Genomic DNA, 57,671 nt, shown 5'->3' with positions numbered 1-57,671 from the left:
CTGCCAAGGCCCAGTATGCTTGACAAGCATAGCTCAAATAGGGTAGGGCTTTCCCAATAATAGTAGGCTACTGGTAACATGCAACAAGCAGCGATCAAATTGGAAAAGAAAAGCATGGCAAGGATGGGCTCGCGTGTAATATACTTTTTATTGATAATGTCCAATGAGGCAAAAACAATGGTTGCCAATATACAGGATAAGGCTCCGCTATTATACATAGTAGGACGCAATATGAAAGCCATGCCTATACAGGTCAATAAGGTAGCCACCCATATAGGGGGAGCCACTTGCTCTTTAAGAAAGATTCTTGCCAATATCAATACAAAAATAGGATTGGTAAAGCCGATGACCGTTGCGCTGCTCATGGTTATTGCGTTGAGGCTATAGGCATATAAACCCATTGCAATGGATAAAAATAGTCCTCGAAATAGATGTAGCAGTGGCCGTTCTGTTGTAAAAGCATGACTACCTCTGTGGCACATAATAGGCACTAACACCAAACTACCAAAGGAAAAACGAAAAAAACAGATTTGGCAAGCAGTTAGCCCTGTGATTAAGTATTTGGTAACCAAATCATTCAAGCAACTTGAAAGGATGCTGAGTGATAACCAAAATAAGGATTGTAGGTAGCTGTTTTTGGGAAGATACATCTGATGTTTTAAATGACTGCTCTCTTTTTATCAATTTCTAGAGGCTTGCTGTAGAAAACGTTCTGCATCTAGTGCGGCCATGCAGCCTGTTCCAGCAGCTGTTACAGCTTGTCTATAATGGGGATCTTGAATGTCCCCAGCCGCAAAGACGCCAGGAATATTGGTTTGTGTAGTGCCTGGATTTGTTTGAATATAGCCTTGGTGGTCTACTGTTATATAGGGTAGAAAGGGCAAAGTGTTTGGTTGGTGGCCTATGGCTACAAATAAACCAGCCGCTGGTATCCTAGTAGTTGCCTCTGGATTAATGACCTCTATGGCTTCTACAGTTTCTTGGCCTATAATGTCTTTAACCTCTGTTTGAAACCAGACTTGAATCGTTGGGTTTTTCAAAACCCGTTCTTGCATAATCTTGCTGGCACGCATATGGTCTTTACGTACCAGGAGGTGAACCTGCTGGCAAAGGTTGGCTAAATAAAGCGATTCCTCTGCGGCAGTATCGCCTCCCCCCACTACTACAACAGTTTTTCCCTTAAAAAAGAAACCATCGCAAATGGCACAGGCGGAAACTCCCCTTCCATATAACCTTTTTTCTCCAGGTAAACCCAGCCATTTTGCAGAGGCGCCAGCAGCAATGATGACCGCTTTAGCAACTACCTTTTCGCCGCTGTCTAGGATCAATTCCAGCGGATAGGCAGCAAAATCCACTTTGGTAATGGTACCTGCTTTTACAATGGTGCCAAACCGTTCTGCTTGCGCTTGAAAGTCTTCCATCATGGCAGGACCCGTTATGCCATTTCTATAACCGGGGTAATTCTCTACATCTCCTGTAATGGTCAATTGACCACCTGGGTTTGGGCCTTGGTATAAAACGGGATGTAGGCCTGCCCGGGCAGCATAAATAGCAGCCGTATAACCAGCAGGCCCTCCTCCAATGATAACAAGTGGTATAGGAGACATAGGATTTATGAATAATTTTTCTAGCTGTAAGCTGTGCTTTCAGCAACTTTTTGCCGAGGAGCTTGATTTTTTGCTTACGTGCTTATCAAGAAAAACGTAAGATACAAATCACCCTAGGTAGCACTTGAGTGTTTCGCTACTAACAGCTGCTTTTAGCTTTTTAATACCCTTTTCTTTTACTTGACGCACGCGCTCTCGTGTTAACCCAAATCGGGCACCTATCTCTTCTAGGGTCAATATTTCTGTATTGTTCAGCCCAAAATAATAGCAGATCACATCACGTTCCCTAGGCGTAAGCACAGCCAATGCACGTTGGATTTCTTTACACAAGGAATCATTCATCAGCTCACTATCTGGCTTTTTTTCTACGTCGCTTTCCAATACATCTAGGAGACTATTTTCTTCACCTTGTAAAAAGGGAGCATCTACAGAAATATGGCGTCCTGCAACTTTTAACGCACCGCGTACCTCCTCGGGATCAACCTCTAAAAACTCAGCCAGTTCCTCCACAGTGGGCTCTCTTTCATACTTTTGCTCCAAGCGAGAAAAGGTTCTGGAAATTTTACTCAGCGAACTGATGCGGTTCAATGGCAGCCGTACAATTCTGGCTTGCTCAGCTAGGGCTTGCAAGATGGATTGTCTAATCCACCAAACGGCATAAGAGATAAACTTAAACCCTCTTTTTTCGTCGAACCGTTGCGCTGACTTAATCAGACCTAGGTTGCCTTCATTAATCAAATCACTTAAAGATAGCCCTTGGTTTTGATATTGCTTGGCTACAGAAACCACAAACCGAAGATTGGCCTTGGTGAGCCTTTCAAAGGCAGCTCTATCTCCCATTCTAATTTTTTTGGAAAGCTCAACCTCTTCATCTGCACTAAGTAGTGGGACCCTACCAATCTCCTGAAGGTATTTGTCTAAAGACTGACTTTCACGATTGGTGATCTGTTTGCTTATCTTCAGTTGTCTCATGGTTTGTTACGTTTAAAATAAATGTAAAAATAATACCCGGTTCAGCCAATGGCGTCAACTTAAGGAAAATATCCTATTATCCTCCAGCTGCTACCACATCCAGCAATACCTTACGAGATAACCTATATTTACCTGTTTTGGGATCTATGCCAATAAGCTTTACCTGTAACTCTTCTCCAATTTCTAATACGTCTTCTAAATTTTCAATGCGCTCTAAACGGACTTCTGAAACATGTAGAAAGCCATCCTTTCCAGGCATAAACTCTACGAATGCGCCATAGTTAAGTACAGACTTGACCTTCCCTATATATATTTCACCAATGGTTGGCTTGGCGGCAATCGTTTTGATTCTACCAGCAGCTTTTTGCAACATCTCTTGATTGCCCGCAAATATAGTCACAATGCCTTTATGGCCTTGTTCCACAATATCTATATTGGTAGAGGTCTCTTTTTGAATTTCTTGTATCACCTTGCCACCTGGCCCAATAATGGCTCCAATCATCTCTTTTTCCACCTCTATAGTGACAATTTTAGGGGCATGTGGTTTGCTATCTGGACGTGGAACAGCTATGGTTGCTTCCATTTTTTCAAGGATATGGAGCCTGCCTGCTTTGGCTTGGTGGAGCGCTTGTTCCAGCATTGCATAGGAAATACCAGCTACTTTCATATCCATTTGGCATGCTGTAATCCCCTGATGGGTGCCTGTTACCTTAAAATCCATATCGCCGATCTGATCTTCATCTCCGAGTATATCAGACAAAACGGCAAAGCGGCCTGTAGTAGGGTCTGTAATCATGCCCATAGCAATGCCTGCAACAGCTGCTTTGATGGGAATACCTGCATCCATTAGCGCTAAGGAACCAGCACAAACGGTAGCCATAGAAGAAGAGCCATTTGATTCAAGGATATCAGATACAACGCGTATGGTGTATAGATTTTCTTTATCAGGTGGTAGTACAGCTTTTAATGCCCGCATGGCTAAGTTGCCATGGCCTATTTCCCGACGAGAAGGCCCTCTGTTGGGTTTGACTTCTCCAGTAGAAAAGCCAGGAAAGTTGTAATGGAGCATAAAACGGTTGTAGCCATCTTCCATAGCTCTGTCAATGATTTGTTCATCAAACTTGCTGCCAAGGGTAACCGTGGTAAGGGATTGTGTTTCACCCCTTGTAAAGAGGGCAGAGCCATGTGCAGCGGGTAGGTAATCTATTTCAGATTCAATGGGTCTAATCTGGTCTAATAGTCTACCGTCTAAACGAACCTGCTCATTTAATACCAATGCTCGAGTGGCTTGATGTTGGAGTTCAGCTAAAAATTCCTTCTGCTGCGCAGGAACTACTTCATTGCCATTTTGATCTTTGGCAAGCTGCTCGTTGTAACGATGGGCTACCGCCATAAATGCTTCTTTTCGCAAAGCTTTTATGGGTATGTGTTGCTTGGCAACCGCATATAGATCGGCATAAATGGCCTCACGTAAGGTGGTTGAATAGGGAGATGCCGTAGCTGGATCATCAGCGGTATCTATTGTTTTACCAACTGCGTGCATAAGTTCCCGTTGCGCTTGACAGTGTACTTTAATCGCATCATGGGCATAGCGAATCGCTGCTAGCATATCTGCTTCTTGCGCTTCTTGCATCTCTCCCTCGACCATTAATATATGATCATCGCTGGCTGCTACCATCAGATTCATATCGGCTGTTTCAAGTAGATGAGCAGGGGGATTGATGACAAATAAGCCACCTACACGTGCCACACGTACTTCAGAAATAGGTCCGTGAAATGGAATAGAAGAAATAGATAGGGCAGAAGAGGCTGCTAATGCAGCAAGGGCATCTGGCAAAATGGTCTCATCAGCAGATATTAGTGATATATTTACCTGAATTTCACTATTAAACCCTTTTGGAAAAAGGGGGCGAATGGCACGATCGACCAATCTGGCGATTAAAATTTCATGGTCCCCTAGTCTGCCTTCCCGTTTTAGAAAGCCTCCCGGTATTTTACCAGAGGCAGCAAATTTTTCTTGATAGTCTACAGAAAGGGGTAAAAAAGTGGTCTCTTCTGCAGTTGCTTTGGCTACTACGGCGGCTAAAAGCATGGTATTACCCATTCGGACCAAAACAGAGCCATCAGCTTGAGTGGCTAACTTGCCCGTTTCTATAGTAATGACCCGGTTATCTGGTAACTGTATTGTTTTTGAAATGAGTTTTCTGAGCATATGGGTACAATGGAATGATGGTATACAATGGCATCAAAAGAAAGAAGGCTCATAAAACTTTTCCTATAACATCTTGATCTTTGTGTATACAACTAGATATAGGAAAAGTTTTGAAAATAACCAAATGGCACGCAATGGCAATAAGGATGCGCTACTTTCTTAAACCAAGGTTGGTAATGATATCTCTATAGCGATTCAGGTCCACTTTTTTAAGATAGGCTAATAACCTTTTGCGCTTACCGACTAACTTCAAAAGACCTAATTTTGCAGCATGATCTTTCTTTTTAACACTTAGATGTTCCGTTAAATGTTTAATCCTGTATGTAAATAATGCAATTTGTGACTCTGAAGAACCACTGTCTTGTTCAGATTTTTGAAATCCAAAGGTTTTAAAAAGATCACTTTTGTTGGAGCTATTGAATGCAAAAGCTTGTTCTTCTTGATTTTCTTTATTTTGATTGATTGGCTTCATAGTGTTTGTTACAGTAAATTTAAACTTGGCCTAGGCAAATTTAAATATAAAATCATCTATTGCCAAATTTAAATTTGGATTATATCGTTATCTTCCTTTTTTTAGAAATCCTGGTAAGCGAGCAAATAGATTGGGCCCTTGCTTATGTACTTTTTTCATCATCTTATAGATCATATCAAACTGTTTGAGCAACTGGTTAATCTCTTGGACTGTTTTCCCGCTGCCACGTGCAATGCGTTCACGCCGACTTCGATCAATAATAGGGGGATTTTGCCTTTCTCCGGGGGTCATAGAGTCTATGATTACCTCACAGCTTTTAAATAGATCATCTTCTAGAGGTAGATCTGGCATGGCATTTCCTAGACCGGGCAGCATGCTAATGATGTCTTTTAGATTGCCCATTTTTTTAATTTGTCTGATTTGCTTGGCCAAATCTTCCAAATTAAATTGATTGGTTTTAATTTTTTGCTGTAAGCTGCGTTGTTGTTCTTCATTATATATTTCTTCTGCGCGTTCTACAAAGGAGATTACATCTCCCATGCCCAGAATACGACTTGCCATACGGTCTGGGTGAAAAAGATCTAAATCTTGCATCTTTTCACCTGTACTAATAAACTTAATGGGTTTATGGACCATACTGCGAATGGAAAGCGCTGCGCCTCCACGGGCATCACCATCTAGTTTGGTTAGTACGACTCCATCAAAGTTTAGCTGTTCATTAAAAGCTTGTGCTGTGGAAACTGCTTCTTGACCAGCCATGGCATCGACTACAAAAAGGGTTTCAGAGGGCTTTAAGGCTTCTTTTAGCATACGAATCTCTTGCATCATCGTCTCGTCAATGGCCAAACGGCCTGCCGTATCTACAATGATCAAATCCATTGCTTTATGTTTGGCCTCTTGTATGGCATTTTGTGCAATGGTATAGGGGTTTTTTGTTTCGGGCTCTGTATAAACACTTACATTGAGCTGTTCGCCTAGTGTTTTGAGTTGGTCAGCTGCAGCGGGTCTATAGACGTCACAAGCTACTAAGAGCGGTGATTTATTTTTCTTTTGGTAATAATGTGCCAACTTGCCTGCTAAGGTGGTTTTTCCTGCCCCTTGTAGTCCAGCTAGTAGTATAATGGCTGGATTACCCGCTAGGCGCACTTCGGTATGCATGCCACCCATTAAATCTGTTAAGGCATCTTGGACCAATTTTGTAAAGAGCTGACCGGGCGAAATAGAGGCAATCACGTTGGCGCCAATGGCTTTTTGTTTGATCGCATCGGTTACTTGTTTGGCTACTTTGTAGTGGACATCGGCTTGTACCAAGCTTCTGCGAATTTCTTTTATAGTAGCAGCAATGTTTATCTCTGTAATACGACCTTGTCCTTTTAAGGATTTTATCGCTTTTTCTAGATTTTTACTAAGACTCTCAAACATGGTTTATGCAATTTTTGTGTCCGTTGGCTTATGACATGGTTTGATAGTAGAGCGTGTTACAATTGTGCGGTTGTAAAATCATTTCGGCAATGGTTTGCACCGCTTCTAAGTCAACTTGCCTAATATACTCAATTTTATGGTTTACCAAGTTGGTATCTCCTTGTAAAGTAGCTGTTGCCAACTCTTGTGCGCGATGTATAAGGCTTATTCGGCTAAAGGTGAGTTGTGCTTCCATTTGGTTTTTTACCTTTTCTAATGCAGTAGGGGGTGTCTCTTTGATTTGCTGCAACAGGGCTACTAAAGCGTTTTCGGCTGTTTCGAATGAAATGTTTGGGGATAGACTGCCACTAATCACCAATAGGCCTGGATCGAGTGATTCTGTAGTATAGGCCTCTATTCTGGTAAAGAGGGCTTGTTTTTCTACAAGGTTGGCATGTAGCAAGGCAGATTTACCTTCGCTTAGTAGGTGGCATAATATTTCGGCTTCCTGGTAGCCTGGCATGCCTTTTCCCGGCATATGATAGGCTTTATATAGTATGGGAAAGGGTACATCTCCTTGCACTACTTTGTGCCTAGGGCCTGTTTGTGCTGGTTCTTGCGGTAGGGATCTATGGTAAGGAGGGCCAGCTGGAATGGGTGCAAACCATTTGGTACATAATTCGGCTACTTGGGACTTGGTGACGCGTCCTGCGACTACTAAAATCGCATGGTTGGGTCTATAGAATTTGTAAAAAAAGGCTTTTACATCATCCATAGTGGCGTTTTCTATGTGGCTTAATGATTGGCCAATGGTGGGCCATCTGTAGGGATGGGTGGTATAGGCCATGTCGGTTAAGTGGTGCCATGCATCACCATAGGGTTGGTTTAGATAGTGTTCTTTGAACTCTTCTATGACTACTTTTCTTTGTACTTCGAGTGATTTTTCGTTAAAGGCGAGTCCAAGCATGCGGTCAGATTCAAGCCAAAAAGCTGTTTCTATATTTGCAGCAGGTAGGGAACAATAATAATTGGTTAGGTCTGTAGTGGTATAGGCGTTGTTTTCACCGCCTACTTGTTGCAAAGGGGTATCGTAAGTGGGAATGTTGCAGGAGCCACCAAACATTAAGTGTTCAAATAAATGGGCAAAACCTGTTTTTAGGGGGTGCTCATCGCGTGCGCCTACATCATACAGTAGGTTCATAACGGCAATATGGCTGGTTGGATCTTCATGTACAATAACTTGTAAACCATTGGACAAAGTAAATTTTTCGAAATGAATCATTGTATATTATTATAATAGCGTCAAATAAAAACAAGTCGTTATAGTCTATTCCATTCGGCAATAGGAGGCAAAGTGGTTGGATCTACTATGCCATGAAAAGATGGATAGACCTGACCACTCAGCTGAATATCAGTAAAGCGACCATCAGGCAGCTTCGTAAAGGTTACTTGTAGTGTGCCGCCTTGAGTGATGGCGGTTATAGGGCTATTTAAGCCATAATAACTACTGGAAACCAGGGCGCTGGCGGCAACGCCTGTGCCACACGACAAGGGTTCTGCTGCCAATCCGCATTCACAGGTGCGGACAAATATGGTGTCTGCTTCAGCTAATTGAAAAAAGTTCAGGTTCACGCCCTCTTTTTCAAAAGGGTGCATGTTTCTTCTTGGAAAGCCAACTATTTCCATAGGAACGGCTTGAATGGCATCTACTTGTTCTACATAGTGGCGTGTGCCATTGTTTAGGAAATAGCCTTTATCTAGAGGCTGAATTACATTTATATCCTGTAGGGTTAAGTAGACCCTGTCATTTGCTATATACCCTATGTGTGGGCCGTCTATAGCCATAAAATTGGCTTTTTTATCGACGATGCCTAGCTGGTATGCGTAGTGAAGCGCGGATCGGCTTCCATTGCCACACATCCCACCACCTTGGCTGCCATCTGCATTATAGTGCAATAGAGCAAAGTCACAACCTGCCTGTTTTTCAATGGTAATGACCCCATCTGCACCAATACCAAATTGTCGATGACAGAGTTGTTTGGTCACAACAGGGTCATATGTATAATGTTGATCTTGGAAATTATTAAGGATGATGAAATCGTTTCCGGCAGCTTGGTACTTGGCAAATGTAAGTTGCATGGAATGGCCGTTAAAGGAGACAAAACAAACGTGATAAAAAACTTTACAATATATAGATAATTTTTTGAAACTATATGGTAAAGGCGTCTGAAACGCTAGTGTATAGATGATCATGCAATGGCGTTAATTTAAGGAATTTGTCTTATTTTTTTACTCAGCACTGTGGTTGAAAACGCATTTTTTCTAGTTTTTTAAGGAACTTCATTACACGCTTGTAGTTGTGCCCCTTATCTCCTTCGATAAAAAGTCTGGCCCGATAGTAAATAGCTGAATCGATCTCTTTTTCAGCGGGAAAACCGTGAACTCAGCCCGCAAGCGGGCTTCAAACAGACGATTTTCTAATCCGCTGAAAAAGAGATCGATCAGGTGTTCGTATTTTACTAGAGCGCCATTTTTTTTATCGAAGGAGACGCGGGGCTGGTAATGCTGTTCTATTTAATAGTCATTAATATGTGTGTCTTAAGCCCGCGCCATTGGATGATCACTTACCATCACAAATAGGTTTTTTAAGAGGTCTATGTTTATGGATGAATGGATACAAATAAACTATAGTCTTTGACGGAATAACAAAAAATGCTTATCATGGTCTCCATTTTCATTTTTATGTTATAGGTTTTTATTGCATGGTGTATGTTGTCATTCCAAGCTTTGTTTCTTACCCTTATAGTAGTCTCCTTTTTTTTACTGAGATCTTCTTACGCAAGAGCGCAGCTAACCAAAATTCAGCCCAGTAATGGTGTAGTGGGATATACTGGTTTTTATGTGATTGTCACTACTGCTATATTAAGTTATATAGGTAAAGGACTTATCTACTGGTATACACTTCAATTTGCTGCGGGTATTTGGCTAATAGGTTATGCGATTGTTTCCAAAAAAGAGGTTCCCTCTTGGGAAATTACTCGATTTTGGCTTATTGGTGCGCTATTTTGTCTTCCGATAAATTTGCTTTGGCATTGGTGGCGCGTGACCGATTATTCATTTTTATTAAAGTTATCTCTGGCCCATTTGTCTGTCATCTTGGCTGTATTTCCCTTGTCTTTGGGCATCGCGATACTAGCAGTTATGGTAGGGGCGATTGCTTATGTCTTTTGTTCTTTGGATCATTTAATAGCATTAACGGATGAGGTGATATCGTTATTTGGATTTAGCATATTGATTTTTACGATGATTATTTACATTAAAATCCAAGTAACTGATTATAGGGCGCATAACCGTTATTTAAAAAATAGGGCAAAGGTAAGGCATGCGCAAAACTATCAATTAAAACTTAAACAAACGATCCAAAATTTGCACCTTCATGCGGTGGAGGCTTATTCAGAAAGGGAGACAGCTTTTGTCCAAAAGGTGGTGGAAGGGGTGTTGGAGTCTTCTTTATTTTTAAGGGATGATGTGCTATATAAGGAAGATTTTGGCGTTATTGTGCAAAACTTTGCTACGTGGTCTACTTTTTTAAAAGCGCACACGCAATCTAAATGGCATTTGCCATTGTTGCCAACTGAAATTACACTAAGGGAAGTGATGCAGCAATTGGAAATTGCTTTAAATGGTTCGATGGAGACTGCGCCAAAGCTGATCATGGCGCAGAAAAATGTTGATTTGAATGGAAAGATTGTATGTGATGTGCGCCAGGTTGTGGATTTATTAGTGGCTGTTATTGTACGGGTTATGCATGTAGACCAGGGGGAGTCTATACGCATTCAACTACATGCCACTGAGCTAAAATATTATAAATATGTTCCTGTTAAAAAGCAGCGTCCTCCGGAAATGGTTTTTCCAGCTATAGCTTTAATGGTGAGTGATGAAGCTACGCCTTTATCAGCATTGCCTGCAATGCATTCGCATTATGAAGATGTTACAGAGGGAATAGAGGTTATAGGGGTGCTTGACCAGGCGGCTCCGGAACGCATCAATGTGGAGAAGCAGCCTATAGAAAGGATGGTTCGTGCCCATTATGGTTATCTGCAATTCCCTTCTTCCAAACAAAAAGCGACGCTTCTGGTATTTCCTTGTAGTGTAACGGCGGTTCGTGATGAAATGCTTTCTGGTCTTATTGCTTCAAATAGTTTTATAACGAAAAGCGAGGTGGATGCTTCGATGGCAGTGTTAAGCAAGTTTAATGACTATGTGTGCAAAATGTGCGATATCCGTCTGGGTGTGATAGATGAAATCTTGTTATTGCTCAGGCGTTGTTATGCTTTTAGGCGGCATGCATCTGGGGAGTTGTTTTATGTGCGTGCGGTGGGCATTGCGCGATTGGTAACAGATTGGGTGGCTTATGTGCCGGAGCCGATTTATGCTGCTTTGCTCTATGATTTAATGGTCTATACGGATTTACCGCTTTCGTATATTAAGGCGAATTATAGTTTGGATATTTTTTGTTTTGTACAGTCGGTTTTGGCGATAGATGATCGTCAGGAGATGGAGCCATCCGGGCTTTATGTGGATGATCAGCGCAATAAGGTGGTGAACCGGGATCAGCTTTTTGTGTTGTGTATTAAATTGGCTGAACGGTTGTATGATTTGCGCCATGCGTATGGTTATGCACATAAGGTGCAGGTATCAGATATGGCTAAGGAGACGCTTACGGTGGATGTTTTTTTGGCAAAGCGGTATTTGGATGGTGACATAGTAAGGGCGTTGGAAATGGCTGCTCAGGAGGCGTTGCGGTTGTGCCTTGAGAGGAGGTAAGGTGGGGTTGTTGGTGGTTGGCTGCTTCTAGATACCTTCTGCAAAAGCTATTTGTGATCAGCAATTTTTAGGAGAAGCGCAGTCGAGCACTGCAACATACTGGATCTATTTGAGGAGCATAGACAAGCTTCGACACCAAAATTGCCATTAGAAATAGGTTTTGCAGAAAGTCTTAGTAAAGGGGGCGTAATAAGTTTTTTTTAAAATTCATTAACAAAATCATATAATTTTACTAGATTTGCTAAATCTATAGCAGTATTTAAAGAGCCTACACAAGCTTCGATACTAAAATTTTTATTAGCCTTTTTTCGAAACCTATTTGTGGTGCGCAATTTTTAGGAGAAGTGCAGTCGAGCATCGGTAACATACTAGATGTATTTGAGAAGCAGAGGAAAACCCCAAAATTGCCATTAGAAATAGGTTGTGAACGAGGTCTATTAGAAATCGAGTTTTGAAAGTGTATGCGTTCAACGCTATGGCCATAGTAGAAAAATGCCCCTGTAAAAAGTGGGAAAATAAAGGGTGAGGTCCCCAACTTTTTACCGAGGGCTTGATTTTTTGTCCACTTTTTTATCAAGAAAAAAGTGGAACACAATTCATTATTAACCAGTGACGTGAATAGATACTTGAAAGTAGCCCATTCAATAACCCCAAACCATATGCAATATATTTTTAAAAAGATTTTATTTGCTGCTCTATTTTTAACTGTCCAACTTGGATGTCCTGGTTCCGAGCAATCCAAGAAACAACGCTCATTAAAACTTAATGTGTCAGCACCATCCCTAGTCTCATCAGGTGGCAATCCCAGAACGCCATTAAGTCAAGCAACAGAAGAAATCCCAGAAGGAATAAAAGATAAAGAGTCAGAAAAGCCAGAGGAACTAAAAGAAGAAAAACCGGAATCTGACGAAAAACCGAGCGATCAAGATCTACCAGAAGAAAGTGAAAAAATAGCAGTAAATGAAGAAGAAATAGAGGGCAAAGAAGGGCTAAACACTCAACAAACAGAAGGCAATGTACAAAAGAAGGAAATATTACAACAATATGGACAATTGTTGACAGAAGACGAAAAAAAAGAAGTGGAATCTAAGTTCGGTACCCTGTTGGAAAAGTGGGAGGAGTGCGTAAAGTACTACAAAAATCTAGAAACAACTATGAGTCAATACAAAGAAGATGTAAAAAAATTCGTCTTATCTTATAACCTAGAGCAATGTACAGGTAAATTAAAGAATTTACCAAAAGAAAAACAGGACCTTGTCCGATTGATGTGTAGAGCAAATGATTTAATCGATAGGATCGAATATGCGAAAGTAAGAACATTCTTCGATCAAAAAGTAAAATGCTATGCCAATCAGATTGATACATTAAAGCAAAGGAAAAATAACCTAAAAACAGAAGCAGATTTTCGCTATTTTAGGGCTCAAACAAATTCCTTAGAACAAAACATAAGAACGTTGAAATTCGATCTGCAGAGAAACGAAAGTCTAGACCATCTAGTAGATGACTTGGCCGCATGTATCAAAGATATAAACAACAAAATAAACAACAAAAACAAAAAAAATGGATGCGGTTTTTTTAAAAAATCCAGGTAAGGGAAAATGTATGTTAGCGTAGTTAACCCAAAAGTCGCTTATGGGTGGTTCGTATGCCCTCCCGCTAATAGCTTAGCTTTGTACTATTGAATCTTACCAAACTTGTTAAATCTGTAGTAGTAGTTGAGGAGCATAGACAAGCTTCGATGCTAAAATTTTTATTAGCCTTTTTTCGAAACCTATTTGTGGTGCGCAATTTTTAGGAGAAGTGCAGTCGAGCATCGCAGCATACTAGATTTATTTGAGGAGCAGAGGCAAACTCCAAAATTGCCACTAGAAATAGGTTTCTTAAGGGGGCTACGAGAAATCGAGTTTTGAAAGCACCCCATTCAATAACCCCAAACCATATGCAATATATTTTTAAAAGGATTTTATTTTCTACTCTATTTTTAACTGTCCAACTTGGATGTCCTGGTTCCGAGCAATCCAAGAAACAACGCTCATTAAAACTTAATGTGTCAGCACCATCCCTAGTCCCATCAGGTGGCAATCCCACAACGCCATCAAGTCAAGAAACAGAAGAAATCCCAGAAGAAATAAAAGATAAAGATTCAGAAAAACCAGAGGAGCCAAAAGAAGAAAAACCGGAATCTGACGAAAACCCGAGCGATAAAGATCTACCAGAAGAAAGTGCAGAGGCAACAGTAAATGAAGAAGAAGAGGGTAAAGAAGGGTTAGATAAGGAAAAAGCAGAGGCAGAAAAATTAGAAAGTGTACCGATACCATCGGCAAAAGAAGTTAAAATAGATCTGAAAGTATCAAAACAAGATGACTCAGAAAATGTATCTGAATCATCAGTAGCAGACCGCATAACAAATCAGGAAATATCACAAAAAGATAAAACAGCGCTAACACTATGCCAACAAGCAGCAATAGAGAAGTTTGATACCATGGTCCATGGGCCAGGGTACACCACTATAAAGGCGTGGTTGAAACGCCAAGAAAAAACAATACATGGTTACGAATGTAAACTAAATGGTTTTCTTAAAAATGATAGTGTTAAAAAGTTGCATAAACAAGCAATGAACGAAATACAAGCGATAAAATTAAAGTGGTACGAACCTATACTTGCAATCCAGCATATGGAACAACTCAAAGAAAAAATAGACAATATAGAAGGGTTAGTAGGTATTGCCGAATCCGAATTTAATTCTCTGGCAGATGCTACAGGAAATATAATAGAGACCTTTTGTCGAGATGGTAGTCTCGAGAAGCTAAATAAGGGACTAAAGCAAAAAGAACAAAAAATCGAACAATATCTACAACAGATAGAGCAAGCAATTACAAATCCCCCAAAATCTTTTTTTCCTCATTTCAAAAAATCTTCCAAATAGGAAATGTTCACTAAACTGTTTCAGATCACTCCTTTATCTCCACACCTGTTTTAATCTAGCGGGGAAAAAGATGTCTATTTGCGATATGGTCAGCACCCAGTTCCTCTATCAATAAGCTATACCGCCCTAAAAATTCATACATCTAAATTTTACCCTATATTTGTCTTGGTATAGTTTGGTTTATAACAAATCATCAATATAAGGAGATAAAATTATGCGTAAGATAGATGCCCTTCCGATTGGCTACTCAGATGTTAAATCAGTGATTGAAACAGGTTATTATGTAGATAAGACCAGGTATGCACAAAATTTAATAGAAAAAAGAAATCCTATCTTCATAGCTCGTCCTCGTAGATTTGGCAAGTCTTTATTTATCAATACACTAGCTACCATATGCAACGGAGAGGAAGCAATATTTAAAGGTTACCATATAGGTAGGCCAGAAAATGGGTATGCGTGGAAGAAATATCCAGTGCTTAGGTTAGATCTTTCTAGATTAAGCAACGACACATCAGAGTTATTACAATTGTCTTTGGAAGATATACTTACAGAGGTGGCTTCAGGATATAGGTTAATCCTTAGAGGGCATTCGCTTAAAACGAAGCTTTCTAACTTAGTGGCAGATATGACTAAACTAGGCAATGATTATGAATCTAAAATAGTAGTATTGATAGACGAATATGATGCCCCTATTGTTCACCTAACCAAAGGATCCGACCTAGAGAAAGCCAATATCAAAGTCATGAAAGATTTCTTTATGACTTTAAAATCACTAAACGACTACTTTCAACTCACTTTTATCACTGGTGTAAGTAAATTTAGCTTATCTGATGTTTTTTCAGGAGCCAATCATTTAAAAGACATTACCATTGATGCATCTGCGGATGCGATGTTTGGCTATACACAAGAAGAAATGCTAACCATATTCTCAAACAATTTGAAAGATATTGCTGGGCAATGGAGCAAAAAAGAAAATAAAAAAGTCACTGAAGCAGAAGTTATGAGTCGTATTGCGACTTATTACAATGGGTATAGATTTTATGAAGATGGGGCAAGTGTATATAACCCGTGGTCCACTCTGAGATTCTTAGACTCTGGCAAACTAGCCAACTACTGGTACGAATCAGGCAGCCCAAGCTTACTTATTAATCAGATGCTAGCAGATCCTGATAGGTTTGATATGAATATGGAAAACCTTCAAATAGAGTCCGTTAGAGAAGAGTTAATGTATACAGAAAGCAGAAATGAGATTAGCTTAAAGTCTCTGATGTTTCAAACAGGCTATCTGACCATTGACCATTATGATGAGTCTACTGGTCTATATACATTAAAGTTCCCTAATAGAGAAATAGAAGCATCTTTCCAGAAAAGTATACAATCTAGTCTGGAAAAAAGCGTAAAGGATTATTTTATACACGAGCGCGATACCATCAGAAATGCCTTATCTGCTAAAAAAATTGAAACTTTTATAGATCACATCAATACGGTATTTTCAACCCTTCCTTATTACTTAGATACGAAACAAGAAAAACAATACCACAGCAATTTACATATGCTGCTACAAGGCTTGGGCTTTCTAGGTGGTAGAAGAATGCAGCTGCATAGTGAATCTGCTTCCAGCCAAGGCAGGTCAGATATTGTTTTAGAATTAGGAACAGTTATCTATATTATAGAGCTTAAGTATAAATCGACTGGTCAAATGGCCTTAGACCAGATCAAAGCAAACGGGTATTATAAACCTTACTTACTCAGACAAAAAGCCCTTATACTTTTAGGTCTTAACTTTAATGAGGAAACCAGAATGATAGATAGTTGGGCATATGAAACCGTAAACAATGGATACAACTGGTAACAAAGAGCCCTTTTGGGTGCACATACCACTGGATCAAATGACCTCATCTCAATGGGAGTCTTTATGTGATGGCTGTGGTAAATGTTGTCTGCTTAAAATACAAGAAGCAGCAACCCAGCAGGTGCAAGCCACCAAGATTTGTTGTCGGTTGCTCAATACAAAAACTTGTCAATGCTCCAACTATAAAGAGCGATTTCGCTATGTAGATGATTGCATCAAATTAAACCCCACAAATGTACAGACCATTACTTGGTTGCCCAAAAGTTGTGCATATCGCCTTGTAAAAGAAAAAAAAGCACTACCTGACTGGCATCCATTGATTACAAAAGACCCCCAATCTACGGTTAAAAGTGGCAACTCTGTGAAAGGCTTTGTCGTCCATCCAGCATTGGTGAATAAACCGATTATACACTATTTGCTAGAAGAAGAGCAAGGGTCATATTAACGCTGTTTTTTGACCAAGCAGTAACAGTGAGGCTATCGATAAAGGAAATTTGGTATCTATGCACGTCACTGGTTAATAATGAATTTTTGTCCACTTTTTTCGTATCTATTCACGCCTCTGGTTGACCCCTTGTCTCCTTCGATAAAAAGTCTGGCCCGATAGTAAATAGCTGAATCGATAGGTTTTTTAGCGGGAAAATCGTGAACTCAGCCCGCTACGCGTGCTTCACACAGACGATTTTCTAGTCCGCTAAAAAACCTATCGCTCAGGTGTTAGTGTTTTACTAGAGCGCCATTTTTTTATCGAAGGAGACAAGGGGCTGATAATGATAAGAAAAGCTATTATGGCGCCAAATCTTTTATCGGTGGCCATAAGTGCTGCGTATACCAATGCTCCATGTAAAAAATGCTGCTCTATTTAATAGTCAATAATATTTATGTCTTAAGCCCGCGCCATTGGTTGCACGTATACGAAATTTGGCACGTAGTAAAAATAATGAAACAATCACTACAACGTACCTGATTGGAAAAACAGCACTGTTCAGGTTATGCAGATCTTGGACATCCTTTTTTACTTGTTTTATGTGTCTTTAATCCACTTTTTGTAGTGAATTGTTTGTTACACTGATTACATTTGAAAGGTTTTTCTCCTATATGTTTTTTTATATGTACATATAAGTTGCTGCTGTAAGCGAAGTGTATGCCACATATATCACATCTGTAAGTTTTTTGTCCTGTATATATGGCTTTATGTACGCTTAATTGATTTCTGTTTATAAATTTTGCACCACATGTATCGCATTGGTTAGGCTTGCCTCTTGTGTGTGTTTTTATATGTATATGTAAGTTGCCGTTGTAAGCGAATTGTTTACCACAGATATTACATCTGTAAGTTTTTTGTCCTGTATGTATGGTTTTATGTACGCTTAATTGATTTCTGTCCATACAGTTTGCACCACATATATCGCATTGGTAAAGGCTTTTAAAGCCTCCATTAATAGGATGAATTTGGGTCAAAAACCTATTGATTATAGCTATAGGCTCCTTTATGGCTGCACTATTGCGTAAGGTAGCTGCATTAGTGCTATTTTGGGGGGTAACTTTATGGCTATGATTTTTAGGTGTCGGTATAGGCTCGTTGTTATGAGTGTACATTATGGTATGACAACCATGTATAAAACATGCTAAAACCCCGTAGCAATATAAAGTATATAAAACTTTAATTATAAGCATTACACTTTCCGATTTTGAATAATGATATACTAGATCAAACTATTGATAAACTCAACACATTTGATTATACAAAATCAAAATTAAATCAGCAACTGATGGGGGGTCACTAGATAGGATGCCATCAAAAAATAGCTGGATAGCGTGCCGGATCTACCTGATGCATCATCATATATATTTTAGCTACCACCTCTTCTACGTTAGGCTTGGAAAAATAGTTTCCATCATCTCCATAGGCGGGGCGATGGGGTTTGCTGCTAATAGTGATCGGTGGTGTGTCCAGCATGGCATAGCCATTTTGTGTTTCTAATACTTGTTGCATCATATAGGCCGTTGCCCCTCCTGGGACATCTTCATCTGCAAAAACGATGCGGTTGGTTTTTGCTAATGATTGTGCAATGCTATGATGTATATCAAATGGCAATAAGGTTTGTACATCGATTACTTCACATTCAATGGCTAAATCGGCCAGTCTATCTGCGGCTGCACAAACAATACGACACATTGCTCCATAGGTTACAATGGTGACATCACTGCCTATACGAAGCCACTCTGGTACACCGATTGGTATGGTCATAGTAGCCACATTACTAGGCATAGCTTCTTTTAATCGGTACCCGTTTAAACATTCAATGATTAAAGCACTGTCATCTGATTGTATCATCGTATTGTAAAAGCCGGCTGCTTGTGTCATATTACGTGGCACCAGTAGGTATATACCCCTTATCGCATGGATAATACTGGCCATATAGGAACCAGCATGCCAAATGCCCTCTAGGCGATGGCCGCGTGTTCGAATGATCATAGGTGCCTTTTGCCCTCCTTTTGTTCGATATTGTAGGGTGGCTAAATCATCTTCTATAATTTGAAGGGCATAAGGGAGGTAGTCTAAATATTGTATTTCAACGATAGGCCTTAGCCCACGCATTGCTGCACCAATGCCCTGACCAATCATGGTGCACTCTCGAATGCTGGTATCTGTTACACGTAGTTCGCCATATAGCGCTTGTAAACCTGCAAAACCTTGGTTTACATCACCTATTTTGCCCAAATCTTGCCCAATAGCAAAAACGCGACCATCACGTTCCAATAGCGCTTTAAAGCAGCTGCATAATATTTCTCTGCCATCTACCTGTTCAGGGTTTTCTGTATAGGTAGGGGGATGCGCTGCTACATGCAAGGCGGCTTTGCTAGAGCTGCTATATAGATGGCTACTAAATCGTTTTTCGTTGTTTCTTATATTGTTATGCCACCAAGCCAGTAGCCCCTTTTTATGCATGTAGGGGATTTCCCGTAGGGTATAGAGCGCTTGAGTCGCTGCTTGGGTTACATCTAAGTGACGGGGATGTTTCAGTGTAGTTAATCTATGAATAATGGCTGCAAGTTGGCTATGGCCTGCTTCCTCTTTGGGTAATACAATATCATTGAGTAGTGCCAGTAGTGATGCTTTTTCTTGATTATTTTCCTCTATGAATGCATCCCAGGCTGCTTGCTGAGCTATTTTTACTTTTTTATCTGCTTCTAAAGCAATTTGTTGCAGCAGTTCCTGGGTAGCTATGCCATTTTCTACCATCCATGCGGCCATCTTTGGTAGACAGTCGTATGCTGCTTCCCACGCTAATCGTTCTGCTGACTTATAGCGTTCATGAGAGCCAGAGGTAGAATGGCCTTGTGGTTGGGTCAGCTCTTTAACGTGAATCAGTACAGGTACATGCTCTTTTCTACAGATGGTTACTGCTTGGTGATAGGTGTGACATAAGTCTAAATAGTCCCACCCCTTTGTAACAAATATTTCATAGCCAGGTTGGTGCTTCGTTCGTTTAAAGCCTTCTAAAACAGCAGAAATATCTCCCTTAGTGGTATGGTAGGGTTGGGGTACAGAGATGCCATATCCATCATCCCAGATGGAAATACAGATGGGTACTTGTAATACCCCCCCTGCATTAATCGTTTCAAAAAACATACCCTCTGAAGTACTTGCATCCCCAATGGTTCCAAAAGCTACTTCATTCCCCTTATGAGAGAAATTTTTTTGCATTTCTTGAAAAGCAGTTGTGCGGTACAATTTGGAAGCATAGGCTAACCCCAGTAACCTGGGCATTTGTGCGGCCGTACAGGATAGGTCTGCTGAAACATTTTTGCTGGTGCATTGATTCAACCAATTGCCTGCTGTATCTATAAATCTTGTTGCAAAGTGGCTGTTCATCATTCTTCCTCCAGAAGCCGGGTCGGCCTCTATGGAAGCATGGGCGTATAGTTGAGCAAAGTATTGTTGCAGGGTTAACGCACCAATGGCAAACATAAAAGTTTGGTCTCTATAGTAACCAGCACGCCAGTCTCCAGCTTGGAAATATTTAGCCATAGCCAGTTGTGCAACCTCTTTACCATCTCCAAAAATCCCAAACTTGGCCTTTCCTGCAAAAACCTCTTTGCGTGCCAATAGGCTTGCTGCCCTGCTCTCGCAGGCTATGCGGTAGTCATTCAATATTTGAGAGGACCCAATGGATAAGGATTTTAACATATACTATTGTTAATAGGAATGGTTATGACTAAATAAAAACAAACTATATAATATGTAAATTTAATTCCTTTTTAGGATATGGCCTACCATGGTTACTGACGAATTGTCAGTCTATCTTCCTTGATAACCTCTATGGTTGAACCATTAATCGGTTTGGCATGAAATCTGCTCTAATCTAGATCAGATTAAAGTCTGTGCGACTAAGTTGTTTTGTGGCGCATGTTTTAATGTAGATTTATACCATCAACCATTACTATAATATATAAGCTATGAGCAAAGTTCATATAAAGCCATTAGCTGATAGGGTTCTAGTAGAACCTGCAGCAGCTGAAGAAAAGACAGTAGGTGGGATTATTATTCCTGACAGCGCTAAGGAAAAACCTCAAAAAGGAGAAGTGATTGCAGTAGGCCCAGGAAAGAAAGACGAACCTATAACCGTTAAAGTAGGGGATAAGGTGCTTTATGGGAAATATAGTGGTACGGAGTTGCATATAGATGGTAAGCTCTACCTGATTATGAAAGAATCCGATATATATGCTATTGCTTAAATAGTATAGCAGCAGTGAATCAGATCTTTATAACCTTAAAATAATGTACTATGGCAAAGAATATAATTTTTGATGCAGAAGCACGAGAAAAGTTGAAGCGAGGTATTGATACCATGGCCAACGCTGTAAAGGTTACGCTAGGTCCTAAAGGTAGAAATGTCATTTTAGACAAAAAGTTTGGTGCGCCTAGTGTCACCAAGGATGGGGTATCTGTCGCAAAAGAAATTAGCCTAAAGGATCCTGTAGAAAACATGGGTGCCCAGTTGGTGAAAGAAGTGGCTTCTAAAACAGCAGATAGTGCTGGGGATGGTACGACTACTGCTACACTCTTGGCACAATCTATTTTTACACATGGTATCAAAAATGTGGCTGCTGGTGCCAATCCTATGGATATCAAACGTGGAATAGACAAAGGCGTGGCAGCAGTGGTGCACAAGTTACAAGAAACCTCTCAAAAGATTCATAATTCCAAGGAAATAGAGCAGGTAGCTACTATCTCTGCTAATAGCGATAGCAAAATCGGTAAGATGATTGCAGACGCTATGGACAAGGTGGGTAAAGATGGTGTGATTACAGTTGAAGAGGCTAAAGGTACTGAAACAGAAGTAAAGGTAGTAGAGGGCATGGAGTTTGATCGAGGCTATTTGTCTCCTTATTTTGCTACCAATACAGAAAAAATGGAGGTAGAGCTATCCAATCCTTATATCCTGATTTGTGATAAAAAGATTTCTGTGATGAAGGATCTGCTCCCTATTCTAGAGGCTGTTTCTCAAAGTGGCAGGCCATTGGTGATCATTGCTGAAGATGTAGATGGTGAGGCGTTGGCTACACTTGTTGTGAATAAGATTCGGGGTGTATTGCGGGTAGCTGCTGTAAAGGCACCTGGATTTGGCGATAGAAGAAAAGCCATGTTGGAGGATATTGCTGTGCTGACAGGAGGTACTGTAATTTCTGAAGAAAAAGGTTGTAAGCTTGAAACCGCTACTTTACAATCTTTGGGTACGGCAGAAAAAGTCAACATGGATAAGGATAATACGGTTATTGTAAATGGTGGTGGAGCTAAGAAAGATATCGAAGCGCGCGTGGCTCAAGTTAAAGCACAAATAGCCCATACTACTTCTGAGTACGATAAAGAAAAGTTACAAGAACGTTTGGCCAAGCTATCTGGTGGGGTAGCCATTCTGTATATTGGTGCGGCTACAGAAGTAGAAATGAAGGAGAAAAAAGACCGTGTAGATGATGCGTTGCATGCCACAAGAGCGGCGGTGCAAGAGGGTATTGTACCAGGTGGAGGTGTTGCTTTGTTACGGGCTGCTACATCTGGGGTGTTGGATAGCATAGATGTGGAAAATGAAGACGAACGGACTGGTGTCAAAATCTTAAAGCTTGCATTAGAGTCACCTTTAAGAACCATTGTAGCCAATGCAGGTGGTGAAGCCTCTGTAGTGGTACAGCGTGTTAAAGAAGGAAAAGCCTCTTTTGGATACAACGCCCGTACAGATGTATTTGAAGATCTGTATGCAGCTGGTATCATTGATCCAACTAAAGTAACCAGACTTGCATTAGAGAATGCAGCTTCTATTGCTTCTCTTTTGTTAACTACAGCTTGTGTAGTAGCAGATGATCCTGAGGAGGAAAAAGCTGCTCCTATGCCTCAAATGGGTGGCGGAATGGGTGGCATGATGTAACATGCTGCTCAAATAGCTATCTATTGAAAAATCAGGTGATTGGTTATCTATGCCGATCACCTGGTTTTTTACCATCTATCTTTGCCCAATACCGAAGCTGCCCGCATGGGCAACAACATATCGAAGCTGCCTGCATAGGCAACAACGTTCGCTCAATGGCGCAGGCTTAAGAGATAAATATTATTGACTATTAAATAGAACAGCATTTTTTACATGGAGTATTGGTATACGCAGCACTTATGGCCACCGATAAAAGATTTGGCGCGCAGTAAAAGCAATGAAACAATCTGTTTTTCAGCGGGAAAAACAGAACTTGCCCACTAGTGTGTCGTAGAAAGATATTATCATGAAAAAAAAAAAGTGATAATAAAAGCTTCATATAAGATGAAGGCAGGCCCTTCGAGATCGGTTTTCAGGAGCAGGTCTCAAACCGCCTTAGGCGGCTGTCATTAAGAGTGATGGTCGTGAGCGCATAAGGAAAAGCTGGAAGTAAATTCAGCAGGTATGGATTAGAAAGATGAATAAAACTGAACTCTTGTTGACGTGTCGAGAAAGTTATACATGATATCAAAAGTGGAATTGTAGTGGATTCCATGATAAGTCTATAAGTTACCTGACTACTGTATAGGCGATATCCGGCATGGAGAGAGCATGATTCTAATTCTGGCTTATATGAGGAACTACGAGAACCAGTCGTCTTGATGATAAGGGAGATGCCCAAATAGCAAACACTATAAGGACTAGCGTACCGATGCAAGGCACTGGGGCGGATCAATCCGTAGTAGTGAAGAAGTTTCTGTAATGGAAATGGAGCAAAGGGATTGAGCTTAAGCAGTCATTAACACTATACAACTCGTAAGAGGATGAAATTTTGGAAAAGACAAAACCATTTACTATTAACAAGCACTTAGTGCTACAAGCTTATAAACTAGTTAAAGCACATGCTGGCGCTAGTGGGATTGATAGACAAACACTCTCAGACTTTGATAAGAATTTAAAGAACAATTTATATAAAATATGGAATAGATTCTCCTCTGGAAGTTACTATCCACCAGCAGTAAAAGCTGTTTCTATATTAAAGAAAGATGGTGGCCAAAGAATACTAGGGGTTCCAACAGTAAGCGATAGAATTGCTCAAATGGTAGTCAAGCTAGTATTTGAACCAGAAGTGGAACCTCATTTTTATCAGGACTCGTATGGGTATAGACCAAAGAAATCAGCACTTGATGCGGTTGGTATAACTCGTACTAGATGCTGGAAATATAACTTTGTACTAGAATTTGATATCAAGGGTCTGTTTGACAATATTGATCATGAACTTATCATGAAGGCGGTTAGAAAGCATACAGATAACAAATGGGTAATATTGTATATAGAAAGATGGCTAAAAGCTCCTATGCAAATGCCCGACGGGACTTTAGTAGCAAGAACTAAAGGCACACCACAAGGAGGAGTAATCAGTCCAATTTTGAGTAACTTATTTCTTCATTATGTATTTGATGCTTGGATAAGTAGAAATCATCCTATGGCTCTATGGTGCCGTTACGCAGATGATGGACTTATTCACTGCCGGAATGAGCTGGAGGCAAAACAAATGCTAACAGCCTTAACGCAGAGATTTGCATCATGCAAGTTGGCATTACATCCAGAAAAGACGAAAATTGTGTATTGTAAAGATGCTAATCGGAAAGATAATCATGCAAATACAAGTTTTGAGTTCTTAGGTTACTGCTTTCGTAGAAGAGTAAGCAAGAACAGTAAATCTAATAAATTATTTATGAACTTTACTCCTGGTGTAAGCAATACTGCAATAAAATCAATGCGACTTGAGACACGCAAAAGTGGCATTAGGAATAAAGCAGCAATAAAGCTTCAAGATATAGCAAAGCTATATAATCCAGTACTACGAGGCTGGATAGCCTATTATGGAAAATATAATAAGTGGGCTTTAGCGCCAGTATTCCGCCACTTTAATACTAGCTTAATAGCATGGGCAAGAAAGAAGTTTAAAACTCTTCAGTCTAGTAAAAGAAAAGTTGTAAGTTTTATGAAAAATATTAGCAAAATTCAACCAAAGCTGTTTGCTCACTGGGAGATTGGGATGGTAGATATGTTTGCTTAAGTGGGAGCGGTGTGAGTCGAGAGGCTCATGCACCGTTCTGCGAGAGGCTAAGGCTGAAATGCCTTGGCCTACTCACCCGTGGGCTGCAAACAGGCTGTTTTTCTAATCCGCTGAACAATAGATTGTTTAAAGACTTCCGCTTTACTGAAGCGCCGCATTCCTTTATCGGCGGCCACAATAGCTTTTCTTATCATTACCAGCCCCGCGTCTCCTTCGATAAAAAAAATGGCGCTCTAGTAAAACATTAACACCTGAGCGATATCTTTTTCAGCGGATTAGAAAATCGTCTGTGTGAAGCCCGCTTGCGGGCTGAGTTCACGATTTTCCCGCTGGAAAAGAGATCGATTTAGCTATTTACTATCGGACCAGACTTTTTATCGAAGGAGATAAGGGGCCCAGCCACAGGCGTGTAATGAAGTTCCTTGAAAAACTAAAAAAAATGCGTTTTCAACCACAGTGCTGAGTAAAAAAATAAGACAAATTCCTTAAGTTGACGCCATTAAACGTTCGCTGATAGCATAGTTTCTATAGACTTTGGGGAGCCTTGTTAATAGTTTTTGCACTAGGGCTTGTTTTTTTGTCTGACTGTTGCTTTACTGTTTTCTTGCGTTTTCTTCCTGTTGGTGGCGTTATAGGCTGCTCAGTTCCCACTTGTATGGTAATATCTTTTAAGGTAAAATTTAGTTGCGTGGGTGTGGTATCCTTGTGAGCCTGATGCGTTTGTATCTTTTCAGAACCATCGGTTTCGTCTTGGTTTAGACAATTATTTATGGTCTCATTACTAAGTGGTTCTATTGTTTGGTTTGTACTGCAGGATGCCTCTTGTTTGTCATTTTTTACTTCATCTGTAATAATATGAATAGTGGATTTTGCCCATTGTTCTGTTTGTCTGCTTCCTTTTCCTGTTTTGCCTATTCTAATTTTTAATTCATAATGGCCAGCTGTTAAAGCTGGATCAGCTGTTAAGGTAATGGGTAAACCAGAAGGGGGGATTGGCGTGCTTGTAAGTATACCTACACCGAATTTGCTTGTATAGTACCTTCCATTTTTTGCTATTGAAATAGACTTAATACTATATCCTTCTGTCTTACCCATTGCTGCTAGTGCTATAGACTGCTTCGTTCCTGCTTGTATGGTAAGGTTGTCTTGTAGGCTAAAGCTTGGTGGAGTATCTATTTGATCTCTTGGTTCCAAATATGCTTTCAAGTCTTCATCTGGATGGTTTGGGTTTGCTGCCGCTTGTAGACCATACTGTTTTGACTTTTCAATATTGTCAGGTATAACATCGCTTGTTTGCGCTCTTTGCGCTCTTTCTATTGCATTGCCGTTGCGGGTAGATTGTTGTGCTTGCTGCTCTGTTTCAATTATAAGATCAGGCCTCTTAGCGGCTGCTTCGTTTTTACACGATCCAGCATAAAAATAGGTATACAACAAAGAGGTTATAACAAAACGGATCTGCATCCCTATAAAATAATTACAAACCATAATAGTGCCATGTTGTGCTGTTAAAAACTCATATGCTAGTAACTTAATTATTTTTAAGTTTATACAAAATAACAATAGGCTTTCCAACCACCCCTATCCATTGAATAGGCGGATTGTTTTATTGTCAATCTTTATCATATTCCCTATCTTGAAATGTTTTTATCTTTTGATTCTATGAAAAATTTTATTGCCAGCTTACAGTGGCGTGGTATGATCCATGATATGGTTCCCGGTACAGCCGAACATCTCAGCAGCGGCATGGCGACCGGATATGTTGGTTTTGATCCTTCTGCTCCCTCTTTACACCTTGGCAATTTGGTAACCATTATGTTGTTAAAATATTTCCAAGAAGCAGGTCATAAACCCATTGCGCTTGTGGGTGGCGCTACAGGCATGATTGGAGATCCCTCTGGGCGTAGCCAAGAACGACGCTTTTTAACAGAAGAAGTATTGCGTTACAATGAGGCTTGTATTGCCAAACAATTAGAAAAATTTTTAGACTTCTCTACTGGTCCAAATAAGGCTGTTATATTAAATAATTTGGATTGGTTTAAAGATGTCTCTTTCTTGGGTTTTTTGCGTGAGGTTGGTAAGCACATCTCTATTGGCTATATGATGGCTAAGGATAGTGTAAAACAGCGTATAGAGACAGGTATCTCTTATGCTGAGTTTGCCTATCAATTGCTACAAGGATATGATTTCTATTATCTCCATCTTCATAAAAATGTAACCCTGCAAATGGGCGGCTCTGATCAATGGGGTAATTTAACGACAGGGGTCGAATTGATTCGTAAAAAAGCGCAACACCAGGCCTTTGCGATAACTGCTCCCTTACTTACCCGTGCAGATGGAACCAAGTTTGGCAAAACAGCTGCTGGTCGCAATATATGGTTAGATCCAGCGCAAACTTCCCCTTATGAGCTATATCAATTTTTGTTGAATAGTGGAGATCATGAAGCAGAAAAGTTGATTAAAATATTTTCTTGTTGTACACAGGAGGAGGTAGAAGCATTGATTGCAGCCCACCAAGCCAAGCCAGAAACAAGGCTCTTGCAACAAACATTGGCTAAGATGGTAGCCACCATGGTCCATTCAGAAACAGCTTGTAGGCAAGCTATAGTGTGCAGCAATATTCTTTTTGGTCATACCGACTCAGTAGATGCACTCTATGCACTCAGTGAAGCGGATCTCTTAAACGTCTGTGCTACTATACCTAAGGTGCAGATCACAAGAACTGCTTTAAGTGGCGTAGACTCGGTGGTTTCTTTATTATCGGCGGCTACAGAAAATCAGATTCTGTCTTCTAAATCAGAGGCAAGACGTATGATTGCCTCAGCTGGTATCAGGATCAATAAGCTGCTTATCACTGATCCATATCAACAACCAGATTTTGCTTTGTTACATAATCGGTACCTATTGGTGCAGAAAGGTAAGAAAAATTATTACCTTATTGTTGTGCAATAATTTTTTTTATAAAATCCTTATAAGAAGATGATTACCAGGTCTTTCAGCAGTGCGGTATATGGTGTAAATGCGTTTATGATATCCATAGAGGTAAGCATTGTGAGTGGGACCAGTCTATTTATGGTAGGGCTTCCAGATAGTGCGATTAAAGAGAGTCAACATCGAATAGAATCTGTTTTAAAACAGATTAAGTGTACAATGCCCAGACAACGTGTCATTGTAAACCTGGCTCCAGCAGATATTCGTAAGGAGGGTGCTGCTTACGACCTACCCATTGCCTTATCTATTTTACATGCCTCAGAACAATATAACTTATCCCGCTTGTCTAGTTATGTCATTATGGGCGAATTGGCTTTAGATGGTACCCTTAGGCCAGTAAAAGGGGTATTGCCTATTGCTATTGAAGCCCATAAGCATGCATTTAAAGGTATGATTGTTCCAGAAAAGAATGGACCAGAGGGGGGTATTGTACGCAAAATAGAGGTTATTGCCGTTAACCATATTACAGAAGCAATTGCATTTTTGTCTGGGACGCGTACCATTTGTCCTATAGAGGTAGATACACGCAAGCTGTTTGAAGCGCAATCAGATGCATATGCAGTAGATTTTGCAGATGTACAGGGGCAAAACAATATCAAAAGGGCCTTGGAAATTGCTGCAGCTGGTGGTCATAATGTGATTATGATTGGGCCTCCTGGTGCAGGTAAAACCATGTTGGCCAAGCGATTGCCCTCTATTTTACCGCCTTTTACCCTGGCTGAGACCCTAGAAACTACTAAGATTTATTCTGTTATTGGCCGTATGGATAGTAGACATGGACTATTATCCACAAGGCCTTTTCGATCTCCTCACCATACGATTAGTGATGTAGCCTTGGTAGGAGGGGGGACCTTTCCACAGCCGGGTGAGATTTCTTTGGCCCATCATGGTGTGCTTTTTTTGGATGAGTTGCCAGAGTTTAAGCGGAGTGTATTGGAGGTGATGCGTCAACCTTTGGAAGATGGCAAAGTGGTGATTTCAAGAGCTAAATTTTCTATTGAGTTTCCAGCTAACTTTATGCTGATTGCGAGTATGAATCCTTGTCCTTGTGGTTATTACAACCATCCTGACAAAGAATGTCTGTGTAGTACAGTTCATGTGCAGCGCTACCTCAATAAGGTTAGTGGTCCATTATTGGATAGGATTGATTTACATGTAGAAGTGATCCCCATATGTTTTGAAGAATTAACTGCTTCGCAAAAGAATGAAGCAAGCCATCTGATTCGAGAACGGGTAGTGAAGGCAAGGAAAATACAGGAACAACGATTTCAAAACCATGAACAGCTCTATACCAATGCACGGATGTCCGCTTCCATGACCAAAGTATTTTGTCCTATTTCAAAAGCTGGACAAAAGCTATTGCAAGCAGCTATGGAAAAGCTGGGTCTTTCAGCAAGGGCTTATGAGAGAATCTTAAAGGTATCCAGGACCATTGCTGATTTAGCAGGCAGTGAACATATATCAGAAATACATTTGGCAGAAGCTATTCAGTATCGTAGCTTGGATCGAGCTGGATGGGGGAGTTAGGAAGCGGCTATAGATTTATTGGCAAAGCGTATGAAATCTGCCAAAGGGAAAATATATACTGGACTGTTTTTTTAGGACACCTTTTCCTTCATTTTATTTTCTATTTTTTCCCATTTTCTAGCCTACCATTTTTAGTATCTATTCACGTCACTGGTTAATAATGCATTTTATTCCACTTTTTCCTTGATAAAAAAGTGGGCAAAAAATCAAGCCCTCGGTAAAAAGTTCCGGAAGCCACCCCTTACAGATGGAAAAACAGAAATCGCCCGCTGTGCGGGCTTCAAAGGAAGCTGTTTTTCCCAATCATCTGCAAGGGGTGGCTTCTATTTCGAAACTTTTTACAGGGGCATTTTATCACTATGGCTATAGTGTTGAACAGATACTGTTTTTCTAATCCGCTGAACAGTAGATTGTTTAAAGACTTCCGCTTTACTGAAGCGCCGCATTCCTTTATCGGCGGCCACAATAGCTTTTCTTATCATTATCAGCCCCGCGTCTCCTTCGATAAAAAATGGCGCTCTAGTAGACCTCTTGCAAAACCTACTTTGTGATGAGCAATTTTTAGGAGAAGTGTAGTCGAGCACCGCAGAATACTTAATGTATTTGAGGAGCATAGACAAGCTTCGACACCAAAATTGCCATTAGAAATAGGTTTTGCAAGAGGTCTAGTAAAACACTAACAGGTGAGCGATATATTTTTAGTGGATTAGAAAATCGTCTGTTTGAAGCCCGCGAAGCGGGCTGAGTTTACGATTTTCCCGCTTCTAAGAAACTTCAAGTACATGTTTCCGTTTGGCTTACCATTACATAGCCCAATTCTTTTGCTTTTGTGATTAAATATTTTAGGGTCCTTTCTTTGTATTTTTTTTCATAATGTTCTATTCCTTTATCGACATAGCCTTTCCCAAATTTTAGCATGTTATAAAAAGTACTCGCTATTTTTCTTGCCGTAGCAGTAATCGCTTTAGGGGCTCCTAATCGGGTTTTCATTCTTCTACCATATGCCCCAAGGGCACTTTTACTATTTAATGCTGCTTGTGCTGCCATTCTAAAGGCATTTGCAGCACGATTAATTACTTTACGTGTTCTTGTACTTATTACTTTTTCTCCTGTTATTCTATTGGAAGGACTTAAACCTAGCCATGAAGAAAAATGTTTGTCTGTTGGCCATTTATGCGGGTTCATGCCAACTTCTGAAACAATAGTTTGTACTGTTAAAGTGCTAAGGCCAGGAATTGTCGTAAAATCAACGCCTGTTACGCGATATAATTCTTCATGCAGACCAAACTGCGGCTTGTTTTTTGTAGAAGTAGCTTTGCTTTTAATACAAGGTGGGCCTGAATCAGATTTTGTCTCAAATTGTTTATAATAATCTGCAATAGCTTTATCACATTCTGCTATTGCTTCCTGATATATAAGGTATAGCCTATGCTCCTGCCTTAGAGAAAATAGATGCTCTGCTCTATAGTCTCCTGTCAGGGCTTTTGCAATCGTAGCCTCATCGCTTTTAATTCTACAGTCTTTTAATGAAGCCAATTTAGCAGCGTTGCGCTCGCCTGACAGTATCGATTCGATAATCCGAATACCTGTCACACCCGTAATATCTCTTATTACTTTGTGTAATTGAAGATTCATTTGAGACAGTGCTTTTTGCATACGATTAATATGAATAGCTGCTGTTTTGACCAGACTTTCTCTTTGTCTAATGTAGCTACGTAAGACACAGATCTCATCATCTGGCCTAAAAGAGCCTTGGAGTAGACCATAGCTATGTAATTGTTGTAACCACTGACAATCTTGTACATCTGACTTCCTACCAGGAACATTTTTTACATGTTTTGCATTCACTAATAGAACACTAAAACCATAAGAATCTAATATTTGGAATAACGGAATCCAGTAAACTCCGGTTGATTCCATAGCTACTGTGGTCACTTCACAGGCTTGCAACCATTTTGCTAAATTATGGAGATCTTCTGTAAAGCACTTAAATTTTTGAACTCTTTGTTCACACCTGCCTTCAGGTACACATACATAATGTATTTCCGAACCTATATCAATACCTGCTGCGTTAGGATGAATAATGTGCAATGATTCTCTTTTTTTTCCTTTTTGCATGACAGTATGCTATTTATATAATTTTATTATAACAAACAGAAGTGCTTCAGCTTGGAACAGCTAAATAAATACATTCTTCTAATCGGGGTTATAGTACCACCATTGGTTCAACCGCTCCTATCCAAAACCATGCTGAAAAACGGGCACTTTAAGCACCAGGGAAACAATCGATCATAACTGCAAAAGCACTCCTGAATGAAAAATATAGTACAAAACTTTTAGAAATATCATAACGCCATAAATAAGTTTCTTGCTTAGGTATAACCCACAGCCGTGGGTGGGGGCTGAAAAATATATCGATTCAGCTATTTACTATCGGGCCAGACTTTTTATCGAAGGAGATAAGGAGCCCCAACCACATACGTGAATAGATACCATTTTTAAATGGTTAAGATATAAGTGCTGCTTGCAATGTATCTGTTACAAGCGTTGTGTCCATAGTATTGGATACTTTATAACTTAGTATGGCTTTACTATGCCAGTCTATAATAGCTGAAAGGTACATAAAACCACTTGCAGTTCGAATATAGGTAATATCCCCGCTCCAAACCTGATTCGATGTAGGTACATGAACGTGTTTTGTTTTGCCAGAGTTAGACCAATACTTATCCAACAAATAACTATATACTTTATGCTGATTGTCTTTACAAGAAATCGATGGCTTTTTACGGGGATAAATAGCTGATATACCCAGCATACCCATATACTTAAGCACGCGATCTCTACCTATATCAAAGCCTTCTTCTTGCAATTGATTGTAGATATATCGATAACCATATTCCGGGTGTTCCCTATAAACTGAATCTATTTTGTTTAAAATATCTGTATTACAATTATTTGTTTTCCTGGATTTGTAATATATCAAAGAACGATTTATTGATAATAATGCACATTGTCTTGCCTTGGGTAAATTGACAAGCTTGGATCCAACAAGACTTTTCTTACTTAGTAAATCCAAGCTCTTTAGCTTTCCCACCGCCCAATCTCGCTCAACTGTAGTCTTACCTAACGCTTTAGCAAGCTCGTGATTTTGATGCTTAAGAGTCTCTATTTCATGCTTATAAACTCCAACAAATTTTGACGGATCAAAAACTACTGAAGCATTTTCTAAAAACTGATGTTTCCAGTTTTGAATAGTTTTACTAGTAACACCATATTTGGACGATAACTCGGATAACGTGGAGTTTTCTTTTAGTAAAGCTAATACTGTTTTAGTCTTTTCTTCCGAACTAAAATGGCTGATTTTTTTCCTGCCCATCTGATTAATCAATGTTAAAAATTTAAAACTAAAACATACAGAAAATAAAGTGAAAAATTTTTGTCCGAATTATTCAGTCCAGTATAGCCTAGAATTTGATCTGGCTGGATCATCAGAAAACGGTGGGGAAGTAAGATGGAATAAAAAAACAAAGTAAAGATATTGCATATACAAAAAGATATTGCATATACAAAAAATTAAACTAATATAATATAGAAACCTGGTTCGGAAAGGGAGTTTTTCCGAAATAATTAAAAATGTACCATGAAAAAGTATTTTGTTTTTTTACTTCTTATCGCATCCTGTAATGGATTAATCCAGCCTAATAATATGATTGGGAATCAGGATAATAGGGATGGATCTGATTCGGATAATCGTAATACTCAAAGTCATCCCAATGGTTCTGTTTCTGGTCATAATTCCAAACAAGCCAAAATATTAGAGCTGTGCAAGAAACATATAGATCAATACTTTTCTTCTATACGAATAGAAAAAAGTTCGGATACTAAAGCAAATATTGTTACGTCATTAGAAAGAATTACACAACTTATATGGGAAGATAAAGATAGTCTAAAGGACCTTGGTATACCTGTACAATACTCCACACTAGTTGATCCACTTGTTCAAGAATATCTAGTCGAAAAGTACAATGACCTAATACAGCCTGAAAGCTTATCCTTATTAAAAAAGCTTAATACTGAACCTGAATTTAATAATATCAATTTTATAATTGACATAATAAATTCAATAATGGACCCCAACCATAAACTGTTTGCGGATCTTATTATTAATAACGGTAAAGTTAAAAAGCTTATGAATAACATATACAGTTATATAATACAAATCGATAGTGTACCGTTTTTAACGTTTATTCTTAGGTCTAAGATTACTGAGTGTCGAATAGATAGAGTACGTTATGTAACCAAACCAAAATATAGTGAGGGCGTAGGCTTAGACTTTGACTTTGAAAGCAAACCGGTACTATCAACATTCATATGGGCAGCAATAAATCATTCTTTCAATGTACTCGAGGTACTCATAGATAGGATGTTTTGGTGGGATTGTATTGGCGCAGATCTGTCAGTGTTCGTGTATCACAACCACCCTGGCATTAATATGCTAACCATGGCATTAATGTGTTGTTATCCGGATCGAGATGAACCAGCTAGAGAAGGGTTAAAAACTGACACAGTTAGCCTTATTTTAAAGACAAGTCTTAGTTGTTTAGGCTGTTTAGGCGACCGATCTCTCAGGCTACCTGGTAACACTATCCTTTCTGATACAATAAAGTTTCTACTAACAGATAGCAATGGCAAGTTACCAGATCTACCAAAAAATGCAACATTATTAACGAAACAAGCAGCATTAGATTACCTTATAAAGGCGTTAGCAAACCATCCTAAAATTTATGACAGGTCATTACGTGGAACCTGGTTTGCTGGGATCGAATGTGCCATAAAGCATAAAGCTATAAAGTTGTTTAGCGCCTTACTTAGGCTATGTGATGACAATAAGTACTCTAAAAAAGTAGACAAGCTTGTAAAAGAAACAAAAGATCCAGATATAATGGAGGAGTTCAGGAAATGGCGTCAACTTAAGTAATCAGCTGATTAAGAAAGCTTTTTTAAATAAAAATCACGTTTTTTGTTGGCTGCTTTATCACAGCCATCTGATTTTATGGATCAGATTTTAAGTTTAGTACTTATACAGAGTTTGCCCAAGCATACTTGAAAGTTTTTAGCTAAAAAATCATAAAATGATAACAAAAAAACGCAGCATAAAAATATGCTATTATAGCTGTAAATCAATAAAATTGAGGCCTTAAGTTGACGCCATTGGGTGAATAGATACAAGATAGATGCCCTTCCGATTGGCTACTCAGATGTTAAATCGCATCTATTCACCACTGTGGCAGAAAATACGTTTTTTCTAGCTTTTCGTGAGTATCCATTCATCACTGTGATTACGTTTTTCTGAAAAAGCAAATAGCTGACCAAGTACCCGTCCCGCGTCTCCTTCGATAAAAAATGGCGCTCTAGTAGACCTCTTGCAAAACCTACTTTGTGATGAGCAATTTTTAGGAGAAGTGTAGTCGAGTACCGCAGAATACTTAATGTATTTGAGGAGCATAGACAAGCTTCGACACCAAAATTGCCATTAGAAATAGGTTTTGCAAGAGGTCTAGTAAAACACTAACAGGTGAGCGATATATTTTCAGCGGATTAGAAAATCGTCTGTTTGAAGCCCGCTTGCGGGCTGAGTTTACGATTTTCCCGCTGAAAATATATCGATTCAGCTATTTACTATCGGGCCAGACTTTTTATCGAAGGAGATAAGGGGCCCAGCCACAGGCGTGAATGGATACGTTAAATCAGTGATTGAAACAGATGAATCAGTGCAATATATTTCTTGCTAACAGGCTACATGGCCTGGTGTACGTGGAAATGGAATGACATCGCGTATGTTTTCCATGCCAGTTACAAACAATACAAATCGGTCTAGTCCCAAACCAAATCCACTATGAGGTATGGTCCCAAAGCGTCTGGTATCCAGATACCAATTCAAGTCTTCAATTTGGTTATGCTGCATCGCTGCTTGCAGATATTCTATTCGTTCTTCCCTTTGAGATCCTCCGATAATTTCTCCTACACCGGGGAAGAGTACATCCATAGCTGCTACCGTTTTGCCATCGTCATTTTGGCGCATGTAAAAGGCCTTGATGGCTTTTGGGTAATCGGTTACTACTACCGGTCTTTTAAAATGATGCTCTACCAAATATCGTTCATGTTCTGATTGAAGATCCATACCCCAACCTGTAACAGGATAGACAAACCTGCCCTGTTTGTTAGGCGGGGCATCCATTAAAAGCGCAATCGCTTCTGTGTAGGTAATGCGGGCAAAAGGCTGTTCTAATACAAATTGCAACCGCTCCAATAGTGGCATGGTGCCCGTTTCATCTTGCGCATTTGTATGGCTAAGCAGGCGTTGGTGCAAAAAGTCAAGCTCTTCTGGACATTTTTTTAGTACATAGTCCAATAGAAACTTTAACAACGCTTCTGCAAGTGCAATATTATCATCTAGGTTGTTAAAGGCTACTTCTGGTTCAACCATCCAGAATTCTGCTAGATGTCTGGTTGTATTAGAGTTTTCTGCTCTAAACGCAGGTCCAAAGGTATAAACTGCTCCTAGCCCCATGGCAGCAGCTTCTGCCGCCAGCTGTCCAGAAACCGTTAGGTTGGTAGACTTATGAAAAAAATCCCCGCTAAAATCAATGGTTCCATCGGGATTTTTAGGAGGTATATCTAAGCTTGTAACACGAAACAACTCCCCTGCACCTTCTGCATCCGCTGCAGTAATAATAGGCGTATGGAGGTAACAGAAACCACGTTCATGAAAAAAATGGTGAATGGCATAACTAATGGCATGCCTGATGCGAAACACGGCACCAAAGGTATTGGTACGAAATCGAAGATGCATACATGTGCGTAGAAACTCCAACGAGTGGGCCTTTGGTTGCAATGGGTAGTCCGGGGCATTGCCTAGTAAGGTTAGGTGATTGCCATATAGCTCTACCGCCTGCTTACTGCCTTGTGAAGCAACCAATCTGCCAGAAACTACCACACTGGCACCTGTCATCAGTTGGCTGAGTAGTTCTTTTGGTAGTTCAGATGGAGCCATTACCACCTGTATATTTTGTTGACAAGAGCCATCATTGATTGTCAGAAATACAACCTGTTTGTTGATACGCTTGGTGCGGATCCAACCTTTTATTTCCACGGGTGTGTCAACTGTGCCAAATTGTAAAAGTTCTTTAATTTTGCTATGCAATGTATTCTTTTTTTAGATTAAAAATTAGTATTTGTTATAGCTGTTCGATAGCGTAGCTATTTTACGAAAAAAAAGTAGCAAATGCCTAATCTATAAATAGTTTTCATTTAATCCAACTGAATAGCCAGATGCAGAAGCTACAATTAGAACAAAAGTTAACGCAGAGATTATCTGGACAACAAATTCAATTTATTAAGTTGCTACAAGTACCTACGGTAGCACTCAATGACTATATCTTAAAAGAGGTCACAGCCAATCCTTTGCTAGAGGAGGGGAAAGAAGTAGAACAGCAAGAAGAAAGTGTTTTGGCTGCAGAACCATTTGTTCAGGATTTTTCGTATGATCGTCCAGCTGATTTAAATAAAAAAATCTATAAAATAGAGGGGCATACTTCTCGTGACCTTTGGACTCCAGCTGTTGTTTCGCTTCAAGAAAAATTAAAGGATCAACTCCATTTGCTCCATTTAAGCAAAGTAGGATATATCATAGGCGAACATCTTATTGGGAGTTTAGACCAAGATGGTTACCTGCAATGTGACCTAGAAGTTGTGGTGCAAGATCTGCATGTACTCCACTATTTAGAACTTTCTTTGGAAGAAGTAGAGGAGATCTTAACTGCTATTCAGCGTTTAGATCCACCTGGTATTGCAGCTAGGAATCTCCAGGAATGTTTATCTATACAACTCCAAGGACAAGATCAGAAAGATCCGGCCATTCAGTTGGCACAGCGTGTGTTAAGTAATTGTTTCGAAGCCTTTACTAAGAAACATTACGATGCAATTGTGAAAAAGCTAGGACTTACTGATACCGCTCTTTTGAAAGAGGCCTTAGCCCATATTGCCCGTTTGAATCCCAGACCAGGTCGGCATCATAATGGCATAGATGACACCAATGATTACCTTATGCCAGATTTTATAATCGTAGAAAATCAAGGCAGGCTTACTGCTGAGCTGGTCCATTATCCAGTGCATAAGCCCCGTTATAATAAAAAATATCTTACCATGCTTGAAGCGTATGAACACAAGCCCAAACAAGACCTGGCAAGCCAAGAGATGGTTTCCTTTTTGAAAAAAAAACTAGAGCATGCCAAATGGTTTATGGAGGCACTTAGTCAAAGGAGCCAAACCCTGTTAAAGACGATGGAAGCAATTGTAGAATTGCAATATGCCTTCTTTGTAGAAGGAGAAGAAACAGATCGACTAAAGCCAATGGTTTTGCAACATGTAGCAGATAAGGTTGGTATGGATACTTCTACCATTTCAAGAATTGTCAACCAAAAATCTGTTCAAGCTAAGTTTGGTGTCTATCCCTTAAAATTTTTCTTTTCTGAGGGGGTGCGTACAGCTACTGGAGAAGACATCAGCAATAAGGTGGTAAAAAATAGAATTTTAGAGTTGATTAACAGCGAAGACAAGCAAAATCCCTATTCGGACGAACGCATGGTAGCCTTATTGGCAGAAGAGGGCTATCATCTGGCACGCCGTACTGTAACCAAGTATAGAGAGCAGTTGCAGCTACCGGTTGCTAGGTTGCGGAAGGGGTTGATATAATGATTGTATGTGATACTTTTTGCTTGGTATCTATTCACGTCTGTGGCTGGGCCCCTTATCTCCTTCGATAAAAAGTCTGGCCCGATAGTAAATAGTTGAATCGACATTTTTTATCGAAGGAGACGTGGAGCTGGCAATGGGTTAGCCATTTGCTTTTTTAGAAAAAGGTAGCCATAGTGGTGCATAGGCACAAAAAATCAAGCCCCTTGTAAAAAGATGCTCAAAGCACAGTTTACAAGGGGCGTTTTTTTGCAGTAAAGTAGGTTATGAACCTATTTTAGATGATCTATTCAGTCTCTTAGTCGTCCCATTCATTATCATCTTCATTATTTTCGTTATTCTCTTCCTCACTATCCTCACTATCACTCATTGCCATAGCAACGCGGCGAGCTAAGATTTCAGGTATACCAGCAGGCGGTTCTTCGAGAGGTGGCTTGTCGTTTAGTGGAGAACGCTTAAGCTTTACTCCTTCTCTAATCTCCTTCAGCAACTCATTACGCGAACCTACTTCTTCTGGTTTATTTTGCAATAGCTTCTTATCAATAGCTTCGGATGAATTAGGTGTCTCAGCAGATTGTTCGCTTGCTCTCTTAGATAATTTTTTTTGTAGCTCATCCATCATACAACCACCACTATTTGTTGGTTGCGCATCTGCTTTAGTCCTACAACTACCACCTTGTTTTGAAATGCTTGCTGAGACCGGAACCGGCTCTGTTAGAGGCGGCAGCGGTGGTGGTGGTGGCGGCACTGACCCAGTGGCACTTGGCATGGGTGGTGGTGGTGGAACAGTTCCAGCATTACTTTCAGGGTTTATATTTGAATGTTTGTTTGGATCATCTAGGTCTGAAACCTCCTTGTTACGATTTGCACTTTGTCTAATCTGATCTAGTAACGCACTTGGCATGGGTGGTGGCGGTGGAGAAATAGTTCCAGCATTACCTTCAGGATTTATATTTGAATTTTTGCTACGATCTTGGTTTGCATTGATCTTTGTAAGTGACCATTCTGGTAGTGGTGGTGGCGGTGGTGGTAGAACCGGTCCAGTGCCGCCTGTATACCCCATAGGTGAAATGTGTATTTTGGTAGTTGTATGCTGGGCTCCACCTTGCGTAGGCACTCCTTCTAGCCTATTGGTAGTTGGAACAATGTGCTCATTATGTATGTTGTTTATATGCCCATCATTTGTATCTCCAGATTCATCTATTTTTTCTGGCTCCTCGTCTGTTGTATCCTCAGGACTCGAGTCTAGCATCCAAGCAGGTGGAAGCGGAAATGGTAGCTCATTAAAATGGTGTTCCTCTTCAGCCCCATCTCCATCTTTGTCCACTGGCTCTTCCGGTGGCATTTCAGTAGGGATTTGTTGAGGGGATAACGCTGCTGGTGCATAGTATGAAAGATATGGTTCTGTATATTTGGTTACAATAGATGCTATATTTTCTAATTTGATCAAACGATTATATGGCCCATCTTCAAGGTAACAATAAGCCTCTTTGTAATCTCCTAACGGTAAACTTGCATAATGATTTTGTAATGGATCGTCTAACTTGCTCCAATCAAATACCAGCTGATTGCCACTCAGTAACGCAGGACAAATAATATAATCGCTTGTATCCACTGTCATTTCTTTGGTAGCCGATTCAAGATTGCTTTCTAGCATGCGCCTCACCAAATGGGTTAGACTCTTGGTATCCTTAGCCAACACAAATCCTATGTTGTTAAGCCCTTTAAGGGCATCAGCATCTACATTGCCTTTAATCGATAGCGTATTGCTGATTAAGTTATTGAGCCTACTAAGTTTTTGATCTAATGTTGCCGTAAACTTCGTAGAAGGCTTGATGCCATCTTCTGTGAAAAGAGGCATACCATCCATAGCCTCTTTATAGCAAAATTTTATCTCTCGCCATGAGGAATCTGTTGTTATCTTATGCCAAAATTCCTCCTGATCAGATAAGCGACCCGATTCCTTGAGTAACTGCTCGAGTACTGGACCATCAATTTTTATAATACGCGGATCTGGAACAGTATCATAGCGAATAGAACATATACTTGCTATATCTGTTTGCTCCTTTTGGTCACCTTTCGTGTCCTGCTCAAGGAGATGCATCCATCCATCTTCTGAAGACAACTTAACAATAAATGCCTCTTTGGTTGTAGATGGTACAAAGATGCCACATAGGTGACCACTTAGATCTAATATTGTACCTTTACCCAATAAAGCGGTAATCCCTAATAGATCGTCTTTAGATGCGTTTGCATCTTTTAGCGCATTGGTTTGATTGGTTCGATTTATTTTTGACGCTAAATATGCTTTTTCCATGTGAAATTTTGCATCATCACTGGAAAAACCAGGGCATGCTTTTGCACTAAATAAAATATAAGCCGCTGGGAAAATTATGTTTGGGCCCATTAACCCTTTGGTAATAGATTTAAATTTATTAAATTTGTGCATCATAATTGTTTTTTTTTAGCTGTTGCTTGAAAATGCTTTGCAAGCGAAGCATATAAGGCCAGCATGGGTCATCTATTCTATTTGGCATGGCCATACTAATTGCCCATTATTAATGGCTGTTAGATCATTAAAATTATAGAGTAGACCATATGGTATATGGCACATCAATGGTGGACAAATAGCCAACCAACAATGTAAGCTGCTTTTCTACAGCCTCCATCTATAGAATATAGAAAAATCCAGATAATGAAATAGATATCAAAACACCGTGCCTACTTTAGCTCCCCTTGCATCTGGAAGTCTGTTGCTACAGGTTCATATTGAATGGTACTAAAAAAAAATAAAAAAACAAAAGATTTTTAAAGATTTTATGAGGCGTTGTGCTGCTTTTTTAAGTTTACTATGGCTTCTTTTAGTCGATCTGCTTCTAGAAATTGCAATGCTTCTGCAGCTTGGTACATTTGGGATTCTAGTATTTTAAGCTGCTCTTCTATGGTTTCCTCTCCTTCATAAGGTGGCCTATCTTCGGAAACAGTTGTAGGGAAATTTCTATCCGAGAGTTGTGTAAATGGACGTGCTGTTTCATGCATTACATCCATAGCAGTTTGTTTTTGTGGTACAGGGCTAGGCGTAATGTTATGTTGTTTGTTATAGGCCATTTGTAAAGCGCGTCTACGTTGTGTTTCGCCAATGGCTGCTTCCATTGAAGCGGTAATTCTATCTGCATACATAATGACCCGTCCTTGTGCGTGGCGTGCTACCCTACCTATGGTTTGAATCAGTGAACGGGTATTTCTTAAAAAACCTTCTTTATCTGCATCTAAAATAACCATTAAAGAGACCTGTGGTAAGTCTAATCCCTCCCGTAGTAAGTTTACACCTACTAGGACATCAAAAGTACCACTACGTAGTCCATTTAATATGGTCACACGGTCTAATGTTTTGATTTCAGAATGGATATATCTGCAACGGATGTTTGCATGAATTAAATAGTCGGTTAATTCTTCTGCCATACGTTTGGTGAGGGTGGTAATGAGTACCCGTTCTTCTTTTTTTACTGCTTGATGAATCTCTTCTAAAATATTATACATCTGATGGAGTGTAGGACGTACCTCTATTTGCGGATCTAGTAATCCTGTTGGGCGTATAATCTGCTCTATAACGATGCCATCAGCGCTTTCTAGTTCATAATCTGCAGGTGTTGCACTTACAAAAATGACTTGGTTGATGAGCTGTTCAAACTCATTAAAACTTAATGGACGATTGTCCATAGCAGAGGGCAACCTAAAACCATGTGTTACTAAGTTGATTTTTCTAGCCCTATCGCCTCCTGACATGGCCCTGAATTGAGGAATGGTAACATGGCTTTCATCAATAACCATTAGGTAATCTTCAGGGAAATAGTCTAGCAAGCAAAAGGGGCGCTCTCCAGCCGATCTGCCATCTATATAGCGGGAATAGTTTTCAATACCTGTACAATAACCCAATTCTCGAAGCATCTCCAAGTCCAGTTCCGTTCTTTCTTGCAGCCGTTTGGCTTCTTCGAATTTACCCATTTCATGAAAGTAATTTAGCTGTATATGAAGATCTTCTTGAATTTGTCTTACTGCGCTATCTAATATATCCTTACCCATCACAAAGAGATTGGCAGGAAAAATAAATGCCTCTTGTAGCGTTTTTGTCTTGCTACCAGAGGCTGGATCTATGATATGGATGGCTTCTAGCTCATCTCCCCAAAAGATAAAACGATAGGCGTAATCACCATAAGCGACAAATAAGTCAATGGTATCGCCCATTACGCGAAAGCGGCCCCTTGTAAATGCGCCGTCATCTCGGCTATAGAGCATCTCCACAAAGTACTTCAAAAGATCGTTGCGCGATAGCTGTGCACCTACTTTAAATAAATGACTATTCTGCTTGAAGGATGCTGGTTTGCCAAGTCCATAAATACAGGAAACAGAGGCTACCACAATGACATCTCTTCGGTCGCTTAATAAAGCAGCGACTGTACTAAGCCGCAACCGCTCTAATTCATCATTAATAGCCAATTCCTTTTCTATATAAATGTCACTGGCTGGCAAATAGACTTCTGGTTGATAGTAATCATAATAGGATACAAAGTATTCAACCAAATTGTTGGGAAAAAAGGAACGAAGTTCGCTATATAGCTGTGCTGCTAATGTTTTGTTATGGCTGATCACCAGCGTAGGCCTATTTAACGCCTGAATCGTATTGGCTATCGTAAAGGTTTTACCAGATCCTGTAACCCCCATCAGTACTTGGCTAGCTACGCCACGGTTGATGTGTGCTACAAGCTCTAGAATAGCTTTTGGTTGGTCGCCTGCAGGTTTATAAGGTGATACAATTTTAAATGACATAGATAAAAATAAATAGAAGCGCAATGGTTTAAAAATCGAAGTAAAATAAGAAAAATAGGATGCATTCCACTATCGTAAGCAAACAAGTAAAATGGATATATGTTAAGGTGCTGTCGTAAAAGCATGATATATCCATCATTTTGTCGCTATTATATTTGTTTTTTTTATTTGGAATCAGTAATATAGTTAAATTATCGATCTCCGTCCATATGGCTTTAAATTTTAATAAAAATGGCTTATGCAAAGCAAGTTGCTGTTTTGTTTTCTCTACTATTTTTTTACAGGCGTCCAAGTGTTGGAATAATAAACTTCAATCCCTTCCTATATCTATATTGCCTCAAGTGGTTGAGAAGAAGTTGCCATTAGACGGTCCTGCAAAAGGGTATGCTGTTGCTGATCCCGATCCTGGTCCTGATCCTAGTCCTAAGTCTCATTTGGATGATGGTGGTGGTTATCAGGCTAATCATGAGTTTAATCCTGAATTTAATCTTGACACTGACCCTGATTTTAAGGCTAATCTTGACGCTGATCCTGGTTATGAGTCTGGTTATGAGTCTGATACTGATTCTAAGGCTAATGAGCATAAACATCTTAAAGATGTATCCACGCAACAGCCATCGTCTTTATCTGATCCTCGAAAAGATAATGTATACTTTGATTTTAAAAGCTGGATGGAAACGATGCGTGAAAGGGCTGATCGGAGGAGAAATATTCAATGGAAGCTTTCAGGAGATGAATTGGTGCGAGAGGTAGGTAATAATGGGAGTAGCAATAGCCTATATGCCTCAGAAGACTATATCGTTCAAGGGTTGAATATATATCGTGCTGCAAAAAGGATTTGCGCACTATATGGACAAGGCGGGATCGTATTTGCCGACAAAGCCCGTGAATTTATTGAATATTATTATGATTGTTTAGACCAACCAAAATCAGAAGATTTTTGGATAGACACGATAAAAAAGCTAAATAAAGCAGTTGTATTACACCTACAAAAAAGGATCTTTAAGAAAGAAGATGAAAATTCTATAAATGCTAAACTGAGATTGGCAGAAAATTATGTTGGATTAGATGATACACATTATAATGTTACTACTATCTTTTCGATAGATGGCAAAAAGTTTGCATTGGAAGATAAAAAGTGGTTGAAACCAACAGAAAAACAGCAACGGGCCTATCGCAATAAAGAATCAGAAAAATGGTACCTCCGTTTAGATCCATTTGAACAAAAGTTCATTGATGTCTATCAGAAAAAATTAACAGATGGTAACCACTACATTCCAACCCAACTTCGAAGCATTCCAGGGTGCAGAAATGCCTATCAAAAAAGGGTGATGGCTTATGACGAAAATAATCATCCAATTCTATTGGGCGGTTACTATCATAGTGGATCATTGGCCTCTCCTATTGAATGGGCGGATAAAGTCACAGATTTTCAAATGACTCAAGATAATTGGGAGCAAGTTACCAACCATTGTAAAGATATAGAAGTAATCTCTTTAAATTATAATATGAATCTGCTGGGTTTTGAGCAAGCTCGTGAAAAAAAAATTGTAGAGGATACGCAAAAGGTAGTAGGGAATGATCGATTTATGAACCTATCGATCAATGGGATTGGAACATGTGATAACCTTGATAATCAGTTCAATAAATTGGTAAATCAAGCTGTGGCTTTCTATCAACCAACCCATTCCAATGTATGTAAATATTTTAATGAGGAGCGCAAAAAGAAAAGCTGTTTTGAGAAGATTTGTAGCTTTGCAAAAAAAGAGGATCCAACAGCGGATAGGAACAAGGCAATAGAGGAAATCGGAGATCTAAAGGATAAGAACCTATTTAAGCAATTAGCTGTATTAGAAGCGGCTGCTAAAAAATCTCAGATTTGGAATAACGTAAAACAGACCGCCTATGTAACGGACAATCCCAATGCGACGCTTTGTGCAAACTATATTGCATGTAAGGCAGTATTGGGCCAAGCAAAAGATCAAGCTATTGCTTCTGTTTTGGTTTTTTGTAAAAGTGGAAAGGATAGAACTGGTTTGATGAGCTATTTGGTTGATACAAATATTATTGTCATGCACGGTCTTTTGAATGTAACGGATAGTCTAATTGCTAAAGAATTAGCTCATTCTGGACACTATCAAGGATTGGCTGGGATAAATGCAGGTAGTCCAGGTAGGCCTGGTTTGAAACCTGTGAAGGGAACTACGCTGTCTCGTGACTATAGTGACCAACTTTTCCTGAAAGCAGCTATGTCCACTAACATTCCTCTAGGAAAAGAACCAGTTGAGGAGATAGATGATTAATTTTATTGGGCGCCAAACTTTTATGGAAGGTCACACTATCCCTCTATTATAGTTGTTTTTGTTGCGCATCCTTTCTAAATTTGCATGAAATCATTTGCGCTATCTTACTTAGACCTTCTGCAAAAGCTACGTGTGATCAGCAATTTTTAGGAGAAGCAGAAATAGCTTTTGCAGAAGGTCTCTTAATTGTCTATTGCTCTATACGATATGGGCTTAACTGTTCTGGTCTACTTTTATGCTGCTCAATATATTGGCCTGTTTTTTTAGCGCATTCTAACCCCTATGTATTTACGTTTTCCATCTATTGATAGAAGGTTAATTGTAGCCTACCTTATGCGTAGCTATCCCATTATATTTAATAACCTAAATGTATTAGCCATTGAGGCAGTAAATACTACTATGGTAAGCCGCATTGGTGTTGCGCATGCTGCTTCTGCCGTTTTTGCCCATACATTGTTCAATATTTTTAAAAAAATGAATGCAGGTATTTCTATTAGCGTTGCGCTACTAGTGGCCCGTGCAGATCGTAAAAAAAATCATAAACAGGTTGGACAAATTTTGAAACATGGGTTATTACTCAATACCTTTTTTGCGCTTCTTTTTATTATAGCGCTGTTGGTGCTCTCTTTTTATTTGGCTTGTGCGCACCAATCACCAGAGATAGCTAGCCTAGGACGCCCCTATTTACAGATTATAGCTATTTCACTCATACCTTCGGCTATTAATAATATGATCAAACGCTATCTGGAAGGATGCGCCCATGGGAAAATTGCACTGCTGTTAACATTCTTTACACTGATTACTAATTTAATATTTAATTTTTTATTCATGTATGGCCAATGGGGGGCTCCAGCATTTGGGTTGAATGGAGCAGCTATTGCTATTGTACTTTCAGAAATACTGACTGTAATAGCAGGGGTGGTCTATTTGGTGTATCTATCACCACAAAATCATCCTATCACGGGGCTGGGTTGGCGCCAAATATCTTGGCGGTATTTTAAGAAAATCTTGTCGATCAGTTGGCCAGTTGGACTGCAGTTTGGCATAGAAGGTGCTTATCTTCTTTTTATTGCCATTATGGTAGGCTGGATCAGCATAGAAGCACAAGCAGCACATGCTATTTTATTTAATATTTGCCAATTAATCACCATTTTTGCAGTTGGTTTAGGACTTTCTGGTTCGATGTTGGTAACACAGCAACACCATCCTCAAAATGGATGTTTGGTAAGAAAAGTAGCCTTTATGGCATGTTCTGTGATTGGTATGGTTTCCATTATAGTTGGACTGATGCTGTATGCTATGAGCCCTTATATTATTTCTTTTTATAAACCTGTTTATACCGTACGTGCTTTGGTAGTATTGTTGATTACCCATCTCTCGCTTTTTCAATTATTTTATAGCCTTTGCTACTGGGGAAATAGTATATTGCGTGGTTTGAATGACAATGCTTTTTTATTCCTATCTAATATGATTACACAGCTTATTGGGGTGGGTATTTGCTACCTTTTAGTTATAAACTATAAGTGGCATATCAATGGCGTATGGATTGCTTTGATACTTGAACGCATCCTGCTGGGCTTTTTTTTATTTATTCGTTTCGATTATAAAACCAAAATGTCTGTATAAGGTTTTACCATCCCTTTGATGGCAAAATAATGGTTTATGGAAGCGGATTGCTTGATTGCTATCTATTTATTGGTTATTTTTCTGAAATAGAGTTTGGATTTTATTGTAAGCTATGATCAAATCATTTGGAGCATATTTACTTTTTTTGCGCGCCATGTTTGGCAACCCTATTCCGTACCGCATGTTTTTGGCTCGGGTTTTCAAGGAATGTATTCAAGTAGGCGTAGACTCTCTTTTTATTGTTTGTATTATTTCCATTTTTATGGGTGGAGCTACTTGCATTCAGCTTGCTTCTCAATTAAAAAATCCACTTATTACCAAAGATTTTATAGGTGTTGCAGTGCGTAATATGACGGTTTCTGAATTGGCTCCAACGGTCATTGGCATTGTTTTTACCGGTAATATAGGGTCTAGTATAGCCAGTGAACTGGGGTCTATGCGCATTAGTGAGCAAATCGATGCATTAGAGATTATGGGTGTAAATGCCAATAATTATTTGGTTTTACCTAAGATTATTGCCACCGTTTGCATGTATCCATTGTTGGTGATTATTGCTATGTTTCTTTCTATTTATGGTGGTTTCCTCTCTTGCAAGTGGCTCACCTCCATTCCTCCTCAAGCCTATATCAATGGATTAAGAAATGCGTTTGATGCATACGATATCCATGTGGCGTTGTATAAATCATTGGTTTATGCTTTTATCATTTCTTCTATTGCTTGTTACAAGGGTTTTTTTACAAGGGGCGGATCGTTAGATGTAGGCAAATCTAGTACAGAAGCGGTTACCAATAGTTGTATTGCTATTCTAATAGCCGATTTATTTTTAGTCTATGTTTTACTCGGTCATCGTATCTAAATCGGTTGTGCCTATATGATTACTTTTGAAAATATTTCTAAAACTTTTAATAAAAAAGTAGTCCTAGATGGGATCACTGGCAGATTTAAAACTGGGCAAATCAGTTTGGTAATAGGTGCCAGTGGAACTGGGAAAAGCCTTTTAATGAAATGTTTACTTGGATTGGTCATGCCAGATGAGGGTGTTTCTTTTTTTGATGGGCGTGATCTCGTATATGGCGATAAGCTGCTGCAAACTGAGATAAGAAGAGAAATTGGCATGCTCTTTCAGGGGGGGGCTCTATTTGATTCTAAAAACATAGAGGAAAATGTTCGCTTCCCATTAGATGTACTCACCACAATGAGTGCATCAGAAAAAAAAGATCGTGTCCATCAGTGTTTGGAGCAAGTAGGCCTGATAGATGCACAGCATAAGATGCCCAATGAATTAAGTGGTGGCATGAAAAAGCGGGCTGGCATTGCTAGAGCTATTGTGAACCATCCTAAATATCTGTTTTGTGATGAACCTAACTCTGGCCTAGATCCTCAAACAGCCCTTAAAATAGATGAATTGATTGCACAAGTAACCCAAACTTATAAAACAACGACTGTCATAGTGACCCACGATATGAATACAATTTTATCTCTGGGTGATTTTATCTTGTTCTTATACAAAGGGAAAAAGTTGTGGGAAGGTAGTTCCAAGGATATTTTATATACTAGATTGCAAGAGCTAGAAGATTTTCTATTTGTTGGCAAGCTTAAAGAGCTCTTACGTCAGGGAAAGGAATAGTATCTGTTCAACACTATGGCCATAGTGATAAAATGCCCCTGTAAAAAGTTTCGAAATAGAACCCACCCCTTGCAGATGATTAGGAAAAACAGCTTCCTTTGAAGCCCGCGGAGCGGGCGACTTCTGTTTTTTCATCTGTAAGGGGTGGGTTCCGGAACTTTTTGCCGAGGGCTTGATTTTTTGTCCACTTTTTTATCAAGAAAAAAGTGGAATAAAATTCGTATCTATTCACGTCTCTGGCTGGCCGCCTTATCTCCTTCGATAAAAAGTCTGGCCCGATAGTAAATAGCTGAATCGATATATTTTTCAGCGGGAAAATCGTAAACTCAGCCCGCAAGCGGGCTTCAAACAGACGATTTTCTAATCCACTGAAAAATATATCGCTCAGGTGTTAGTGTTTTACTAGAGCGCCATTTTTTTATCGAAGGAGACGCTGCGGCTGGTAATGGATTAGCCACTTGCTTTTTCAGCCAAAGGTAGCGTATGCGTTCAACGCTATGGCCATAGTAGAAAAATGCCCCTGTAAAAAGTTTCGAAATAGAACCCACCCCTTGCAGATGATTAGGAAAAACAGATTCCTTTGAAGCCCGCGTAGCGGGCGACTTCTGTTTTTCCATCTGTAAGGGATGGGTTCCGGAACTTTTTGCCGAGGGCTTGATTTTTTGTCCACTTTTTTATCAAGAAAAAAGTGGAATAAAATTCGTATCTATTCACGTCTCTGGCTGGCCGCCTTATCTCCTTCGATAAAAAGTCTGGCCCGATAGTAAATAGCTGAATCGATATATTTTTCAGCGGGAAAATCGTAAACTCAGCCCGCAAGCGGGCTTCAAACAGACGATTTTCTAATCCACTGAAAAATATATCGCTCAGGTGTTAGTGTTTTACTAGAGCGCCATTTTTTTATCGAAGGAGACGCTGCGGCTGGTAATGGATTAGCCACTTGCTTTTTCAGCCAAAGGTAGCGTATGCGTTCAACGCTATGGCCATAGTAGAAAAATGCCCCTGTAAAAAGTTTCGAAATAGAACCCACCCCTTGCAGATGATTAGGAAAAACAGATTCCTTTGAAGCCCGCGCAGCGGGCGACTTCTGTTTTTCCATCTGTAAGGGGTGGGTTCCGGAACTTTTTGCCGAGGGCTTGATTTTTTGTCCACTTTTTTATCAAGAAAAAAGTGGAATAAAATTCATTATTAACCAGTGACGTGAATAGATACTAGTATTCTGCGGTGCTCGACTGCGCTTCTCCTAAAAATTGTTCGTCACAAATAGGTTATGTAAGGGGTCTATTACATTAGCTCGAATAGTCCACCCTTGTTAAGGGAAAATGGCGCATATATCTATTGACTGCTGCCTTTACTTGTTTAATCTCTGACTCATTGTCAATATTCTTAAGGACACGATCGATCCACTCTACTACCAATAGCATATCACCATCCACCAAGCCCCTGGTTGTGATAGCAGCTGTGCCCAAACGGATGCCTGAGGTAACTTGTGGCGTAGTAGTATCAAAAGGAATTAAATTTTTATTCGTGGTAATCGCTGCCTTTTGTAAAGCAGCTTCGGCTTTTTGGCCTGTAAGCTTATGACCAGATAAATCTAGCAATAACAGGTGGTTGTCTGTTCCATTAGATATAATCTTGTATCCTTGATCCATTAACGCTTGTGCCATCACCTTTGCATTTTTTTGTACTTGTATGGCATAAGCTTTGTAGTCATTGGTCATGGCTTCGTAGCATGCAATAGCCTTGGCAGCAATGGTGTGCATCTGTGGTCCGCCTTGTGTGCCGGGGAAGACAGCAGCATTCAGCAAGGTAGACATTCTTTGAACCATGCCTTTGGCATTGGCTTTTGGATGGTCAAAATCTTTGCCCATAAGGATCATACCTCCTCGAGGTCCTCGTAAGGTTTTGTGTGTGGTAGTAGTTACAAAATGACAATAGGGGAAAGGATTATTGAGTAGTCCTTGACTGATCAGGCCTGCAGGATGGGCAATGTCTGCCCATAAAAATGCACCTACTTCATCTGCAATGGCGCGCAGCCTTAGATAATCCCAATCACGGCTATAAGCAGAAGCGCCACAAATAATCATAACCGGTTGTATCGCTCTTGCCTTTTGTGCAACTTCTTCCCACTCTATACATCCTGTTTCTTGGTTTAAACCGTAAAAAAAAGATTGGTATAATTTCCCGGAAAAATTTACAGGAGATCCGTGGGTTAAGTGGCCACCATGGGATAAATTAAATCCTAATATTTTATCACCAGGCTTTAAAACCGCCATCATCAAGGCTGCATTTGCCTGTGAACCAGAATGTGGCTGTACATTCACCCAATCTACATGGAACAATGCTTTGGCCCGTTCAATAGCCAAGGATTCTACTTCATCTACGATATCGCAACCACCATAGTAGCGTTTACCTGGTAGGCCTTCTGCATACTTATTGGTTAGAATGCTGCCTGTGGCAGCAGCTATTTGCGCAGAAACAAAATTCTCAGAAGCAATCAATTCTAATCCTTCTACTTGGCGTATTTTTTCTTTTTCTATCAGCGCAAGAATGGTGGCATCCTGTTTGATCATAATGTATAATTAAGGCGATTACAGCGCATAATGAGCGGGTTGCCCACCTTAAAAGTAGTGGGAGGGTTAATCAACACCCAAAAGATTTATATGCGCTAATATCAGATTGTAAATTTTAGCATTGCCATGATGCATGGCAAGCTCTAATGGGCTAAGTCCGTTTTTATTTTGTAGAAATACTCCCCTTCCAGCGTGTGCCAATAGTTTTTTTACAATAGTTGCATGTTGATATTCAACAGCATAATGTAAAGCAGTTTGTCCGCTCTTGTTTTGTTTGTTTACGTTGATAGACGCAAAACGCAATAATCCATTCACGGTTTTTAGGTTGCCAGTAGCTGCTGCATAATGCAATGGTGTGCTCTCAGTATTATCTGTTATGTTGACATCCAATAGGAGGCAATTGTGTAATGTGTTTAATAACTTGCTTTTTGTATTTGCAGCTATAAGGTGTAGTGGCGTAACGCCATTATGTGCTTGTTCATTGATATTAAAGCGTCCAGATTTTACCAATGCTCGAAAGATGGACACTATATTTTGCTTGACAGCCCAATGCAGCTCAGTATATCCCTTGTCGTCTTTGGTTTCCATAACTTGTTCTTGCTGCAACAAGCGTTGAACAATTGGAAGACTAGCTTTTTTTATAGCCATGTATAAAGCGCTAGGTTTGGTGTTGTAATGCGCGCCGGCTTGCAATAATAACTGTACTAAATCCTTTCTGTTTTTGTTAATGGCCAGTTGTAATGCACTATGCCCTTGACCATTTACAATGTTTGGATCTGCACCAGCTGTAAGCAAAAGCGATACGATCTTTCTATGGCCCCTTTCGATTGCAAGCAACAAAGGAGTATTGCCACTTTTAACGCTTACTGGATTTAAAAAAGCTTTGGCCTCAATGAGGCATGCCACAATTGCTTCTTTAGCATATTTAGCAGCATAGTGCAATGGGCTATATCCCAAATAATCTTGATTATTAATGTTTTTTCTATCTCGTAATAAACCAGTGACCTTTTCCAAATCATTCTCTTGAATGGCCCATATAAGCTGTTTGTCCACAGGAGATGGTTGGTGGGTTTGGGACGTTGCGTGGGGTGTTGGGTTAGCATGGGTATATCCACCGCTCATACATAGCATGCAAAAGTAAATACATATGCTTAATGCTTTTGTAGAAAAGCAGGAGAAGGATAATGGTTGCATTGCATATAAAAAAGAATGGAATGAACAGTATGGTTTGTTAGCGCTATAAAAATGCCCCCTTTTAAAGATTATAACAAATATATGCAATCTACTTAGAATTATGGCTTGTAGATGGTATAAAAGATTTAAAAAAGAAGTTATAGGCAGCCCTAATCACCCGATAGTTAGCTATTAATTTAACTTTTCTTTAATAAGATTAATGGTTAAATTCAAGCGCTAAGCATACTGTATGCTTCATTAGACCTTCTGCAAAAGCTATTTGTGATCAGCAATTTTCAGGAGAAGCGCAGTCGAGCACCGCAGCATACTAGATGTATTTGAGGAGTATAGACAAGCTTCGACACCAAAATTGCCATTAGAAATAGGTTTTGCAGAAGGTCTATTATTGTTGAGAATAGCGTACTTTTAGATAGTACTTCCATTTACTATTAGCTACAGTAGTTATATGTTACGTAGAAAAGCGCAGCAAAAAAAAATATTTTTTGTACATTATTATTTATTTTATACTCTGGTTGTAGCCTATTTACCTTTTGTAATGTGTGGTTGCCTACGGGGTGGCCTATTGCCTAAGCCCAATTTAACTTTAGCTAGTTTACCTGAGTCAATCAAAGAGCAGTATTTCACTCTAACGCAAATGGTAGACGATAGTGGAAAGGAGCGGTTAGAAAAGGTAATGGATAGAATCTCATCGCAAAGTATATTAAAAGACTTTATAGATAAAAGTCTTCAAAATCATATAGCTTATAATGCCTTGCTGCAGTTGCTACCCAAACCTGAGCGGGCTGTGCTTAAGCAAAAGTTTGATAAATCATTTGATATCCATGATATGGATGGTCAAATAGATGCACAAAAAAAGCTTATCGATCAATGTGCAAGTGATTTGAAGATGATTCAGCATGCTGCCATTCCAACCCGGCAACACTATATAGATTTATTGGAAATATTACCCGACCATAAAGCTACCGCATTAAAAAATAAAATCGTCCAGCTTACCAGGCCAGATGAGGCCGATCAGCTGATTGCATCTTGGCTTCCTAAATGGTTTGGTCAATTGGATGATCGTGCGCAAGAAAGTTTCTTGAAACTGTCAGATCGTAGACGGCAGGAGTTTCTTAAAGATCTTTTTGAAGCACCTATACGCCACAAGGAACAAGAGGCTGCTGCCTCCAAAGCAGCGCAGCCAAATGATAGCGATGTCATTCCATCGGTTGCGCAGCTGGATATTCATAAATTGCTTGAAGAAAAACACAAAGAGCAACAAGCACAACAAGAACAAGAGGAAGCCATACCACAAGATGAATGGGGGGATAAACTACCATTAGAAGGTAAGCAAAGAAAGGAGTTTTTACTTTCTATATTGCCATTCAAGCAAGAAGATCGAAAATCTTTAAAGAGACTTTTCAACCAAGCAGAGTCCGAGAGTATTTATTTTTTTGTACGTGCTTATCGTGAAGCATTTAGTCCAGGTGACCGTATTAAACTATTGAAAATATTGATTTGCCTGTATAGAAAGGATCAGTCACTCACTATTAAATTATGTAACCGTCCTGACTTATTAACCACTGGGGAGTCTCTTCGCATCGTTTGGATCGCAGGTTGGTCTGGAACAGGGTTGTTAACTAAGCTTAGGGAGGCTATATGTGAAATTATAAGCAGGGAAGAAGAAGATAATTACATGGAGCCATAAGCAGTTGAGAACAGGTCTATTCAACTGTTATTGAAAGTTTTTTGAAGCTAGATAAAGCGTAATAATAATATTCTGGTGCTGTGCATATATAAAAATCTCTAAATTAAGGATAGATTTGTATGAGTAGGTTGTTTTGATTTTCTATTAGACCTCTTTCGGCATCAAAATTGCCATTAAAAATAGGTTTCGAAAGAGGCGGTATTGCGATCGCCTCATATTATTTATAGCAATCATATGTTACATAGAAAAGGAGCGAAAAAAGATTCATATTTCATGCCTTATTTTTGGATTTATATCCTAGTTGTATTGTTCTCTACAAGTTGTAACGGTGTACGACCAGAGTTTATGCCTCAGTATAATTCAGTGCTTGGAGAGCTACCTAAACCTGCTAAAGAAGCTTACCTAGAACTCCTGGGTCTATTAGATGGTGAAGATAAGGTGGAGTTAAAAAAGCAAATTGATAAAATCGACAAAGTAAAAAAGTTAGAGGATTTTATATACAAACGGCTTGAAAATCAAAAAAAATATAATGAGGTGCTTAAGCTGTTGCCTCGGTCAGACCACATTGAATTGAAACAAAAACTTGCTCAATGCGATACCCTACATGATCGAGAAGCGGTTCTTAATGAATACTTGATGCTGTTCAAAATGATTCAGCAAGTTGACGCTCTAACTAAGCAACACTATATAGATTTGATTGCACTATTATCAGACGATCAAGCCACTGCGTTCAAGAATGAGGTAATCCAATTCGATAACCCACAGAAGGTAGTCGAGCGTATCGCATCAAAATTCTGCAATGTATTTGGGGAACTAAAGAAGGAGGATAAAGAAAACTTATCTAAACTTAAAGATCGTGGTCGACAGGATATTCTAAGGGAAATTATGCAATCTAATGATACAAAAGATAGTTCGGGTATGCATACTGGAAAAGATGAGTCAAGCCAGGCTAAGTCAAATAATAAACCTATCGATCCAAATATGTCTAATGATGAACATGCAGCTATACTCAAACCAGATATCAATAAATTAATCAAACAAAAGGTCGAAGACCAACAAAAACAAGATGAAGCTATACCCCAAGATGAATGGGGGGGTAAGCTATCCTTAATAAAAGAAAAAAAGAATAGGCAAGAATTTTTACTCTTGGTAATGAAATTCGTTGAAGCTGATCAAAAAATACTAAAAGAACTTTTCAATCAGGTGATTCCGGATAGTCTTGAGAAGTTTTTTAGTGTTTTCTTCACAGGATTCACCAACGAGGAGCGGACTGATCTCTTGGGTGCAATGATTTATCTTTACAGAGCGAAGGAACTAATTACTGTTAAATTGTGTAATGCGCCTAAATCGGTATCTAAATGGGAAAAATTTAGCTTGTTCTTGGCTACTACTGCAGACCAGCTGAAGGTGTTAACGAAATTGGATGACCTTTTAAATAAAAATAAATCACAATCATGAAAAATATTGCAATTAATGGATTTGGTCGTATTGGCCGATTGGTGTTACGTCACCTTTTAGCTTGTAGTGATGTAAAGGTGGTTGCCCTTAATGATTTGGCAAATAGTGCTACGTTGGCCCATTTGTTTAAATATGATTCCAATTATGGTCCCTTCAAGGGGCAGGTTACATTTGATGATGCCAGTATCACCATAGATAACAAGCGAATGGATGTTTATGCATCAGCTGATCCATCTAAGCTGCCGTGGAAAGCGCTAGGGGTGGATGTCGTTATAGAGGCTACAGGCCGTTTTTTAGACAAAGAGGGAGCCATGCGCCATGTAGCGGCAGGGGCCAAACGGGTAGTACTTTCTGCGCCTGCTAAGGAGTCTACCATTCCTACTGTTGTGTTGGGTATCAATGATGCTGTTTTGCAAACCAAACCGGTTATTGTATCTAATGCCTCTTGTACAACCAATTGTTTGGCACCGGTTGCTAAGGTATTAGATGACCATTTTGGTATAGAACAGGGGGTAATCAATACCATTCATGCCTATACAGCTGATCAGTCGCTGCAAGATGGACCCCATAGTGATTTAAGAAGGGCAAGAGCAGCTGCGTTATCTATTATTCCTACTTCTACAGGGGCTGCCAAAGCAATAGGACTTGTTATGCCCCATTTAGATGGCAAATTAGATGGGATTGCCATGCGTGTGCCTGTATCGAATGGATCAGTGGTTGACTTTACTGCTATCTTAAAAAAAGAAACTACTAAGGAGGCTGTAAATCAAGCAATGTATCAAGCTGCTCAAGGCCCCCTTCAGCAGATATTGGCCTATACGGAAGAGCCGATTGTTTCTGTAGATGTAATAGGCACTACCCATTCTTCTATTGTGGATGGCAAGCTGACCTATGTGCGTGGTAAATTGGTCAAAGTAATAAGTTGGTATGATAATGAGGGGGGGTATGCCCATCGGCTGGTGGATATAGTAAAATTGCTTTAATAGGTTATTTGTGGAGCTTTTAAGCGTTTGCTAAAGCTTCCGCGCCACTTGTAATTTCTGCTAGGGAGTTGGTGATTAATGCTTGCCTGCTTCTGTTGTAACTGATGCGTAGTACTTTTAAAAGCTCATCTGCATTATCCGTTGCTTGGCTCATGGTGGCCATTCTTGCAGCATGTTCACTGGCACTAGATTCAACCAGCATATGCATGATTTTATGTTTTAATATTTGGGGAATAAGCTGCTCTATGAGTAACTGATGAGAGGGTTCATACATATAATAAAATGGACCGGTAGGAGGGGAGTTATCCTGCGTTTCCACACTAGGCAAAAAAGGTAAAAAGGGAACTATGGCTACCGCTTGCTTAGCGGAATTTTTAAAAGCGGTATAAGCCAATATAATCTCAGTGTATCTGTTGGTCTGAAAAGCTTCTATACAATAGGCAGCCAACATACTGCTTGCTTGATCATTGGGTTTTTCTAATAGGTCAATATAACCATCTATAATAGGTATGGAATACTTTTTAAAAAATTGATGGGCTTTTTTGCCAATAACCAGCACTTCTACAGCGGCCCCACTTTGCTTGCGTTTGATTGCTTCTTCATAAGCTGTTTTGATTACATTTTTATTGAATGCGCCACATAGCCCTCGATTGGAAGCAACCACTACCAACAATAGCCGATTGCCTATCTTTTGTTTGGTTAAAGGATGGGCTAGCTCGCTTCCATCCATAGTCTGTAAGACAGTATGCAATAATAGATCATATTGGGTGGTATACGCTTTTAGAGGCAATAGCCTCTGCTGAGCCTTATGCAATTTGGAAGCAGATACCATTTTCATCGCTTTGGTAATTTGCTGGGTAAAGGCTATCAAACTGATTCGGTCTGCTACTTCTTTAAGATGTGCCATAGTGATTTGGTTGCTTTACTTTTACGAGACCCCTTTAAGCAGTTGCTGAATAGACTGCTAGTAGGGGCTTGGCTACTTCTGTTAGCACCTGAATCATTTGGTCTCCCCAGCTTCCCTCTGCAATACTTGCCAGCATAGTAGGATGTTGGGTACGTAATAATTCTAAAAACTTTCTTTCAAATATTTTGATTTGGGCTAGTGGAACGGTATCCAAGTAGCCACTCATAGCTATATACAATATAGCAACTTGTTCCTCTACTACCATAGGGGCGTGTAAGCTTTGCTTGAGTAGCTCTTGGTTTTTACGCCCTCTCTCAATAGCTTTTTTAGTAGTATTCTCTAAATCAGAGCTAAATTTTGAAAAAGCCTCTAGTTCCGTAAATTGCGCTTGATCC

The 57,671-nt window shown here is 39.7% G+C and carries 43 protein-coding genes (2 of these 43 running past the window's edge); 20 read left to right on the top strand and 23 right to left on the bottom strand.

The features are described from left to right. The 8 genes from AAHM81_RS00700 to dapF form a co-directional block, all read right to left on the bottom strand. Nucleotides 1–650, bottom strand: partial view of a DMT family transporter gene (locus tag AAHM81_RS00700; protein WP_342265458.1) — the 5' portion only. It extends 211 nt beyond the left edge of the window; only the first 650 of its 861 coding nucleotides appear in the window; the start codon lies at nt 648–650; the stop codon falls past the left edge of the window. A 30-nt stretch (nt 651–680) separates the two neighbouring features. Then, nucleotides 681–1,607, bottom strand: a complete 927-nt coding sequence (trxB, locus tag AAHM81_RS00695; RefSeq protein WP_342265457.1) for a thioredoxin-disulfide reductase — start codon at nt 1,605–1,607, stop codon at nt 681–683. Between the two features lie 108 nt (nt 1,608–1,715). Then, the gene (locus AAHM81_RS00690) at nt 1,716–2,579 is read right to left on the bottom strand and encodes an RNA polymerase sigma factor RpoD/SigA (RefSeq protein WP_342265456.1); all 864 of its coding nucleotides are present in this window, start codon (nt 2,577–2,579) and stop codon (nt 1,716–1,718) included. A 76-nt stretch (nt 2,580–2,655) separates the two neighbouring features. Next, the gene (locus AAHM81_RS00685; RefSeq protein ID WP_342265455.1) at nt 2,656–4,791 is read right to left on the bottom strand and encodes a polyribonucleotide nucleotidyltransferase; all 2,136 of its coding nucleotides are present in this window, start codon (nt 4,789–4,791) and stop codon (nt 2,656–2,658) included. A 151-nt stretch (nt 4,792–4,942) separates the two neighbouring features. Beyond that, nucleotides 4,943–5,263 carry a 30S ribosomal protein S15 gene (gene rpsO, locus AAHM81_RS00680; protein ID WP_342265454.1) on the bottom strand — a complete coding sequence of 107 codons (321 nt, stop codon included), beginning with the start codon at nt 5,261–5,263 and terminating at the stop codon, nt 4,943–4,945. An 87-nt stretch (nt 5,264–5,350) separates the two neighbouring features. After that, a complete protein-coding gene (ffh, locus tag AAHM81_RS00675; protein ID WP_342265453.1) occupies nt 5,351–6,685 on the bottom strand; it encodes a signal recognition particle protein in 1,335 nt (444 codons plus the stop codon). A 28-nt stretch (nt 6,686–6,713) separates the two neighbouring features. Beyond that, the gene (locus AAHM81_RS00670; RefSeq protein ID WP_342265452.1) at nt 6,714–7,946 is read right to left on the bottom strand and encodes a pitrilysin family protein; all 1,233 of its coding nucleotides are present in this window, start codon (nt 7,944–7,946) and stop codon (nt 6,714–6,716) included. Nucleotides 7,947–7,984: 38 nt separating this feature from the next. Continuing rightward, a complete protein-coding gene (dapF, locus tag AAHM81_RS00665; RefSeq protein ID WP_342265451.1) occupies nt 7,985–8,803 on the bottom strand; it encodes a diaminopimelate epimerase in 819 nt (272 codons plus the stop codon). Nucleotides 8,804–9,433: 630 nt separating this feature from the next. Here dapF and AAHM81_RS00660 point away from each other — a divergent pair. The 5 genes from AAHM81_RS00660 to AAHM81_RS00640 all read left to right on the top strand — a co-directional run bounded on the left by AAHM81_RS00660 (nt 9,434) and on the right by AAHM81_RS00640 (nt 16,714). Continuing rightward, on the top strand, nt 9,434–11,491 hold the full coding sequence (locus AAHM81_RS00660) for an HD domain-containing protein (protein WP_342265450.1): 2,058 nt from the start codon (nt 9,434–9,436) through the stop codon (nt 11,489–11,491). A gap of 659 nt (nt 11,492–12,150) precedes the next feature. Beyond that, nucleotides 12,151–13,083 (top strand): hypothetical protein, encoded by a 933-nt coding sequence (locus AAHM81_RS00655; RefSeq protein ID WP_342265449.1) that lies wholly within the window; start codon nt 12,151–12,153, stop codon nt 13,081–13,083. 347 nt (nt 13,084–13,430) lie between these two features. Further along, the gene (locus AAHM81_RS00650) at nt 13,431–14,417 is read left to right on the top strand and encodes a hypothetical protein (RefSeq protein ID WP_342265448.1); all 987 of its coding nucleotides are present in this window, start codon (nt 13,431–13,433) and stop codon (nt 14,415–14,417) included. Between the two features lie 214 nt (nt 14,418–14,631). Next, nucleotides 14,632–16,269, top strand: a complete 1,638-nt coding sequence (locus tag AAHM81_RS00645; RefSeq protein ID WP_342265447.1) for an AAA family ATPase — start codon at nt 14,632–14,634, stop codon at nt 16,267–16,269. Nucleotides 16,270–16,306: 37 nt separating this feature from the next. Then, nucleotides 16,307–16,714, top strand: coding sequence for a YcgN family cysteine cluster protein (locus tag AAHM81_RS00640; RefSeq protein ID WP_342265446.1), 408 nt, complete (start codon nt 16,307–16,309; stop codon nt 16,712–16,714). A gap of 545 nt (nt 16,715–17,259) precedes the next feature. On the opposite strand, the gene AAHM81_RS00635 is transcribed toward AAHM81_RS00640, so the two are convergent. Further along, nucleotides 17,260–17,868 carry a C2H2-type zinc finger protein gene (locus tag AAHM81_RS00635; protein ID WP_342265445.1) on the bottom strand — a complete coding sequence of 203 codons (609 nt, stop codon included), beginning with the start codon at nt 17,866–17,868 and terminating at the stop codon, nt 17,260–17,262. 199 nt (nt 17,869–18,067) lie between these two features. Beyond that, a complete protein-coding gene (locus AAHM81_RS00630) occupies nt 18,068–20,464 on the bottom strand; it encodes an alpha-ketoacid dehydrogenase subunit alpha/beta (RefSeq protein WP_342265444.1) in 2,397 nt (798 codons plus the stop codon). 269 nt (nt 20,465–20,733) lie between these two features. On the opposite strand from AAHM81_RS00630, the gene AAHM81_RS00625 reads away from it, so the two are divergent. From AAHM81_RS00625 to ltrA, 3 genes are all read left to right on the top strand, one after another. After that, nucleotides 20,734–21,012 carry a co-chaperone GroES gene (locus AAHM81_RS00625; protein WP_144086650.1) on the top strand — a complete coding sequence of 93 codons (279 nt, stop codon included), beginning with the start codon at nt 20,734–20,736 and terminating at the stop codon, nt 21,010–21,012. A 50-nt stretch (nt 21,013–21,062) separates the two neighbouring features. Then, nucleotides 21,063–22,700, top strand: coding sequence for a chaperonin GroEL (groL, locus tag AAHM81_RS00620; RefSeq protein WP_342265443.1), 1,638 nt, complete (start codon nt 21,063–21,065; stop codon nt 22,698–22,700). Between the two features lie 871 nt (nt 22,701–23,571). Beyond that, nucleotides 23,572–24,822 (top strand): group II intron reverse transcriptase/maturase, encoded by a 1,251-nt coding sequence (gene ltrA, locus AAHM81_RS00615; RefSeq protein ID WP_342265442.1) that lies wholly within the window; start codon nt 23,572–23,574, stop codon nt 24,820–24,822. A gap of 525 nt (nt 24,823–25,347) precedes the next feature. Here the strand turns inward: ltrA and AAHM81_RS00610 are convergent. Next, nucleotides 25,348–26,283, bottom strand: a complete 936-nt coding sequence (locus tag AAHM81_RS00610) for a hypothetical protein (RefSeq protein ID WP_342265441.1) — start codon at nt 26,281–26,283, stop codon at nt 25,348–25,350. A gap of 198 nt (nt 26,284–26,481) precedes the next feature. Between AAHM81_RS00610 and tyrS the strand changes: the two genes are divergently transcribed. The 3 genes from tyrS (at nt 26,482) to AAHM81_RS00595 (ending at nt 29,731) form a co-directional block, all read left to right on the top strand. Then, a complete protein-coding gene (tyrS, locus tag AAHM81_RS00605) occupies nt 26,482–27,771 on the top strand; it encodes a tyrosine--tRNA ligase (protein WP_342265764.1) in 1,290 nt (429 codons plus the stop codon). A 27-nt stretch (nt 27,772–27,798) separates the two neighbouring features. Beyond that, on the top strand, nt 27,799–29,337 hold the full coding sequence (locus tag AAHM81_RS00600) for a YifB family Mg chelatase-like AAA ATPase (protein WP_342265440.1): 1,539 nt from the start codon (nt 27,799–27,801) through the stop codon (nt 29,335–29,337). Nucleotides 29,338–29,584: 247 nt separating this feature from the next. Continuing rightward, nucleotides 29,585–29,731, top strand: a complete 147-nt coding sequence (locus AAHM81_RS00595; protein WP_342265439.1) for a hypothetical protein — start codon at nt 29,585–29,587, stop codon at nt 29,729–29,731. Between the two features lie 380 nt (nt 29,732–30,111). On the opposite strand, the gene AAHM81_RS00590 is transcribed toward AAHM81_RS00595, so the two are convergent. Both AAHM81_RS00590 and AAHM81_RS00585 read right to left on the bottom strand, forming a co-directional pair. Next, nucleotides 30,112–31,455 (bottom strand): IS110 family transposase, encoded by a 1,344-nt coding sequence (locus tag AAHM81_RS00590; protein ID WP_342265438.1) that lies wholly within the window; start codon nt 31,453–31,455, stop codon nt 30,112–30,114. A 388-nt stretch (nt 31,456–31,843) separates the two neighbouring features. After that, nucleotides 31,844–32,713, bottom strand: a complete 870-nt coding sequence (locus tag AAHM81_RS00585; protein ID WP_342265437.1) for an IS3 family transposase — start codon at nt 32,711–32,713, stop codon at nt 31,844–31,846. 264 nt (nt 32,714–32,977) lie between these two features. Here AAHM81_RS00585 and AAHM81_RS00580 point away from each other — a divergent pair, with 264 nt between their 5' ends. After that, nucleotides 32,978–34,315 carry a hypothetical protein gene (locus AAHM81_RS00580; RefSeq protein ID WP_342265436.1) on the top strand — a complete coding sequence of 446 codons (1,338 nt, stop codon included), beginning with the start codon at nt 32,978–32,980 and terminating at the stop codon, nt 34,313–34,315. An 810-nt stretch (nt 34,316–35,125) separates the two neighbouring features. On the opposite strand, the gene asnS is transcribed toward AAHM81_RS00580, so the two are convergent. Beyond that, on the bottom strand, nt 35,126–36,541 hold the full coding sequence (asnS, locus tag AAHM81_RS00575) for an asparagine--tRNA ligase (RefSeq protein WP_425286264.1): 1,416 nt from the start codon (nt 36,539–36,541) through the stop codon (nt 35,126–35,128). Between the two features lie 128 nt (nt 36,542–36,669). Between asnS and rpoN the strand changes: the two genes are divergently transcribed. Then, nucleotides 36,670–38,091, top strand: a complete 1,422-nt coding sequence (gene rpoN / locus AAHM81_RS00570) for an RNA polymerase factor sigma-54 (protein WP_342265434.1) — start codon at nt 36,670–36,672, stop codon at nt 38,089–38,091. A gap of 298 nt (nt 38,092–38,389) precedes the next feature. Here the strand turns inward: rpoN and AAHM81_RS00565 are convergent, their stop codons facing one another. Next, the gene (locus tag AAHM81_RS00565; protein ID WP_342265433.1) at nt 38,390–40,543 is read right to left on the bottom strand and encodes a WH2 domain-containing protein; all 2,154 of its coding nucleotides are present in this window, start codon (nt 40,541–40,543) and stop codon (nt 38,390–38,392) included. 365 nt (nt 40,544–40,908) lie between these two features. After that, the gene (gene uvrB, locus AAHM81_RS00560) at nt 40,909–42,918 is read right to left on the bottom strand and encodes an excinuclease ABC subunit UvrB (RefSeq protein ID WP_342265432.1); all 2,010 of its coding nucleotides are present in this window, start codon (nt 42,916–42,918) and stop codon (nt 40,909–40,911) included. Between the two features lie 209 nt (nt 42,919–43,127). Here uvrB and AAHM81_RS00555 point away from each other — a divergent pair, with 209 nt between their 5' ends. The 4 genes from AAHM81_RS00555 to AAHM81_RS00540 all read left to right on the top strand — a co-directional run bounded on the left by AAHM81_RS00555 (nt 43,128) and on the right by AAHM81_RS00540 (nt 48,474). Further along, complete coding sequence (locus tag AAHM81_RS00555; protein ID WP_342265431.1) at nt 43,128–45,221, top strand: hypothetical protein; 2,094 nt, start codon at nt 43,128–43,130, stop codon at nt 45,219–45,221. 282 nt (nt 45,222–45,503) lie between these two features. Then, entirely contained in the window at nt 45,504–46,847 is a 1,344-nt protein-coding gene (locus tag AAHM81_RS00550) for an MATE family efflux transporter (protein ID WP_342265430.1), read from the top strand. Between the two features lie 112 nt (nt 46,848–46,959). After that, nucleotides 46,960–47,703: an ABC transporter permease gene (locus AAHM81_RS00545; protein WP_342265429.1), complete on the top strand. Its 744-nt coding sequence runs from the start codon at nt 46,960–46,962 to the stop codon at nt 47,701–47,703. A gap of 15 nt (nt 47,704–47,718) precedes the next feature. Further along, a complete protein-coding gene (locus AAHM81_RS00540; protein WP_342265428.1) occupies nt 47,719–48,474 on the top strand; it encodes an ABC transporter ATP-binding protein in 756 nt (251 codons plus the stop codon). Here AAHM81_RS00540 and AAHM81_RS00535 read toward each other — a convergent pair. The 5 genes from AAHM81_RS00535 to AAHM81_RS00515 all read right to left on the bottom strand — a co-directional run bounded on the left by AAHM81_RS00535 (nt 48,454) and on the right by AAHM81_RS00515 (nt 52,169). After that, nucleotides 48,454–48,609, bottom strand: a complete 156-nt coding sequence (locus tag AAHM81_RS00535) for a hypothetical protein (protein ID WP_342265427.1) — start codon at nt 48,607–48,609, stop codon at nt 48,454–48,456. The two genes, AAHM81_RS00540 and AAHM81_RS00535, sit on opposite strands and share 21 nt — an antisense overlap. 209 nt (nt 48,610–48,818) lie before the next feature. Continuing rightward, complete coding sequence (locus AAHM81_RS00530; protein ID WP_342265426.1) at nt 48,819–49,091, bottom strand: hypothetical protein; 273 nt, start codon at nt 49,089–49,091, stop codon at nt 48,819–48,821. A gap of 209 nt (nt 49,092–49,300) precedes the next feature. Next, nucleotides 49,301–49,573 (bottom strand): hypothetical protein, encoded by a 273-nt coding sequence (locus AAHM81_RS00525; protein WP_342265425.1) that lies wholly within the window; start codon nt 49,571–49,573, stop codon nt 49,301–49,303. Between the two features lie 190 nt (nt 49,574–49,763). Then, entirely contained in the window at nt 49,764–51,047 is a 1,284-nt protein-coding gene (gene glyA, locus AAHM81_RS00520) for a serine hydroxymethyltransferase (RefSeq protein WP_342265424.1), read from the bottom strand. Between the two features lie 66 nt (nt 51,048–51,113). Further along, nucleotides 51,114–52,169, bottom strand: a complete 1,056-nt coding sequence (locus tag AAHM81_RS00515; protein WP_342265423.1) for an ankyrin repeat domain-containing protein — start codon at nt 52,167–52,169, stop codon at nt 51,114–51,116. A gap of 517 nt (nt 52,170–52,686) precedes the next feature. On the opposite strand from AAHM81_RS00515, the gene AAHM81_RS00510 reads away from it, so the two are divergent. From AAHM81_RS00510 to gap, 3 genes are all read left to right on the top strand, one after another. Next, entirely contained in the window at nt 52,687–53,928 is a 1,242-nt protein-coding gene (locus AAHM81_RS00510; RefSeq protein WP_342265422.1) for a hypothetical protein, read from the top strand. A 234-nt stretch (nt 53,929–54,162) separates the two neighbouring features. Next, complete coding sequence (locus AAHM81_RS00505; protein ID WP_342265421.1) at nt 54,163–55,386, top strand: hypothetical protein; 1,224 nt, start codon at nt 54,163–54,165, stop codon at nt 55,384–55,386. After that, entirely contained in the window at nt 55,383–56,369 is a 987-nt protein-coding gene (gap, locus tag AAHM81_RS00500; RefSeq protein WP_342265420.1) for a type I glyceraldehyde-3-phosphate dehydrogenase, read from the top strand. The genes AAHM81_RS00505 and gap overlap by 4 nt, the downstream gene beginning before the upstream one ends. A gap of 19 nt (nt 56,370–56,388) precedes the next feature. On the opposite strand, the gene atpG is transcribed toward gap, so the two are convergent. Together atpG and atpA are read right to left on the bottom strand one after the other, a co-directional pair. Further along, nucleotides 56,389–57,276 carry an ATP synthase F1 subunit gamma gene (atpG, locus tag AAHM81_RS00495; RefSeq protein WP_342265419.1) on the bottom strand — a complete coding sequence of 296 codons (888 nt, stop codon included), beginning with the start codon at nt 57,274–57,276 and terminating at the stop codon, nt 56,389–56,391. A 34-nt stretch (nt 57,277–57,310) separates the two neighbouring features. Beyond that, nucleotides 57,311–57,671 carry the final stretch of a F0F1 ATP synthase subunit alpha gene (gene atpA / locus AAHM81_RS00490; protein ID WP_342265418.1) on the bottom strand. 1,226 nt of this gene lie beyond the right edge of the window, so the window shows 361 of its 1,587 coding nt (coding positions 1,227–1,587); the start codon falls outside the window, past its right edge — the gene reads right to left on this strand; its stop codon occupies nt 57,311–57,313.

This window comes from Cardinium endosymbiont of Philonthus spinipes, assembly GCF_964030745.1.
In the GTDB taxonomy this organism is placed as follows: Bacteria; Bacteroidota; Bacteroidia; order Cytophagales; family Amoebophilaceae; genus Cardinium.
This window is presented reverse-complemented; position numbering and strand designations above follow the sequence as displayed.

Coding starts and splice junctions, on each gene's coding strand:
- trxB (WP_342265457.1), bottom strand. CDS start 1,607: ATGTCTCCTATACCACTTGTTATCATTGGAGGAGGGCCTGCTGGTTAT.
- AAHM81_RS00690 (WP_342265456.1), bottom strand. CDS start 2,579: ATGAGACAACTGAAGATAAGCAAACAGATCACCAATCGTGAAAGTCAG.
- AAHM81_RS00685 (WP_342265455.1), bottom strand. CDS start 4,791: ATGCTCAGAAAACTCATTTCAAAAACAATACAGTTACCAGATAACCGG.
- rpsO (WP_342265454.1), bottom strand. CDS start 5,263: ATGAAGCCAATCAATCAAAATAAAGAAAATCAAGAAGAACAAGCTTTT.
- ffh (WP_342265453.1), bottom strand. CDS start 6,685: ATGTTTGAGAGTCTTAGTAAAAATCTAGAAAAAGCGATAAAATCCTTA.
- AAHM81_RS00670 (WP_342265452.1), bottom strand. CDS start 7,946: ATGATTCATTTCGAAAAATTTACTTTGTCCAATGGTTTACAAGTTATT.
- dapF (WP_342265451.1), bottom strand. CDS start 8,803: ATGCAACTTACATTTGCCAAGTACCAAGCTGCCGGAAACGATTTCATC.
- AAHM81_RS00660 (WP_342265450.1), top strand. CDS start 9,434: ATGTTGTCATTCCAAGCTTTGTTTCTTACCCTTATAGTAGTCTCCTTT.
- AAHM81_RS00655 (WP_342265449.1), top strand. CDS start 12,151: ATGCAATATATTTTTAAAAAGATTTTATTTGCTGCTCTATTTTTAACT.
- AAHM81_RS00650 (WP_342265448.1), top strand. CDS start 13,431: ATGCAATATATTTTTAAAAGGATTTTATTTTCTACTCTATTTTTAACT.
- AAHM81_RS00645 (WP_342265447.1), top strand. CDS start 14,632: ATGCGTAAGATAGATGCCCTTCCGATTGGCTACTCAGATGTTAAATCA.
- AAHM81_RS00640 (WP_342265446.1), top strand. CDS start 16,307: ATGACCTCATCTCAATGGGAGTCTTTATGTGATGGCTGTGGTAAATGT.
- AAHM81_RS00635 (WP_342265445.1), bottom strand. CDS start 17,868: ATGTACACTCATAACAACGAGCCTATACCGACACCTAAAAATCATAGC.
- AAHM81_RS00630 (WP_342265444.1), bottom strand. CDS start 20,464: ATGTTAAAATCCTTATCCATTGGGTCCTCTCAAATATTGAATGACTAC.
- AAHM81_RS00625 (WP_144086650.1), top strand. CDS start 20,734: ATGAGCAAAGTTCATATAAAGCCATTAGCTGATAGGGTTCTAGTAGAA.
- groL (WP_342265443.1), top strand. CDS start 21,063: ATGGCAAAGAATATAATTTTTGATGCAGAAGCACGAGAAAAGTTGAAG.
- AAHM81_RS00610 (WP_342265441.1), bottom strand. CDS start 26,283: ATGCAGATCCGTTTTGTTATAACCTCTTTGTTGTATACCTATTTTTAT.
- tyrS (WP_342265764.1), top strand. CDS start 26,482: ATGAAAAATTTTATTGCCAGCTTACAGTGGCGTGGTATGATCCATGAT.
- AAHM81_RS00600 (WP_342265440.1), top strand. CDS start 27,799: ATGATTACCAGGTCTTTCAGCAGTGCGGTATATGGTGTAAATGCGTTT.
- AAHM81_RS00595 (WP_342265439.1), top strand. CDS start 29,585: ATGGAAAAACAGAAATCGCCCGCTGTGCGGGCTTCAAAGGAAGCTGTT.
- AAHM81_RS00590 (WP_342265438.1), bottom strand. CDS start 31,455: ATGCAAAAAGGAAAAAAAAGAGAATCATTGCACATTATTCATCCTAAC.
- AAHM81_RS00585 (WP_342265437.1), bottom strand. CDS start 32,713: ATGGGCAGGAAAAAAATCAGCCATTTTAGTTCGGAAGAAAAGACTAAA.
- AAHM81_RS00580 (WP_342265436.1), top strand. CDS start 32,978: ATGAAAAAGTATTTTGTTTTTTTACTTCTTATCGCATCCTGTAATGGA.
- rpoN (WP_342265434.1), top strand. CDS start 36,670: ATGCAGAAGCTACAATTAGAACAAAAGTTAACGCAGAGATTATCTGGA.
- AAHM81_RS00565 (WP_342265433.1), bottom strand. CDS start 40,543: ATGATGCACAAATTTAATAAATTTAAATCTATTACCAAAGGGTTAATG.
- uvrB (WP_342265432.1), bottom strand. CDS start 42,918: ATGTCATTTAAAATTGTATCACCTTATAAACCTGCAGGCGACCAACCA.
- AAHM81_RS00555 (WP_342265431.1), top strand. CDS start 43,128: ATGGCTTTAAATTTTAATAAAAATGGCTTATGCAAAGCAAGTTGCTGT.
- AAHM81_RS00550 (WP_342265430.1), top strand. CDS start 45,504: ATGTATTTACGTTTTCCATCTATTGATAGAAGGTTAATTGTAGCCTAC.
- AAHM81_RS00545 (WP_342265429.1), top strand. CDS start 46,960: ATGATCAAATCATTTGGAGCATATTTACTTTTTTTGCGCGCCATGTTT.
- AAHM81_RS00540 (WP_342265428.1), top strand. CDS start 47,719: ATGATTACTTTTGAAAATATTTCTAAAACTTTTAATAAAAAAGTAGTC.
- AAHM81_RS00535 (WP_342265427.1), bottom strand. CDS start 48,609: ATGAAAAAACAGAAGTCGCCCGCTCCGCGGGCTTCAAAGGAAGCTGTT.
- AAHM81_RS00530 (WP_342265426.1), bottom strand. CDS start 49,091: ATGGAAAAACAGAAGTCGCCCGCTACGCGGGCTTCAAAGGAATCTGTT.
- AAHM81_RS00525 (WP_342265425.1), bottom strand. CDS start 49,573: ATGGAAAAACAGAAGTCGCCCGCTGCGCGGGCTTCAAAGGAATCTGTT.
- glyA (WP_342265424.1), bottom strand. CDS start 51,047: ATGATCAAACAGGATGCCACCATTCTTGCGCTGATAGAAAAAGAAAAA.
- AAHM81_RS00515 (WP_342265423.1), bottom strand. CDS start 52,169: ATGAGCGGTGGATATACCCATGCTAACCCAACACCCCACGCAACGTCC.
- AAHM81_RS00510 (WP_342265422.1), top strand. CDS start 52,687: ATGTTACGTAGAAAAGCGCAGCAAAAAAAAATATTTTTTGTACATTAT.
- AAHM81_RS00505 (WP_342265421.1), top strand. CDS start 54,163: ATGTTACATAGAAAAGGAGCGAAAAAAGATTCATATTTCATGCCTTAT.
- gap (WP_342265420.1), top strand. CDS start 55,383: ATGAAAAATATTGCAATTAATGGATTTGGTCGTATTGGCCGATTGGTG.
- atpG (WP_342265419.1), bottom strand. CDS start 57,276: ATGGCACATCTTAAAGAAGTAGCAGACCGAATCAGTTTGATAGCCTTT.